The following is a 57175-nucleotide window of genomic DNA, read 5'->3' on the forward strand; positions in this document are numbered from 1 at the left end:
GCCCGTGTACTGGACGTACTCGGGATTTCGCCCGGTGCGCCGAGAGCGCGTGCCGGGCGCCGCGGGGCAGGCGGGACTTTGCGGACACCCCCTAGAGGCGGTCCGGCGGTACGGCCGCGTAGGACTCCCGCAGTGCCCCGATCACCGGGTCGTCGGTGCGGAAGGCGATGTCGTCGACCGCCGCCAGCGCCCGTACGCCGAATCCCGTGCTCGTCGCGAACGCGGCCCGCATCGAGCGCAGCCGGGCGTCCGTCACCGGGGCCGTGACATGGCCGGACCCGGCGGTCCGCAGCAGCCGCATCGTCGTCCCCGCAAGGACCTCGGCCTCCGGCCAGACCACGGTCCCGGCCCCGTCCACGAAGCCGGCGTTCCACGTGCAGCCCTCGGAGACCAGCCCGTCCGGCCCGGTGAACAGCACGTCGTCGAAGCCGGCGAGCCGGGCCGCCCGCCGCAGCCGCAACTGCCCGAACAGCGCCACGTGCTTCACCGAGGGCGCGTCGCGCCGGAACGGGAGCCGCTGCACGCGCAGCGCGGGCAGCGGCCGGCCGGGGTCGCCGGCGGCGGGCCGGGTCGTCACCAGCACCCCCGGCCGCCCCGTGCGGTCGGGGGCCGTCAGCTCCAGCTCGGGGTCGAAGACCGTGACCCGCACCATGAGCGACCCCGGCCGCCCGCCCGCTTCCCTCCGTACGCATTCCCGGACCCACTCGGCGTCCAGCTCCGCCCCGAACACCTCACGGCAGTCCGCGACCAGCCGGGCGAGGTGCAGGGCCAGCCCCCGCACCCCGCCGTCCTCCACCCGCATGGTGGTGAAATGCCCGTAATTGGTCAGTGCGAGGGCCTGGAGGGCCGCGGGGGAGGCGGGGGAGCCGTTCAGCGTTGCCATATCCGCAGTCTGCACGTCGCGGGCCGGTGCCCCCGTCGGCCGCGACGGAACCGCGGCGGGGTTCCTCGGACCGGACCCCGTCGGGCGCCGCGCCCGCCGTCGTCAGGACGGCGTGAAGAGTCGGGCGGCGGACGTATGGAAGTCGCCAATACGGCTGGCGAGGCCGCATTCCGGCCCGGACGCTGTCCCTCGTCTTTGCTCAATCGGAGGGACCGGCAACATGGCCATGCACACAGGCGAGACCGACACGGCGACGAGGACCGTCCCCGGCGCCGAGGAGCCCCCCGACACCGGGGCGGGAGACCGGCACAAGCTCACCGCGCTGCAGGGGCTCGCCGCGCTTTCGCTCGATGCCATGGCCTCCGTCGCCTACGGGCCGGAGTCGATCGTCCTGGTGCTCGCGGCGGCCGGCGCGTACGGGATGGGGTTCACGCTCCCGGTCACCGTCGCGATCGCCGTGCTGCTGGCGGTGCTGGTGGCCTCGTACCGGCAGGTGATCGCGGCGTTCCCGGACGGCGGCGGCTCGTACGCCGTGGCCAAGCGGCACCTGGGCCGGCGTACGAGCCTGGTGGCCGCGGCCTCGCTGGTCCTGGACTACGTGCTGAACGTCGCCGTGTCGGTCACGGCCGGAGTCGCGGCGCTGACCTCGGCGTTCCCGGAGCTGTACGGGCAGCGGGTCTGGATGTGCCTGGGCATCCTGGTGCTGGTCACGGCCGTGAACCTGCGCGGCGTGGTCGACTCGGCGAAGGCCTTCCTGGCGCCGACCGCGGTGTTCGTCGGCTCGATCCTCGCCATGATCGCCGTCGGGCTGTTCCGGGACGGGCCCGTCAGCACGGCATCCGCCGACGGGCACGCCTCCGCGCTCGGTGGGGGCGCGACCACGGTGGGCGCGCTGCTCCTGCTCAAGGCCTTCGCGGCCGGCTGCTCCGCCCTGACGGGCGTCGAGGCCGTGGCCAACGCCGTACCGTCCTTCCGCGCCCCGGCCGCACGCCGCGCGCAGCGCACCGAGGTGGCGCTCGGGGCCCTGCTCGGCGTGATGCTGATCGGCCTGTCGGTGCTCATCGGCCGCTTCCACCTCCAGCCCGTCGAGGGCGTGACCGTCCTCGCGCAGCTCGCGGACGCCTCCTTCGGGCACGACATCGCCTTCTACGTGGTCCAGTTCGCCACGATGGTGCTGCTCGCGCTCGCCGCCAACACCTCCTTCGGCGGCCTGCCCGTCCTGATGAGCCTGCTGGCCCGCGACAACCACCTGCCCCACCTCTTCTCGCTCAAGGCCGACCGCCAGGTCCACCGCCACGGGGTACTGGCGCTGGCCGCCGTCTCCGCGGCCCTGCTGGTCCTCTCCGGCGGCGACACCAACACCCTCGTCCCGCTCTTCGCGATCGGCGTGTTCGTCGGCTTCACGATCTGCCAGGTCGCAATGGTCCGGCACTGGTACGGGGAACGCCCCGCGGGCTGGCGCAACAAGGCGGCCCTGAACGGCTTCGGCGCGGTCCTCACCGGTGTCGCGGCCGCCGTCGTGACCGCCACCAAGTTCACCGAGGGCGCCTGGATCGTCGTCCTCGCCCTCCCGCTGCTGGTCCTCGGCTTCGAGAAGATCCACCGCACCTACGCGCGGATCGGGGAGCGCCTGGAGCTCGGCCGGATACCGCAGCCCCCGACGAGGTCCCGCTCGCTGGTCGTCGTACCGGTCTCGGGGCTCTCGAAGCTGACCCGGCAGGCGCTGACCGCCGCCCGCTCGCTGGGCGACGAGGTGCTCGCCGTCACCGTCACCCACCCCGCACCGGAGGACCGGCGCGCGGCCGAGGCCCTGCGCCGCGACTGGGAGCTGTGGAACCCGGGCGTCGACCTCGTCGAAGTCGCCTCGCCCACCCGGGCGCTGGGCCGTCCCGTCTCCGGCTACGTACGCGAACTCGCCGCGGCCGACCCGGACTCGCAGGTCACCGTACTGATCCCGGAGACCGAGCCCGCGCACCTGTGGCAGCGGCTCCTGCAGAACCAGCGCGGCTCGGTCGTGGCGCACGCGGTGCGCCGCGACACGGATGCGGTGATCTGCAGACTGCGGTTCCGTATCGGCGACAACATCGGCGACGGCGACGGCGACGGCGACCTCGCGGCCCTCGGCAACGACGGGCGTGGAACCCGGTGACCCGACGCGCCCGCAGACACCAACGCCCCGGCCCCGCGGGCGTGCTGGAGTCCGAACAGCTCGCCGCCTCCGCGCGCGAGGCGGTCCGCAAGCTCCACCCGCGCGAACTCGTCCGCAAACCCGTGCTGTTCGTCGTCGCGTCGGCTCCGTGCTCACCACGCTCTCGGCTCTGCTGCACCCGTCGGTCTTCACCTGGGTCATCAGCATCTGGCTCTGGCTGACCGTGCTCTTCGCCAACCTCGCCGAAGCCGTCGCCGAAGGCCGCGGCCGCGCCCAGGCCGCGTCGCTGCGCAAGGCGCGTACGGACACCGTGGCGCTGCGGCTGCTGCACTGGACGTACGGGACGAACCTGCGCCACGCGCCGACCGAAGCCGTCACCCCGGCCGAACTCCAGCCCTTCGACTTCGTCCTGGTCGAGGCGGGCGAGACGGTCCCGGCCGACGGGGACGTCGTGGACGGCGCCGCCATGGTCGACGAGTCGGCCGTCACCGGCGAATCGGCGCCCGTGCTGCGCGAGTCGGGCGGCGACCGCTCCGGGGTCACGGGCGGTACGAGTACCTGGCCGAGGCGACGCCCGAGGACAAGATGGCCCTCATCAAGCGGGAGCAGGCGGGCGGCAAGCTGGTCGCGATGACCGGCGACGGCACCAACGACGCCCCGGCCCTCGCCCAGGCCGATGTCGGCGTGGCGATGAACACGGGCACCTCGGCCGCCAAGGAGGCCGGGAACATGGTGGACCTGGACTCCAACCCCACCAAGCTCATCGAGATCGTGGAGGTGGGCAAGCAGCTCCTCATCACACGCGGTGCTCTGACCACCTTCTCGATCACCAATGACGTCGCGAAGTACTTCGCGATCATCCCCGCCATGTTCGCGTCGGCCTACCCCGGACTCGGGGCGCTGAACGTCATGGGCCTGCAGAGCCCGACCTCCGCGATCACCTCCGCGACCATCTTCAACGCGCTGATCATCGTGGCGCTGATCCCGCTCGCGCTGCGCGGGGTCCGCTACCGGCCGGCGTCCGCACACGAGTTGCTGCGCCGCAACCTCGCCGTGTACGGGCTGGGCGGCCTCGTCCTGCCGTTCGTCGGCATCAAGCTCATCGACCTGGGGGTATCCGCGGTGCCCGGCCTCGGATGAGCCCCCGCCCCAGGCCAGGGGGTGTCGTCAAAGTCCCTTCTGGCCGGCGGGGTCTGGCACGCGCGCTCGCGGCGTTGTCGTCGGTCGACGACGCGAGCGTCGCCTCTCTCCTCCGCCTTGCGATCACACGCACCAGACCCCGCCGGCCCCGCCCTCACGGGCGGACGAAGCTACTTTGACGACACCCCCTAGGGGGCCGGCGCCGCGGGGTGGGGCAGGGGGCCGACGGGCGGGACCGGCGGGCTCGGCGGCAGCAGCTCGACGGTCACGAACGCCACGACGGCGGCGAGGATCGCCATCGGGATCATCTCGGTGCTGCCCAGTACGAGGACCACGAGCACCACGCTGCTGACCGGCAGCCGCATCGCGCTCACCGCGGCGGCGGCCATCCCGGCCGCCAGCGCGGCGCCGATGCCCAGGCCGGGCAGCGGCGCGCACAGGACGCCCGCCGCCGCGCCGAGGAACAGCGAGGGGAAGATGGGGCCGCCGCGCAGGCTGCCCAGGCACAGCGAGAAGGCGGCGCCCTTGCAGAGGAGGACGGCGATCAGCGCGCCCACGCCCCAGGCGTGCGGGTCGCCGGCCAGCTCGGCCATCGTGGCCTGGCCCGAGGAGGCCACCTCCGCGGGGGAGCGGCCGGTGCCCAGGGTGTAGGCGGCGGCGCAGACGCCGGCGGCGAGCGCGCAGAGAGCCGTGACGGTCAGGGGCCGTTCGGCGACCCGGGCGGCGACCATCCGCCCGCCGCGGAAGACCAGGTACACGCCGACGGCCAAGACCATGGCGAGGAGGATCGACCAGACCACGTCACCGACGTCCAGACGGGGGAAGTGCATCCCCGACCCCTTCAGTGACAGGTCGCCGGTCTTCAGCCCGGTCCAGCGGCCGAAACCGGTGAACACGAGCGAGCCGATGCCGCTCGACAGCAGGGCGGGCAGCATGACGGCGAACAGCTGGGGGCCGCCCACGCCCACGATCTCCATGATCAGCACCGCGGCGATCAGCGGATTGCCGAAGATGGTGGCGATCGCCGCGGCGGCTCCGGCCACGCCCAGCAGCATGGTGCTCGTCGGCGTCTCCGGTGTGCCCGTGAGGTGCCGCAGGGCGATCGCGAGCCCGCCGCCCAGCGCGATGAGCGGGGCCTCGGGGCCGAGCGTGGCGCCGAGCGGGAGGCTGAACACGGCTGCCAGGACCACGCCGGGCAGGGCCGCCGCTCCGGTGCCGCCCGGCTGCAGGCCGGCGGCGGGGATGTGCCCGCCCGCCCCGGGGAAGCGGGTGACGATCTGCCCGACGCAGATGCCCGACAGGAGCAGCAGCGGCAAGGGCCACCACCACGGCGGAGTGTCGTGGCCGAGGGCATGCGGGAGGTCCACCCAGACGAGGCTCTCCAGTTTCTGGAGCCCGGCGAGGAACCAGAACGCGGCGAGCGAGACCGGGATGCCCATGAGCCCGCAGAACACCAGCGTCTTGCGGTATCCGGGGGTCCGGAGCAGCTCGCCGATCTTCTGGGCCTCCGCGGGCCGCGACGGTGGCTGCGGACCCGGACCCGGACCCGTATTCGGACTCGGCTGCGTCGGCTGCGTCATGGGGCCGTTCCTTCCCGTCCCCCGTCCCTCACCGGTGAATCCGGTACAGGGTCCTCCGTCAGCCGAGGAGCCGGCGCTTCTGCTCGGCGAACTCCTCCTCGGTCAGCACTCCCTGCTCCTTGAGGGTGCTGAGCTGCTTGAGCTGGTCGATCTTGGTGCTCATGTCGTCGGCGGCAGGGGCCGCGGCCGGGGGCGGAGGCGGGGGAGGGGGCGGCGGCGCGGCCTCGGCCTGCGGCGCCTCTTGCTGGGCCCACCGGCCCGCCTGCCGCCGGGACACCCGGTTGGACACGGCGGTTGCGGTGCCGGCGACGACGGCCGTACGGGCGACTCCGCGAAGAAGTCCGGGCATGATGCTCATCTCCAGGGGTGCGGTGAAGCAGGTCTGCGGCCGTCTCACCCGTCGGAGGGCGGGGCCTCCATGGCGTCCAGCGACGCGAGCAGGGCCTGGACGGGAATGCGGCCGGCCGCCACGAGCTGGGCGCCTCCGCGCCGCAGTTCGCGGGCGAAGGGCGCCGCCCACAGGTTCTCGTACACGATGATCCCCGCCGAGTTGCCGGGTTCCAGAGCGACGCCGGCGTCGTCGATGTCGCTCTGGTCCAGCAGGCCGGACGAGGCTCCTTCGAAGACCGTCAGGTCGACCTCGTCGCCGAAGTCGCTCAATTCCACCGCGGTCACCGAGCCGTCGAGGTCCTTGCGGACGAAGACCAGGTCGAAGATGCGGATGATGCCGCGGTCGACGAGATCCACGAGCATGGGGAGGCCCTTGCCCGTCATCCGATTGCCCTGGAACTCGATCACGACGTAGTCCACGGGGCCCATGTCCTCGATGCCGCCGGTTCCGCGGGATTCCTCGGCCTCGCTCATGGCTGCTCCTGTCGGGCTGGGGGAGGGGGACGTCGCACCGGCCGCTCGGCCGCGGGCTCCGGGCTCCGGCACCGGTGGGCAGGAGCAGACGTCACCAAGGCCATTCCAGCACCGCCCACGCACCTTCGCATGTCTGAAGGCCGTGCGCCGAGGGAGCGGACGCAGGGCCGGCCGTCTGCTCAGCCGGTCAGTTGGTAGATGCTCTTGCCGGTCAGCCACAGGCCGATCACCAGGCAGATGACCACGATCGCCTGCTGCTGGTGGCCCTCCAGCCAGCTGCGCAGGCGCATCAACCGGTCGTGCGCGACCTCGGGTGCGAACACGATGTAGAGCTCGGCGGCCAGCAGGCTGGCGGTCGCGAGGAAACAGAAGCCGAACAGGGCCGCGAAGGTGGACGTGCGCGAGGTGTTCGCTTCGAGCACGGTCGTCGCGCCCGCCGCGACCAGGCCCCACGGCTGGACGAGCACGGCCAGCCCCGCGGCCGTCCAGAGCGAGCCCGAGTCCCGGCGGGAGGCCGCGCCGTCGGAGGATCCGGCTTGCACGTCCGGGCCGAGCGGGGTGGCGGAGCCGGTCGGGGCCGTGCCCGCCTTCATGAGGCGGCGGCGGTGGAGTCCGTAGAACACCAGTCCGATTCCGATGGCCAGTTTGAGCGTCAGCCCCGCGATGCCGGGCGGGGAGCGCGGCGGCGGTGGCTGCCCGTCCGTCAGCGCGAGTACGGCCGCGATCACCACGACCAGGCAGGCGAGCCAGGCCAGGATGAAGACGAGGCCCTTCCACACGCCCCTGGCGGACGACACCACGAGCGCGAACGCCATGATGGGCAGCGGGTCGACCGTGATGGCCAGCGCGATGAGCAGGAGGTCGACGACCATGGCGCCCCAATCGTGTGACGATCCACGACAGTACGCACGGGTCCGGAGCCCGACACCTTTTCGCGTCCGTTCGGTCGACGGGCGCGGGGCGCCCGGCCGGAGGCGTTCGAGATGCCGCTCCCGGCCGCGTCCCGCAACCTGGACGCACATGAAGGAGACCGCGATGACGACGACGTGCCCCCCGGCCCCGGCGCCGGCGACGAGCCGTCCGTCTCCCCCCGCGCCCGCTCCCGCCCCGGTGTGCTGATGGCCTCCGGCGGGAGCAAGCACGCCGTCCTGCGCTCCGAGTGGTGGCGATCGCGCTCGCGGCGGACGGCGGCCAAGGCCAGGCGGCTCCAGCGCCGGGCCGAGGCCCGGTTCCCGGTGATCACCCACGTCGCCGAGCGCATGGTGTCGGTGAACATCTTCGACTCCGCCACCCGGCTCGCCGCGCAGTGCTTCCTGACCGCCGTCCCCCTGGTCTTCGTCGTCGCCTCGGTCGCCCCGCAGCGCGTGCGGCAGCAGATGGCCGCATCGATCCGTGCGGTGTTCGGGCTCAACGGCGAAGCGAGCGATCAGCTGTCCGCCATCTTCCGCAGCACGGACACGGAGCTCCAGAACGCCGTGGGCGTGGTGGGCTCCCTGATGGTGTTGTTGTCCGCGACCGCCGTGAGCCGCGCCATGCAGCGGCTGTGCAAGCGCGCGTGGGAGATTCCGCGTGCCGGGGCGCGCATCGCGGTCTGGCGCTGGCTCGCGTGGATCGCCGTCTGGATCTGCCTGCTGGTCGTGCAGGAACCGGTGCGCAGCGGGTTCGGCGTCGGGCTCTGGCTGGGCGTCCCGCTGACCTTCGTCTTCCAGGCGGGGGTGTGGTGGTGGACCCAGCACATCCTGCTGGGCCGCCTCGTCGGTTGGATGCCGCTGCTGCCGGGCGCCCTGATCACGGCCGGCGCGATGACCGCCCTGTCGGTCACCGCCGGCTTCTACATGCCGCGCGCCCTCGACCGGGCGCTGAGCGAGTACGGTTCGGCCGGCTCCGTCTTCGTCCTGCTGTCCTGGCTGATCGTGCTGTGCGTGGCCGTCGCGGGCGGTGTCACCATGGGTGCCGTACTGGCGCAGGAGCCGTACCTCGCCCGGAGGCTGGGCAGTCCGCCGCCGAGCCGGGAGCGGGCCGAGCGGGGCTGAGCGCGGGTGCCGCGGCACCCGTCGGCGTCGTACGGCAGCGCCGTGCCAGGGGTGCCATGCTGGGCAGCAGGGGCCGTGCGGCCTGGAGGTCCACAGCGATGGCAAAGCGTGCAGCACAAGAGGAGAGCGGCGTGCAGCGGCTGTCCGTCGCGGAGCGGGTCGCCCGCGGCCGCGCCGCCCGGCGCCGGGCGCCCCGCTCCGGGAACGGGGAATTCGAGCCCTCCGCGCACCGGAAGGATCCGGTGGAACTGCTCGAAGGGCAGTCGGCCGGCCGGGTGACGGAGCTGGTGCCGATCCGCTACGGGCGGATGTCGGAATCCCCGTTCCGCTTCTACCGGGGCGCCGCCGCCGTCATGGCCGACGACCTGTCCCACACCGCGGACTCGGGTCTGCGGGTCCAACTGTGCGGCGATGCCCACATGTTGAACTTCGGACTCCTCGGCACCCCCGAGCGGAACCTGCTGTTCGACGTCAACGACTTCGACGAGACGCTGCCGGGACCGTGGGAGTGGGACGTCAAACGGCTGGCCGTGAGCCTGGCCGTCGCCGGGCGGGAGAACGGCTTCAGCGAGCGCGAGCGCGCCGTGATCGTCCAGTCCGCGGGCAAGTCCTACCGCGAGCAGATGCGCCGCTACGCCGCCATGCGCCACCTCGACGTCTGGTACGCGAGGGTCGACGCGGAACAGCTCCGGACGCTGGGTGAGGCCGAACTGCGCTCGCGCGGCCGCAAGCGGCTGGCCGAGGCATTGGACAAGGCGCGCGGGCGCGACAGCCTGCAGGCCGCCGGCAAGCTCACCGAGGTGGTGGCCGGGGAGCGCCGGTTCAGGTCGGTACCGCCCCTGGTCACGCCGCTCACGGAGCTGCTGCCGGACAACCAGCGCGACGAGCTGGAGGAGCAGATCCGCGACATGGTCGAGCAGTACGGCCAGACCCTCCCCTCGGACCGGCGCCACCTGCTGCGCCGGTTCACCGTCGTCGACGTGGCCCGCAAGGTGGTGGGCGTCGGCAGCGTGGGCACCCGGTGCTGGATCATCCTGCTCCTGGGCAGGGACGACGACGACCCGTTGATCCTCCAGGCCAAGGAGGCCGGAGAGTCGGTCCTCGCCCCGTACGTCGGCGCCGGCGAGCACTCCATGCAGGGCGAACGGGTGGTGGCCGGGCAGCGCCTGATGCAGGCGGCCAGCGACATCTTCCTCGGCTGGCACCGGACGACGGGCATCGACGGCCGCGAGCGGGACTTCTACGTACGGCAGTTGCGGGACTGGAAGGGGAGCATCGAATCGGAGTTCCTGGTGCCGCGGGGCATGCAGACGCTCGGCGACGTGTGCGCCTCCACCCTGGCCCGGGCGCACGCCCGGTCCGGCGACCGGATCGCCATCGCCGCCTATCTGGGCAGCGCGGACGTGTTCGACCAGGCGCTGGTGCGGTTCGCGGAGACCTACGCGGACCGCAACGAGCGCGACCACCAGGCCCTGCTGGACGCGGTCACCTCGGGCCGGCTGGCGGCGGAATCGGCGTGAACACCGGCGGGCGCCTTGAGCGCCCCGCCTCTGTGCCAGTCGGCTGACCTGCTCGGCGAGGCGACGCGTGGCTCGCGGTGACCGTGGGAGGCTCCGGTCATGACAGCCAAGGCACCCGAGGCCGGGAACGCGAAAGACGCGAGGCTCGTCCTGCTGACACTGGCGGCCGGGCAGTTCCTGATGGCCCTCGACAGCTCGGTCATGAACGTCTCGATCGCGACGGTGGCCGAGGACATCGGCACCACCGTGACCGGCATGCAGGGTGCGATCACGGCCTACACGCTGGTCATGGCGATGCTCATGATCGGCGGGGGCAAGGTCGGCGCGCTCATCGGCCGCAGACGGGCGTTCATGATCGGTTGTGTCGTCTACGGGTGCGGATCGTTCACCACGGCCATCGCCCCCAACCTGACGGTCCTGTTGCTCGGCTGGTCCTTCCTGGAAGGCGTGGGGGCGGCGCTGATCCTGCCGGCGATCGTGGCGCTGGTCGCCTCGAACTTCCCCGTGGCGCGGCGGCCGGCCGCCTACGGCCTGGTCGCGGCGGCGGCGGCGATCGCCATCGGAGTCGGGCCGCTCATCGGCGGCGTGGCGACCACGTTCTTCTCCTGGCGCTGGGTGTTCGCCGGCGAGGTCGTGGTCGTGCTCGTCATCCTGGTGCTCGCCCGCCGGGCTGCGGACGCGCCCCCCGACCACAAGCCGCGCATCGACTTCCTGGGCGCGGTCCTGTCCGCCCTGGGCATCGGACTGTTCGTCTTCGGCGTGCTGCGCACGAGCGAATGGGGCTGGTTCCGGCCCAAGGCCGGCGGACCGTCCTGGTTCGCCCTCTCACCCGTCGTCTGGCTGATCCTGGGCGGGCTGCTTCTCATCTGGCTCTTCTTCCGCTGGGAGACACACCTCGTCCGACGGGGTGCCGAACCGCTCGTGGACCCGGAGCTGCTGGGCAACCGGCAGCTCACCGGCGGCCTGACGATGTTCTTCTTCCAGTACCTCGTACAGATGGGCGTGTTCTTCGTCGTCCCGCTGTACCTGTCCGTCGCGCTGGGCCTGTCCGCCATCAAGACGGGCGTCCTGATCCTGCCCCTCTCCGTCTCCCTGCTGGCCGCCGCGATCGGGGTCCCCCGCTTCCGCCCGAACGCCTCACCGCGGCGCGTGGTGCGGACCGGGGTCCTCCTGATGCTCGTCGGCGCCCTCGTCCTGCTGGTCACCCTGGACGTGGAATCCGGCGCGGCCGTGGTCACCGTCCCCATGCTGCTGATCGGGCTGGGGATGGGCGCACTGGCCTCCCAGCTCGGGGCGGTCACCGTCTCGGCCGTCCCGGACGAGCAGAGCGCCGACGTCGGCGGAATCCAGAACACCGTCACGAACCTCGGGGCGTCGATCGGCACCGCGGTCGCCGGCTCGATCCTCATCACCATGCTGACCTCGTCGTTCCTCACCACCATCGAGCAGAACCCGGCGGTGCCGGCCGAGGTCACGAGCCAGGCGAACGTCCGACTCGCGGGCGGTGCCCCCTTCCTGTCGGACGCCCAGCTCACCACCGCCCTCGACGAGGCCGGCGTGGAATCGGAGGTGGCCCAGGCGGCACTCGACGCGAACGCCACCGCGCGGATCGACGGCCTGCGGGCGGCCCTCGCGATCCTGGCTCTGGCCGCCCTGACGGCGTTGTTCTTCACCCAGCGCATTCCCGGGACCCAGCCCGGGGCGGCGCGCCCCTGAGCCGTTCCTCCCAGGGGGTGTCTTCAAGACACCCCCTACACGGGACGCGGCGGGCTTCCACCGGGGGGCGGCGCCGCGTCCTCGGCGTCCGGCGCGTCGTCCTCGGCGATGAAGTCCATGACGGCCAGGGCGAAGAGGAGCACGAGGGCGATGCCCAGGATGACCCAGCCGGTCGGATACGGCCACAGGATGAAGGCGAGGACGGCCGCCGCCACCAGGATCCAGGTGATCCAGACGCGGTGGCGGGCGACGAACGGGCCGACCGGGCCCGTGCGCAGCCCCGCCCGGTCGGCGGCGGCCCGGGTGGCCGCGATGCCCGAGTGCCACATCTGGCGCACCACGGTGGCGCGGCGACCCGGGCCCGAGAGCCAGGCGGCGAGCGCCAGCAGCACGCCGAGGACCGCGACCATGCGGACCGTGGTGCGCAGGAGCTTGATCATCGCGTCGTAGACGGCGCCGGCGGCCGGCTGGGACACGGTGTCGGGGAGCGCGTTGAGGTAGACCGTACGGAAGACCGTCAGTGCGATGCCCAGGATGAGCGCCGCGACGGCGAAGCCGAGGGCCGCCGTGACCAGGGTCCGCCTCCGGTGGACGGAGAGCAGGACGCCGACGGCCGCGAGCACGACGGCGATGACCGGCAGCCAGAAGCCCATGATCTCCAGCAGTCGGAAACCTGTCTTGACCCGGCCGATGTCGTCCGATTTGAGCACCGTGAAGTCGGTGTGGACCTCGGGGATCTTGGCGGCCACGCCCATCCCGGAATCCACCAGCTTGGTCTTCACCTGGTCGATCACGGGGGCGAGGTCGACGGTCACCGAGTCGTTCTTGATCTGAACGGCCCCCTCGTCGCTGCCGGTCAGGGCGCGGACGAGCGAGGTGTGTACCGTGCGGTTCGCGTTGGTCCAGATGGTTTCGAAGGCCTTCGACTGGACGACGTCCAGCGCCTTCTCGTGCACGAAGCTGCGGACCGCGCCCTCCAGCCCGTTGCCCAGCTTTCCCAGAGCTTTCTGCAACAGCGGCCGCTGGTCCGGCGCCACGTCTTCAAGGAGGTTGGGCAGGTCGATGTGCTCCATCACCGCGCCGGTGACCCGGTTCGCGGCGGCCGCCTGTACGTCGGGGTTGGAGGCCAGCGGGGCCACGGTGGTCACGTAGCGGTCGGTGTCGCCCACGATGCCGGACGTCCACGCGGCGACGATGCCCAGCGGCGCCAGGACGCAGCCCAGGACGATCAGCAGCGCGGAGAGGAACGCGCGCACCCGGTGGTGGGGCGGCGGGCGCTTCGCGGCCTCCGCCTCCAGCGTGGCAACCCGCGCCCGCAGGGCGGCGAGCTCGTTCTGGCCTTCGTCATCCGGCATGTCAGCTCTCCTCGGGTCGTACCCCAGGCAATCCCGGCCCGCTCGATCCGGCGAGCGGAGGCGACCCGATCGGGTGAGGCCGGCCGTTCCGGCTCCCGGCAGCGGTGCGGCCCGACGGGCACGGCAACGGCCGCGACCGGTGGGGCCGGGGGGAACCGGCCCGGGGCCGTTCGACATGCGGAATGCGCAAACCGTGCCAATACTGCTGATCGCGGGCATAGGGCCCGCCCAAAGGAGGCGTCCATGGACGACTACCCCGCGCTCAGCATCTTCTGGTCCATGCTCTGGTTCTTCCTGTGGATCATGTGGCTGTTCCTGCTGTTCAAGATCATCACGGACATCTTCCGTGACCACGAACTGAACGGCTGGGCCAAGGCGGGCTGGCTGATCTTCGTGATCATCCTGCCCTTCCTCGGCGTGCTGGTCTACGTCATCGCCCGCGGCAAGAGCATGACCCAACGGGACGTCAAGCAGGCCAAGGAGAGCGAAGCCGCCTTCCAGGACTACATCCGCCAGACGGCCGGGTCCTCCGGGTCCGGCGGTTCGCACGCCGACGAACTGGCCAAGCTCGTCGCCCTGAAGGACAAGGGCGCGCTCTCCGAGGCCGAGTTCCAGCAGGCCAAAGCGAAGCTGCTGACCTGAGCCGCCCGTGTGCGGGGCAGCGCGTGCGTCCGAAGGAAGCCTCGTCGTCCGGTCTGCAGGGGGCAGACCGGGATCCCTGCCCGGCCGGCGGCCGGACCGTCACCCGGTCCGGCCGCCGCTGACGCTTGCCCTGCCGAAGGGCGGCCGGGTTCAGAGCGTGGTGACGAGGCCGCCGTCGATGGTGTGGTCGGAGCCCGTGGTGTTGCCCGCCCGGTCGGACGCGAGCAACAGGACGAGGTCGGCGACCTCCTCGGGGCGGGTGAACCGCCCGGTGACGGACTGTGCGGCGGCTCCCGCGACGACGTCCTGCGGCGTGCCCCCGGTGGCTCCCGCCACGGTGGCGGCCACCCCCTGGTCCCCGAGCCACAGGGCCGTCTCGACCGGGCCGGGACTGACGGTGTTGACGCGCACTCCGTGCGGGCCGAACTCCTTGGAGAGCGCCTTGCAGAAGTTGGTGAGCGCCGCCTTCGCCGCGCTGTAGTCGATCACCCCGGGGTCCGGCAGGAAGGCGTTGACGGAGCTGACCGTGACGATCGACGCCGCGCCGCGCTCGACGAGGTGCGGGAGGGCGGCCCGGGTGGTGCGGACGGCGGTCAGGAAGTTGATGTCCAGGGCCCAGGTCCAGTCCTCGTCGGTCAGCGACAGGAACCCGCCCGGCCGCGGCCGGACGGCGCCGACGTTGTTGACGAGGATGTCGAGCCCGCCGAAGGCCGCGACCGCCTCCCGTACCGCGTGCCCGGGCCCGTCCGCGGTCGCGAGGTCGACCGCCACGGGTCGTACCCGCCCGCCGGCGGCCAGCTCGGCCAGCGGGCCGTCCACCGTACGGGCCGCGGCGGCCACCAGGGCGCCCTCGCCGGCCAGTGCCCGCGTGACGGCCAGGCCGATGCCCTTGCTCGCTCCGGTGACCAGCGCCACCTTGTCCGTGAGATGCAGATCCACGAGGACCGAGTCTGTACGCACACCGGCCCCGGACGCCTGCGACAGGGCCGCCAGGTCAGGCAGGTGGCCCCGTGTCAGCCCAGCAGGCTGGGGGAGGAGGCCGCCGGGGTGAGGAGGCGGGGGGCACCCGAACCGTCGGCCGGGACGGTCCAGAGGTCGGTGGTGTCCGGCGCGCCCTCGGCGGGCAGGGCGTACGCCACGGTGCGGTCGTCCAGCCAGAGCGCCTGGTCGTCCACGCTGCGCTTCTCCGCGAGCGGCTGCTCCCGCAGCGTCCGCAGGTCCAGTACGTGTTCGCGCCACAGCGACGCCCCGCGCATGACGCGCTTCTTGTACACGACCCGCGTCTCGTCCGGGGACAGCGACGGGCATTCGACGTTCCGGGCGAGGGTGGTGACGCTGCGCCGCGAGACCGAGCCCTTCACCAGGTACGTCTGGCCGGCGGTGCCGAGGGTGGCGTAGAAGGTGTCGTCGTCCTTGGAGAAGGTGACGCCCCAGAAGTTCACGTCGCCCGAGGAGTAGGGGCGGCCGTCGAGCACGATGGAGAACTTCTCCAGGTCCGGCTCGACCGCCCACGTACGGGTGTCCACGATCGTCGTACGGGTGGAGAAGAACGCGGCGCCGTAGGACTCCCCGGAGACGAACACCGTCCACGCCGCGAAGTGGCCGCTCGGCGCGACGCGGGCCCGCGACGGCGTGCCCGCGAGCGGGAAGTCGTGCAGCGTGCGCAGATCGGAGTCGACGATCACGGCCTTGTTGTCCTGGGCCAGCGCGCCCGGCGAGGAGTTCAGGCACACGCCGGTGCCGGCGGCGGCGTGGAAGCGCCCGCAGGTGAGGCCGGAGGCGGTCCGCTCGGCCTGGGGCGCCTGCCCCGGGACCGAGACGAGTGCCCCGCGGTGCGGGCCCTGCGCGCCGTTGAGGAAGGCCAGCCGGTCCTGCGGTCCGAGGGTGACCCTGCCCTGGGCGACCGTCGGGTCCCCCTCGTGCGTCTGCCCGGCACGGGCGGCGGAGCGCAGGACCAGCGCGGCGGCGAGGCCCCCGAGCAGCAGCACGGCCACCGCGAGTACGAGCAGCCGGCGGGAGCGGGTCATCGGGTTCCTCGGGGAAGTCGGTCGGTGTCGGTGTCGGTGCCGGTGCCGGCGTCGGGGTTGGTGTCGGAGTCCGGGGCGGGTGCCTGCGCCGCCGGGCGCAGTACGAAGCCGGCGACGGCCGCGCAACAGCACAGGCCGGCCGCGGCGGCGGCGAGCGCCGGGCCGGCGCCCCACACCGTCCAGGCGGCCCCGAAGGCCAGCGAGCAGCCGAAGCGGGCCAGCGCCTGGCTGGTCCCGACGACGGCGAGGCCGGTGGCCCGCAGTCTCGCCGGGACCGTCGCCCCGACGGCCGCGGGCAGCACCCCGTCGGTCGCGGCGTAGAAGAGCCCGTGGAGTACGAGGACCAGGTACGGCAGTGCAGGCCAGTGCGGGGCCCACAGCAGCAGCCCGTACCCCGCCAGCAGGAGGGCGTGCCCGGCGAGGAAGACGGTACGGCGCCCGATCCGGTCGGCCAGGGCGCCGGCCGGCACGGCCAGCAGCAGGAACACGGCGGCGGTGCCCAACGGGAGCAGCGGGAACCACTGCTCGCGGATGCCGGTGCGGTCCTGGAGCAGCAGGTAGAGGAAGGCGTCGCTGACGGTGGTGAGCCCCAGCAGGGCGGCGCACAGCGCGAGGGCGCGCAGCCGGGGCAGGCGCAGCAGGGCCGCCGCCTCGCGCAGGCTCACCCCGGCGGGCCCCGCGCCGTGCGGTCCCGCCGCATCCGGCTTCACCGCATCCGGCTTGGCCGCATCCCGTTTCGCCGCATCCCGTTTCGCCGTCCCGAGAGGAGCCGGGCCCGGGCCCGCCCCCGACGGGACGAACAGCATCAGCACGATCACACCGAGCACGGCGACGCACGTGCTGACGCCGAAGACGGCGTCGTACCCGCCCACTGCCATGTTCAGGATGAAGAAGGCGGCGAGGGGACCGAGCAGTGCCCCGGTGGTGTCCATGGCGCGGTGCACGCCGAACGCGCGCCCCTGTAACTCGGCCGGTGTCGAAAGGGAGATGAGCGCGTCGCGCGGGGCGGTGCGCAGGCCCTTGCCGGTGCGTTCCAGCGCGAGGACCAGGCCCACCGGGCCCAGGCTGTGCGCGAGCAGCAGCAGCGGCTTGCACAGGGCGGACAGTCCGTAGCCGATGCCGGCGATCAGCTTGTGGTTGCGGACCCGGTCGGCGAGGTGGCCGCCGGTCAGCTGCACCAGCGCGCTGACCCCGTTGTAGACCCCGTCGAGCGCGCCGAAGCCGAGCGGACTCAGCCCCAGCCCCGCGACCAGGTACAGCGGCAGCACCGCCGTGACCATCTCCGAGGAGACGTCCGTGATCAGGCTGACCGCGCCCAGCGCGAGGACGGTCGAGGCGACCGCGGGGGCCCGGACGGCCCCGCCGTCCGGTGCGGTCTTCGCGCCGGCGGGCGCGGAGCGGTCCGCGAGGTACATGCTCTGGAGCTCCCGGTGCCGACGGTCAGGTCACTCGTACGTGTGAGTGAAACCCTAGTGCTTGTACGGGCCAACTGGGCGGCGCACGAACTGATTCGGCGGGACGCCGCCGCTCAGCCCTGCCGGCTGCTCTCGTCGCGCAGCCACGTCGAGAAGTCCCCGGACCGGATGGCCTTGCGGGCGCCCCGCCGGGCGGCGAGGGCCGCCACGACGAACACCACCACCCCGGGAAGCAGACCGGGCTGCGCCCTGAGCAGGGCGCGCAGATCGCCCGTACCGGTGCGCGCGGACGGCGCGTGCGCCCCCTCGGCCCCCTCGGCCGCCTCCGAGGCCTGGAATCGCTCCAGTTCGGCGGACGAGGTGGCCGCCCTGACGCGCCGCCTGATCAAGTCCCCCCAGGTGCGCGGCGGATGCACGACGACCCGGGCCGTCTCGACCACGCTCCGCTCTTCCGGGGCGAAGGCGAGGGAGGCCGCCAGGTCGTCGGCCATCAGCGGCGGCAGGGAGGCGATCCGCGCGTGCCCCGGCTCGGTCACCGCGATGACCCCGCGCCCGAACAGCCCCTCGCGGACGGCCGGAAGCCGCTGCCACACGCGGTAGTAGGCGCGGACCGGCCAAGCGCACCCGGAGAGGGGGATGTCCCGCCCGGGGGCCGCGGCGAGCAGGTCCGGACGGGCCGCGAGGGCGCCGGTCAGCGCCCGTACGTCGGCCGCCCCGACCTCCACGTCGGCGTCCACGTACAGGCGCGGGAAGCCCCTCGCGTGCTCGTCGCCGACCCGAAGTGCCCGGTGTTTGGAGGGAGTCGGTATCTCCACCACCCGTACGCGCGGCCCCCGCGCACCCGCCACGGCGGCGGTGTCGTCCGTACAGCCGTTGCACACCACGACGATGTCGGGCCCGGACGCCGGGGCGTCGGCCAGGAGCGCGTCGAGGAGCCGGCCGATGACCCGGCCCTCGTTGTGGGCCGGGATCACGATGCTGGTCACCCCGGAAGTATGCACGCTCGAACACCCGGCCCGACCGTTTCCTCCAACTCTCCCCGGGGGTACGCCCGGTGGTCTAGATTGAACGCAGCCGACCGGAATCGGCGTGCTTCGGCGACGCTGAAATCCAGCCGGAGCAGGGTAGTTGGGGAACATGCGGGTACGGCGGCTTGGGGGTACAGGCCGCCTGCCCGTGGCCGGACCGGTGCGAGGGGTGCCGGGCGGCCGGGGGGCGGAAGTACGTCGCAACACGTAGGGCATCGGTCGTGGGGGGCCATCACCGTTGGGCAGGTCACGCACGGGTCGCGCATGCGCCCCGGCGCCGGCCGTCGGCGGCACCCCCTTCCTTCGCACGCGTCCCGGCCTTGGGTTGTCGATTGCGCCCACGGGCGTGCGCGGAAGGAAAGGTGAACGCTGTGAAGGAATCCGAGAAGGAACCCGAGAAGGACGCCGTGAAGGGTGCGGGGCGCGAGGCCGCGATCGCAGGTGCGTGGCCGGCCAAGCCGTTAGGCGTCGCCGTCGTCGGAGCGGGCTACTGGGGTCCCAATCTCGTCCGCAACTTCCAGTCCAGTCCGGGGTTCCGACTCCGCTGGTTGTGCGATCTGAACGTCGACCGGGCACGTCAGGTGCTCGGCCCCTACTCCACGGTCCAGGCGACCTCCGACTACGCGGCCGTCCTGGCGGACCCGGCCGTCGACGCCGTCGCCGTGGCCACCCCGGCCGGCACCCACCTCGACGTCGCCCTGGCCGCCCTGCGCGCCGGCAAGCACGTCCTCGTGGAGAAGCCGCTGGCCGCCACGTACGAGGACGGTCTGAAGCTGGTGAACGAGGCCGAGGAACGCGGCCTCACCCTCATGTGCGACCACACCTACTGCTACACCCCGGCGGTGGCCCGCATCCGCGACATGGTCCGCTCCGGCGAACTCGGCGACATCCAGTTCTTCGACTCCGTGAGGATCAACCTGGGGCTCGTCCAGAAGGACATCGACGTCCTGTGGGACCTGGCCCCCCACGACCTCTCGGTCCTCGACTTCATCCTCCCGGACAACGTCCACCCCGTCGCCGTCGCCGCTCACGGGGCCGACCCGATCGGCGCCGGCCAGTCCTGCGTGGCCTATCTGACGCTCACGCTCAACACCGGCGCCATCGCCCACGTCCACGTCAACTGGCTGTCCCCGGTGAAGGTCCGCACGACGATGGTGGGCGGCTCCAAGCGCACCCTGGTCTGGGACGACCTCAACCCCACCCAGCGCGTCGCCGTCTTCGACCGCGGGGTGGACATGACGGCCCCGCAGGAGATCGGTGCGGACGAGCGCCGCGACGTGCTCGTCTCCTACCGGTCCGGCGACATGGTGGCGCCCGCGCTCGGCGAGAAGGAGGCCCTGCGCAGCATGGTCGAGGAGTTCGCCGCCGCGATCAGGACGCGGCGGCCGGCGCTGACCGACGGCTGGTCGGGCCTGCAGGTGCTCGACATCCTCGAAGCCGCCTCCCGCAGCCTGGAGTTCCGCGGCGCCGTCGTCGGACTGCGCACCGGCCGCTGACATCCGGCGGGGCCTTCGCGGAACCGCCACCCGCACCACCTCGCCCGGCGTGCACACCGCGCCGGGCGCACCGGCACGAAACACCATGACCGACTCAGTAGGGGCAGGGCGTTGAGCAGCGTACGAGGCAAGAGGATTCTGGTCACCGGCGGGGCGGGCACGATCGGCTCGCACGTGGTCGACCTGCTGGTCGACAAGGGGGCGCGCGAGGTCGTCGTGCTCGACAACTTCGTGCGGGGGCGCGCCGCCAACCTGGCCCGCGCGCTGAAGAGCGGCGCGGTGGACGTCGTCGAGGGCGACATCCGCGACCGGGAGACCGTGCGCAAGGCGACCGAGGGCGCCGAACTGGTCTTCCACCTCGCCGCCATCCGCATCACCCAGTGCGCGGAGGAGCCGCGCCTGGCCAACGAGGTGCTGGTCGACGGCACGTTCAACGTGCTGGAGGCGGCGGTGGCCGCCGGCGTCGGCAAGGTGGTCGCCTCGTCCTCCGCCTCCGTCTACGGGCTCGCGGAGACCTTCCCGACCACCGAACGCCACCACCCGTACAACAACGACACCTTCTACGGGGCCGCGAAGGCCTTCAACGAGGGGATGCTGCGCAGTTTCCACGCCATGTACGGACTGGACTACGTAGCGCTGCGCTACTTCAACGTCTACGGGCCCCGGATGGACATCCACGGGCTGTACACCGAGGTGCTGATCCGCTGGATGGAGCGGATCACCGCGGGCGAGCCGCCGCTGATCCTCGGCGACGGCACCCAGACCATGGACTTCGCCGACGTACGGGACATCGCGCGGGCCAACCTGCTCGCCGCCGAATCGGACCTGACCGACGAGGTGTTCAACGTCGCGAGCGGCTCCGAGACCAGCCTGCGCGAGCTGGCCGTCGGACTGCTGGAGGCCATGGGGGCCGAGGCGATGGAGCCGGAGCACGGACCGGCCCGCGCCGTGAACGGGGTCACCCGGCGCCTCGCCGACACCTCGCAGGCCTCGGGGCGCCTCGGCTTCACCGCCGAGATCGACATGCGCCGCGGGCTGCGGGACCTGGTGGAGTGGTGGCGGGCCGAACGCGCCGCGGACGCGGCCGCCGGGGCGGCCGCAGGGGAGGCCGGCCGATGAGCGCCGAGACCGCCCCCGTCCCGAACGCCGCCCCCGCCCGCATCCCCGTCATGATCCCGTGGCTCGGCGAGGAGGAGGCGCAGGCCGCCGCCGAAGCGGTGCTCTCCGGCTGGGTCGCCCAGGGCCCCCGCGTCGCCGCCTTCGAGCGGGCCTTCGCCGAACGGGTGGGCGCCGAGCACGGCATCGCCGTCAGCTCGTGCACCACCGCCCTGCACCTGGCGCTGATCGCACTGGACCTCGGCCCCGGCGACGAGGTGATCGTCCCCTCGCTGTCCTTCATCGCCACCGCCAACGCGGTGCGCTACGTGGGCGCGCACCCCGTCTTCGCGGACGTCGAGGAGGCCACCGGGAACCTGACCCCCGAGACCGTGGACGCCGTACGGACCCCGCGCACCAAGGCGGTCCTCGCCGTCCACCAGGGCGGGGTCCCGGCGGACGTGCACGCCCTGCGCGCGGCCTGCGCCGACTGGGGCGTCCCCCTGGTGGAGGACGCGGCCTGCGGGATCGGCGCGACCGTCGGCGGCAAATCGGTCGGCCACGGAGCCCTGCTCGCCGCCTGGTCCTTCCACCCCCGCAAGGTGATCACCACCGGCGAGGGCGGCATGGTGACCACGGACGACGCCGAATGGGCCGAGCGCCTGCGCCGGCTGCGCGAGCACGGCATGAACGTGTCCGCCGCGCAGCGGCACGCCAGCAGCAAGCCGATCGCCGAGGCCTATCTGGAGGTCGGCTACAACTACCGGATGACCGACATCCAGGCCGCGGTCGGCCTGGTGCAGCTCGGCAAGCTGGACGAGATCGTCACCCGCCGCCGCGAACTGGCGGCCCGGTACGAGCAGTTGCTGGCCGGCATCCCGGGCCTGCGCCCGGTCCGCGACCCCGGTCACGGCGAGGGCAACTTCCAGTCGTACTGGGTGCTGCTGACCGAGGAGTTCCCGATCGGCCGGGACGAGCTGCTCGCGGTGCTGGCCGAGGCGGGCATCTCGGCCCGGCGCGGGATCATGGCCTCGCACCTGGAACCGGCGTACGCCGGGCACGGCGCGGCGCCGCTGCCCGTGACCGAGCGGATCACCCGCGACTCGCTGATCCTGCCGCTGTTCCACACGATGACCCGGGACCAGCAGGACCGGGTGGTCGCCGTGCTCCGCGGACGGGCGGGCGGATGACCGGCCGCACCGAAAGCCTCCTCATCGTCGGCGCGGGCGGATTCGCCCGCGAGACCGCCCAGGCCGTACGGGACACGGCCGCCGCCGACCGGGAGCGCGGCCGCGCCCCGCGCTGGCGGCTGGCCGGGCACCTGGACGACGATCCGGTCCTGCACGGCCGGGAGGTCGACGGGGTACCGGTGCTCGGCGGCAGTGGGCTGGTGCACCGGAGCCCGGACGCCCGGATCGTGGTCTGCGTGGGCAGCCCGCGCGACTACGCGGTACGGGCCCGCCTCGTCCGGCGGCTGGGCCTGCCCCGGAGCCGGTACGCGACCGTGGTCCACCCCACGGCCGCGGTCTCCGCGTCCTCGGCGCTCGGCCCGGGTTCGGTGCTGCTCGCGCACTGCGTACTGACCGCGGCCGTACGAGTGGGGGCGCACGTCGCGGTGATGCCGCACGCGGTCCTCACCCACGACGACACGGTCGGGGACTTCGCGACGATCGCCTCCGGGGTCCGCCTCGGCGGCGGGGTCCGGCTGGGGCGCGGGGCGTACGTGGGCGCGGGCGCCCTCGTACGGGAGAACACCACGGTCGGCGCCTGGTCGCTGACCGGTATGGGAAGCACGGTCCTGGCCGATGTGCCGCCCGGCGAGGTGTGGGCCGGGAGCCCCGCCCGCCGGCTGCGCGCGGCGGACGGCCCGGCGCTCGACGAGCTGCGGGCCGACGGCGGGGAGACCGGCCGCGGGCCGGGGACACGGACGGGGTCCGGGACAGGCACGGGGCCCGAGACGGGCACGCGCACGGAAACACGGATGGGGAGCACAGCCCGATGAACCAGATACCGCTCGTGGACCTGAAGGCGGCGCACGCCGAGGTCGCGCAGGAATTACGCGCAGGATTCGACCGGGTGCTGGCCGACACCGCCTTCATCGGCGGCGAGGAGGTCCGCGCCTTCGAGCGCGAGTACGCCGACTTCGCCCGGGTCGGCCACTGCGTCGGCGTGGCCAACGGCACCGACGCGCTCGAACTCGCCCTGCGCGCCAGCGGGGTGGGGGTCGGCGACGAGGTGGTGCTGCCCGCCAACACCTTCATCGCCACCGCCGGAGCCGTCGCCCGGATCGGCGCCCGGCCGGTGCTCGTCGACTGCGTCCCCGACACCCTGCTGATGGACCCGCAGGCCGCGCTGGACGCGGTCGGCAAGGCCACGCGCGCCGTGGTCCCGGTCCACCTGTACGGGCAGTGCGCCCCCGCGGCGGAGCTGGCCGCGCAACTCCCCTCGTACGCCAAGGTGGTCGAGGACGCCGCGCAGAGCCAGGGCGCCGACCGCAAGGGCCGTACCCCCGGCAGCGGAGGCATCGCGGCCACCAGCTTCTACCCGGGCAAGAACCTGGGCGCGTACGGGGACGCGGGCGCGGTGGTGACCGACGACGAGGAGCGGGCCGACCTCGTACGGGCCCTGGCCAACCACGGGGGCATCGCCAAGTACCGGCACGACGTGGCCGGGTTCAACAGCCGCCTGGACGGCCTCCAGGCCGTGGTGCTGCGGGCCAAGCTGGCCCGGCTCGCCGAGGGCAACGCGGCCCGCCGCGCCGCCGCCGCCCGCTACGACGGGCTGCTCGCCGAGCAGGCGGCCTCCGGACGCCTGACCCTGCCGGTCACGGCGGAGGGCAACGTCCACGTATGGCACCTGTACGTCGTCCGGGTCAGCGGCGCCGACCGCGACGCGGTCGTCGGCAAGCTCAACGCGGAGGGCATCGGCGCGGGCGTGCACTACCCGGCCCCGGTCCACCTCACCCCCGCCTTCGCCCACCTCGGCCACGGCCGCGGGAACTTCCCGAACGCCGAACTGGCCGCGGACCGGATGCTCTCGCTCCCGCTCTTCCCGCAGATCACCGCCGCCCAACAGCAGCGGGTCGTGGACGCGCTCACCGACGCGCTGCGCTGACGCCCTGCGCCGCGCCGACGCACAAAAAAGAGGTACAGATGAACAGACGGACAAGGTTGCTCCGGTACGGCCTCTTCACCGTGGTCGCCGCCCTGATGGCCACGGTCTTACCCCCGTCCTCGGTGGCGGGTGCGGCGGACCCCTGCGGTCCCGGCACGAACGCGATCGTGTGCGAGAACTCCAAGCCGGGCACGCCGATGTCCGACTGGTTCGCGCCCAGCGCCTACGGGGACATCAAGGGCTTCAGTGCCCAGATGAGCGTCCAGGCAGGCGAGACGGTGCAGTTCAAGGTGCAGTCGCCGACCCCGTACCGGGTGTCGGTCTACCGGCTGGGCCACTACGGGGGTGACGGGGCCCGCCTGATGTCGACCGCGGCGCAGGCGGCCCAGACCTACCCGGCGAACTTCGCCGCGGGCGGGAACCCGCGCAGCTGCACCACCAAGGCCGCCACCGGCCTGGTGGACTGCGGGAACTGGCCCGTCACCGCGACGTGGACCGTGCCGGCCGACGCCGTGTCCGGCCTCTACATCGCCAACCTCGACCAGGCGGACGGCAACGGGGTGATGCCGTACCCGTTCGTCGTCCGCAACGACTCCAGCCACTCCGACATCGTCGTGCAGACCAGCGACCAGACCTGGCAGGCGTACAACAACTACGGCGGCCAGGACCTGTACGACGGCGGGGGACCCGCGCCGGACGGCCGGGCCTACGAGGTCAGCTACAACCGGCCGATGGACATCGGCGGGGAGAACGGGATCTACGGGTCCGAGTACCAGATGATCTCGTGGCTGGAGCGCAACGGGTACGACGTGAGCTACATGTCCGGCATCGACATGTCGACACGCGGCGCCACCCAGCTCGGCAACCACAAGGTCTTCATGTCCTCGGGCCACGACGAGTACTGGACCCAGGACCAGTTCACCAACGCGCTGAACGCGCGCCGGGCCGGGCTCCACCAGACGTACTTCAGCGGCAACGAGGTCTTCTGGAAGACCCGGCTCGCGCCCAGCATCGACGGCGCGGCCACGGCCAACCGGACGCTGGTCTGCTACAAGGAGACCAAGCTCTCCTTCCCCCAGCCCAACGGCGTCCCGGACCCGAGCGGGATCTGGACCGGCACCTTCATGGACCCGGCCAGTTCCACCAACGGACGGCCCTACCAGCCGCAGAACCAGCTGACCGGCTCGCTGTTCAGCGTGAACGGCTACCGCAGCGACGCGATCACCGTGCCCGGCGCCTTCGCCAAGATGCGGCTGTGGCGGGGCACCACCGTCGCGAACCTGACCCCCTCCCAGACCGCCACCTTCCCGTCCGGCACGCTCGGCTACGAGTGGGACAGCGACGTGGAGGACGCGGCGCGGCCGCCCGGGCAGATCGCGATGTCCTCCACCACGGTCGACATCAACGACGGCAAGCTCCGGCTCGACTACGGCAACACGTACGGGAACGGCACCGCGACGCACAGCCTGGTCGCCTTCCGCGATCCGACCTCGCGCGCGCTGGTCTTCGGCGCGGGCACCGTGCAGTGGTCCTGGGGCCTGACCAACATGCCGACGGGCAACCCCGACGACACGGTGGTCACCGAGGACAAGCGCATGCAGCAGGCCACGGTGAACGTGTTCGCCGACATGGGCGTCCAGCCCAAGTCCCTGCAGAGCAACCTGGTCGCGGCGACCGCCTCCACGGACGCCACGGGACCGGCCATCACCGTGACCAGCCCGGCGGCAGGCGCCACGGTGCCCGCGCTGCGCCCGGTGACCGTCACCGGCACCGCCACCGACAGCGGCGGCGGCGTGGTGGCCCGCGTGGAGGTCTCCACCGACGGCGGCACCACCTGGAAGGCGGCCACCGGCGTCGGATCCTGGAACTACAAGTGGACCCCGACCACCCCCGGACCCGTCCAGATCAAGGTCCGCGCGGTGGACGACAGCGTCAACATCGGCGCCACCACCACCGTGCCGCTGACCGTGGGACCCCAGCAGTGCCCCTGCACCGTCTGGCCGGCCGCGGCCGTACCGGGCACCGTCAACGCCGGTGACGGCAGCGCCGTCGAACTCGGCGTGAAGATCCGCTCCTCGGCGCCCGGCTCCATCACGGGCGTCCGCTTCTACAAGTCCCCGGCCAACACCGGCACCCACACCGGCAGCCTGTGGAGCAGCTCGGGCCAGCGCCTGGCCACCGGCACCTTCACCAACGAGACCGCCTCCGGCTGGCAGCAGCTGAACTTCTCCTCGCCGGTCCCGATCAAGGCCAACACCACCTACATCGCCTCCTACTTCGCCCCCAACGGCGGGTACTCCTTCGACAACACCTTCGCCTCCGCCGACGCGGGCCTCGCCCCGCTGACCGCGCTGCGCAGCGGAACCGACGGGGGCAACGGCGTGTACCGGTACAGCGGCACGGGCGGGTTCCCGTCCACGGCCGCCTCCGGCAGCAACTACTGGGTCGACGCGGTCCTGGACACCTCCACCGCGAGCACCAACCCGCCCACCGTCACCTCGATCACCCCGCAGTCCGCGGCGACCGGCACCGCGATCACCTCCGCGGTCAAGGCCACCTTCAGCGAGGGCATCGACTCCGACACCCTCTCCTTCACCCTGAAGGACCCGGGCGGCGCCACCGTCCCGGGCAGCAAGGTCCTCACCGCCTCCAACAGCGCCACCTTCACCCCGTCCACCGAGCTGGTGCTGAACACCACGTACACGGCCTCGGTGCAGGCCGCGGACCTGTGGGGCAACACCATGGCCGCGCCGGTCGCCTGGACCTTCACCACCAGCGCGAGCCCGCCCGCGGTCAACTGCCCCTGCACCCTGTGGACGTCCACCACCGAACCGAGCACCGCCAACGTCGGCGACGACACCAACTCCGTCGAACTCGGCACCCGCTTCCAGTCCGCGGTCAGCGGCTACGTCACCGGCATCACCTTCTACAAGGGACCCGGGAACACCGGCACGCACACCGGCAGCCTGTGGTCGGCCACCGGCACCCTCCTCGCCACCGGCACCTTCGGCAGCGAAACCCTGTCCGGCTGGCAGCAGCTCCACTTCGCCACCCCGGTACCCATCACGGCGGGCACCAGTTACGTGGCCTCCTACCACGCGCCGAACGGCAAGTACTCCGTGGACGGCGGCTACTTCACGGCCGCGCACCGCTCCTACCCGCTGGTCGCCCCGGCCGACGGCAGCGGCGGGGCCAACGGCCTCTACAAGTACGGCGCTTCCACGGCGTTCCCCACCAACACCTTCGGCTCGGTGAACTACTGGGTCGGCCCGGTCTTCACCACCACGGCGCCGAGCGGTCTCGCGGCGGAGGGCTCCACGGAGGTGAGCGGCCAGTGAGCACCGTCAGCGTGGTCATCCCCTGCTACAAGTACGGCCACTTCCTGGCCGACTGCGTCAAGAGCGTCCTGGACGAACAGCCGGGCGTCGACGTCCGGGTGCTGATCATCGACGACGCCTCGCCCGACGACTCCGCGGACGTCGCCCGGGCCCTGGCGGCCGCCGACCCGCGCATCGAGGTCCGGGTCCACGAACAGAACCAGGGCCACATCGCCACCTACAACGAGGGCCTGCTGGAATGGGCCGACGGGGACTACGTCGCCCTGCTGTCGGCCGACGACCGGCTGGTCCCCGGAGCCCTGGTGCGCGCCGCGGCCCTGCTCGACGCCCACCCCGAGGCCGGCTTCGCCTACGGCCGGCCGCTCCGGTTCCGCCACGGCGGGCCGCTGCCCGCCGCCCGCACCCGGAGCACCGGCTCGGTGGTCTACCCCGGACGGTGGTGGCTGGAGCGGCGGTTCCGGGAGGGTACCGGCTGCATCACCTCGCCCGAGGTGGTCGTCCGTACCAGCCTCCAGCGCAAGGTCGGCGGCTACGATCCGCAGCTCCCGCACGCCGGCGACATCGAGATGTGGATGCGGCTCGCGGCGCACGCCGACGTGGGCTACGTCCGCGGGGCCGACCAGGCCTTCTACCGGGTCCATGGCAACAACATGTCCACCACGGACTTCGGCGGGCAGCTCGACGACCTGCGCCAGCGCCTCGTCGCCTTCGACTCGGTCCTGGACAAGTGCGCCGGCCTGCTCCCCGAGGCCGGCCGGCTGTCGGAACTGGCGCGGACCCGGCTCGCCCGGTACGCGCTGAGGCGCGCCTACCGGGCGTACGACCGCAGGCGCACCGCGGTGGTGCCGGTCGAGGAGCTGGAGGCGTTCGCCGCCGAGTGCCTGCCGCGGTACACGGGGCTGCCCGAGTACAGGGCGCTGCGCAGGCGGCGGCGGATCGGGGCCCGCGCGATGCCCTACCTCCAGCCGCTGGTGCTCTCCGCGGTCGCCGACCGCGGCCGCGAGTGGCTCTGGTGGCAGTCCTGGAAACGTCGAGGGATCTGATGAACCGGCAACACTCAGCGGGCCGCCGCGGCCGCGCCCACCAGGACGCGGCTCCCGGTTTCACCGCTGTTCCCCGGACCGGTGTCGGCGCTCTCGCGCCGGCGCCGGTTCCGGCGCGTCACGAGCTGATCGGTCCACAGCGCGGCGGCCACCCCGCAGACCCCGGCCAGCAGCGCCGTCCCGGCCAGTGCACGGCTCTTGGTCCCCGTCTGCGCCACCGCGGTCGGCGGCACCAGCAGGGTCACGCTCATCCGCGCCTTCTCCGGGATCTGCTGCTCGGCCTGCATGGCCGTGATCCGCTTCGTGTACGCCTCGACGACCTTCAGCACGGCCAGGTTGGCGGCGGCGGGATCCGCGTGCTCCGCCTGCACCTGGAGCGAGGGGATCAGATAGCGCGGGGTGACGCTCGTGCCGCTGTTGCGCGGCATCAGCCGGTAGGCGCCGTCCACGCCGGCGGCGCGCAACTCGGCCGCCCCGGCGGGCGATTCCAGCTGCTGCACCGCCGCGTACGAGACGGCGGCCAGAGGGGGCTGGAGATTGGCGAGCTGATTGGGCTGGCTGCCGGTCACCGGCGGCTTCAGCACGACGATCGCCGAGCTCACGAAGGTGTGGGTGGGGCGGAGCACCTGCAGGGCCCCGGCGGCCGCGAGCGCCGCCACCAGGATCAGGACGTACCAGCGGCGGCGAAGCGTGCGGAACAACTCACCAGGCGACACAGGATTCCTTCCGTCGCGTTCGATCTTCCCAGGACGCCGGTCCGCCCGCCATCGGTTCCGGCAGGCGCGAGGGGGCATTCGTGAGCATCGGTGAGATCGCCGCCGTGCTGCGGCGCCGCTGGTACGTGATGGTGCCCCTGACGGTCATCGGACTCCTCGCGGGCCTGCACCTGTACCGCTCGGTGCCCGTCGCGTACCAGTCGCAGAGCTCGGTGGCGCTGCTCGACTCCACGGCGGTCGCCGAACTGGCCCCCGCCTTCGGCAACCCCATCTCGAACGCGGGAGGTTCGCTCGTCGTCACCGCCGACGTGCTGATCCGGACCCTGTCCGGGGCCGACGCCGCGCGCGACCTGCACGGCCTCGGCGTGACCGACCCGTACACGGTCGGCTTCGCCGCGAACACCTCGGGCCCGATGCTCACGCTGACCGTCACGGGTACCGACCGGGCGAAGGTGCTCAAGGAGACCAGCACGCTCACCGCCTTCGCCGGCGAGCAGCTCAACGCGCTCCAGGCGGCGGCCAAGGTGCAGCCCGCCTACTTCGTCCAGACGGCCCCCGTGGTGCTTCCGCAGACCCCGGTGCCCCAGCTCAAGAGCCGCTACCAGCAGGTGCTGGGGGTGGTCATCGCCGGGGTCACCGCGGGGTTCACGCTCTCCTTCGTGACGGAGACCCTGCTGGTCGCCCGCCGCCGCAGGCGCGAGGCCGCCGCAGCGGCCGGCGCACCCAAGGCGCGCGTGCGCCGCAGGAGGCTGCCGGGCCGGCAACCGGACGCCACCGCGCTGCTCAGCGGCTACCTGGGGCTGGCCTTCTTCATCCCCTCGAACCTGACCCTCCCGGGCATGGGCGGCGTGGGCACCCCGGCCAACGTGTTCGCCCTCCTCTGCCTGTTCTGGTACCTGGCGACCTGGCTGACCGGCCGGATCCGGCCCGCCGCGGGCACCCGGCTGCCCCGGGTCGTGATGTGGCTGCTGGCCGTCTCCGTGCTGGCCTCGTACCTTGCGAACGCCACCCGGGGCAGCACCCACAAGGAGGTGCTCGGCGCCGACCGCGGCCTGATCGGACTGCTCGTCTGGGTGTCGATCGTCGTGCTGGTCTCGGCCGGCATCCAGGACCGGGCCCGCCTCGACGTGCTGCTGAGGCGGGCCGTGGTGATGGGGTCGGTGGTCGCCGCCATCGGCTACTACGACTTCTTCACCGCGACAAACATCGCCGAACACATCAGCATCCCCGGACTCCACTCCAGCGTCGCGCAGATCACCACGCTCGACCGCGGCGCGTTCACCCGGCCGCGCTCCACCACCGCCCAGCCACTGGAGTTCGGCGGCATGCTCGCCCTGATGCTGCCCTTCGCGGTCCAGCAGGCCTTCGACCCGGTCCGCGGCCACCTCAGCCGCTGGCGCCGCTGGGGGCCGGTGGCCCTGATGGGCGGAGCCTTGCCGCTGACCGTGTCGCGGACCTCCATCATCGGGGTGCTCATCGTGGTCCTGGTGATGGTGCCGCGGTGGAAGCCGCAGCGCCGCTGGACCGCGATCGGCCTGCTGATGGGCTCGGTCGCCTGCTTCAAGGTCGCCGTACCCGGGCTGATCGGCACCATCACCACGCTCTTCGGGTCCTTCCTGTCGAACTCCGACAGCAGCACCCAGGCCCGTACCGTCAAGTACACGGCGATCGTGCCCTACTTGGAGGAGCGCCCGCTGTTCGGGCGGGGCCTGGGGACCTTCACGCCCGACCTCTACTTCTTCACCGACAACCAGTACATGCTCACCCTGGCGGAGATGGGCCTGCTCGGCCTGGTCGCCCTCCTGGCGCTGTTCCTCACCGGAATCCACCAGGGCGGCGCCATCCGCCGCCTCGCCGCCGACGAGTCCGACCGGGAGCTGGGCCAGGCGTTCTTCGCCTCCGCCCTCGTCGCCCTCGTCAGCGGCGCCACCTTCGACGCCCTCAGCTTCCCCATGTTCGCCGGGATGTTCTTCCTGACGATCGCCGCCGGAGGCAGTTACCTCGGCTTCATCCGGCGCGGCGCGCCGCAGGAGCCCCGAACCGTGGAGTCCCCATGTCCTCCCGCCGAGACGCGGACCGAGCTCGCGCAGCCGGTCCCGTAGCCGTCCTCGTCGTCACCTGGAACAGCGCCCGGGTGCTGCCCGAGTTCCTCGCCTCCCTGCCCGAGGGCATGGCCGGGCTCGACTGGCGCCTGGTCGTCGCCGACAACGACTCCGCCGACGACACGGTCGACGTCGTCCGCTCGCTGGCCCCCGGGGCCACGGTCGTCCAGACCGGCCGCAACGCCGGGTACGCGGCCGGGGTGAACGCGGCCCTGGAGGCCGCCGCCGCGTGGGAAGGGGGGATGCGCGCCGCCCTCGTGTGCAATCCGGACGTCCGGATGCGGCGGGGCTGCGCCCGGCTCCTGGTCGACGCGCTGGACGCACCCCTGTCCGGCGGCCGCCGGGTCGGGATCAGCGTCCCGCTGCTGTACGAGGAGGACGGCACCCTCCAGCACTCGCTGCGCCGCGAATCGCGCGTCACCCGGGCCCTGGGCGAGGCGGTGATCGGCAACCGCCGGGCCGGGCGTTTCCCGCGCTGGAGCGAACTGGTCACCGACCCGGCCGCGTACGAGCGGGCGACGGTCGCCGACTGGGCGACCGGCGCCCTCATGGCCCTCTCCCGCGACTGCCTGGAAGCCTGCGGGGCCTGGGACGAATCCTTCTTCCTGTACTCGGAGGAGACCGAGTACTGCCTGCGGGCCGGGGACCGCGGCTTCGCCACCCGGCTCGAACCCGCCGCCCGCGCGGTGCACCTCGGCGGGGACTCGCAGGTCTCGCCCCGGCTGTGGACCCTGCTGACCCTCAACCGCGTACGGCTCTACGGCCGCCGGCACGGAGCGGCGGCGACCGCCGCCTTCCGCGGGGCCGTACTGCTGCGGGAGACCTCACGGGCCGCGCTCGGCCGGCCGGCGAGCCTGGCGGCGGCGCGGGCCCTGGCCAGCCCGTCCGCACTGCGCGCCACGCCGGGACCCTGAACGGGACCTGAACGGGCCGGGGCCGGGCTTCGCCGGGCCCCGGCCGGAAGCAGGGTCACCCGGTGGGCGTCTGCCCCTCCCAGGCGGTGTAGAAGCTCTCCGGGTTGACCAGGTAGCGGACGGTGGGCCGGGGCACGTGGCGGACCTCGTGGCGGCGCGCGTAGCGCCGTACGAGCTCCCAGTCCTCGCGCGGCAGCACCTCGGGCGTCCGTCGCAGCCGGCTGAAGTACAGGGACCGGGTGCGCCGCGCCACGAAGGCGTTGGTGTCGAGGAAGGCCTCGTGGGCGGCCCGGCGGCGGTCGAACGGCACGGACAGCACGTCCCGTTCGGAGCCGTCGGGCAGCACCCGGCGCAGCGCGGTGTAGACGGCCTCGGGCCCGCCGGGCGGCTCCAGCACCGCGAGGGCCTGCTCCAGGTGGTCGGGCTCCCACAGGTTGTCGTCGTCCAGGAAGGCCACGTACCGCGAGCGGGTCAGCCGTATCCCCACGTTGCGCACGACTCCGGCCGTGGCCGTGTTCCGGGCCAGTGACACCGCGAACAGCCGGGGATCCCGCGGCAGTTCGCCCAGCCCCGCGCCGTCGTCCACCACGATGACCACCTGGTCGGCGACGGTCTGCGCGAGGGCCGAGCGGACCGCCGCGCGCAGCGCCTCGGGACGCCGGTGGGTGGCGATCACCGTGGCCACCAGGGCACTCGGCGGGCTGCCCAGGACGGTGGCGAGCCGGGCGGTCTCGGCGTCCTCGAAGCGCCGCAACCGCAGGGCGGAGGGGGCGAGCAGGACCTTGTTCCTGGTCTCGAAGAGCACCAGCCAGCCGAAGGCCCGCTTGAGCAGCTCCCAGGGGGCCCGCGCGATGCGGCGCATGACGTCCTCTCGGTTCGATCGTCAGGGGGACGGCTCGGGGACCACGGGCCGGCCGTCGGAGGTGCGGTTGCCGTGCCACACGTTCCCCGCGCCGCCCGCGTTCCAGGCGGCCACCAGCCCGTAGGCGCCGGCGTTCGGGTGGTACTCGGCGGAGAACACGTTGTCCGTGACCTGGATCCCGGTCGCTCCCGGCCCGCCTCCGTAGAGCGCGTACGCCCCGCCGGCCAGCCAGTTGCCGTCCACGACCACGGAGGAGACGGTGCCGGTGTCCGCGAAGAGCCCGATGGCGGCGCTGGCCCCCTGGTGCACGGGGACGGGGTTCAGGAGGGTGTTGTGGCGGATGGTGAGACGCCCCTTGTTGCCGCCGCCGCTGATGACGGCGTCGGTGTGCTGCCATTCGCCGCCCTGGTTGCGGAAGGGGACGATGTCGTGCACGTAGTTGTCGTGGATCTCGCCCTGGCCCATGGAGAGGGCGTTGCCGAACACGGAGATGTCGCACCAGCCGACCTCGATCGAGCTGCCGCCCATGTTGGAGACCGCGTAGTCGACGCCGCCGTTGTCGGGGCCCTTGCCCGGTACGGCGGTGATGGCGGTGTGCAGCACGCGCAGGCCGCTGAAGCCGGGGCGGAGGTTGATCCCCCACCAGTTGGCGGAGGTGATCCGGCTGTCGATGACGGTGACGTCGTTGGCGTAGACGTCCAGGGAACCGTGGATGTCCCAGCCCTTGATGACCATGCCGTCGGTCTTCACCGTCATGTTGCCCGTGTCGTGCCGCTCCAGGGCGATCCGCGGCCCGGTGGTGCGCGCGTCGGGGAATCCGCAGGCCCCGGGGGAGGAGCAGGGGCCGCCGGCGGGCGACGTACTCGCACCCGGCGACGGCGTGGCGGAGGCCGGTGCCGTACTGACGGAGGGGCTCGGGCCGCCCGACGCGGACGGGTCCGCGGAGGGCGGGGCCGACGGCGTGGACCGGGGCGGGGGAGTGGCGCCCGGGCACTGGAGGGCGCTGTCCGGGCACGGCCCGGCCGCGCTCTCGCCGACCCCGGTCCGGTCGGCGTCGTAGAGGGCCAGTACGACGGCCAGTACGAGCCCGGCCAGCAGCCAGGCTCCCAGACGCCGCCGGTCGCGTACCACGGCGGCTACCGCGCTTCCTGCGGGGCACCGCGCAGGAAGCCGCGGCTCGGCAGGACGCAGGCGACGTAGCAGACGGTGCCCGCGGCCCCGGTCGCGAGGAGCGCGAGGACCCCGTCGCCCAGGAGCCGCTCCAGGCCCAGGACCACGGCGGCCATCACGGCGCCGCCCGCGAACGGCCAGGCGCAGGCCCGCGCCACGGTCCGCAGGGCCACCCCGCCGCGGTGCAGCGCGAAGAGGAACACCGGCACCACCACCGCCCCCGCGACCAGGACGTGGCCCTGGGCCACCCCCACGATCCCGCCCGCGCCGGCGCCGATCACCAGCGCCGGGAGGAGGAGGACGAGCCAGAGGCCCTGCACTCCGATGAGGGAGCGGCGCCGGCCGATGGCCACCAGGCAGTCGTACGCCAGCTCGCAGCCGATCCGCACGAGTCCGAGGGCCATCAGCCAGGGCAGCGCCGCGGCCGCGGGCAGCCAGCGCTCCCCGTAGACGAGCCCGACGATGGGCGAGGCCAGGGCGGCCAGCAGCACGCACAGCGGGACGGTGCCCGTCATCACCACGCCCAGGGCGCGGCCGAACCCGCCCGCCAGCGCCCCCGGCGAGTCGGCCAGCCGGGAGAACCCGGCGAAGGAGACCCGGCGGGCCGCCTCGGAGATGATCCGCACCGGCCAGCCCGAGATGTTGAAGGCGAGCACGTAGAAGCCGAGCGCCAGCTGGTCCAGGGCGGAACCCACCACCATCGTGTCCACGTTGACCACGCCGAGGGCGAGCATGCTGGCCCCGGCGAGCGGGAGCCCGAAGCGCAGCAGCGCCTTCGCCTGCTCGCGTTCCCAGCCGAACCTCAGGGTGCCGGGCGCGGCGAGGCAGCATCCGAGGAGCGCGGCCGCGTTCCCGGCCACGGAGCCCCAGGCGAAGCTCATCGCCCCCCACCCCTGGACGGCCAGCAGCAGGGTCACCCCGGTGCTGAGCACGAAGTTGACGGCGTCGATGGCCATCCGCCTGCCCTGCGCGAACTCCCGGGTGAGGAATCCGGCGGGCACCTGCGACAGGCCGTCGAGGACCACGCACACGCACATCACCCGCAGGATCCCGGAGGCCTCGGGGGAGCCGAGCACCCGGGCCACGGCCGGAGCCGCCGCGAACAGGACGGCGTACAGCAGGCAGCTGGAGGCGGCGCTCAGGGTGAGCACGGTCGGGGCGAAGCGGCGCGGATCGCCCTCCCAGCGCACGATGGCGAGGGAGACGCCGAGCTCGTTCGCGGAGAGCAGCACCAGCAGCACCGTCTGGGCGATCCCGTACACGCCCCAGGCCTCGGGACCGAGGAAGAAGCGGGCCAGGATGATGCCGGTGACGAAGTTGCCGAGGCGCATGACCACGGTGTTGACCAGGCTCCACCGGGCGGCGGAGCCGACCTTGCGCCCCAGCGAGGGTCCCTCGGGCGGGGTCCCGGCCGGTGCCTGGACACCGGCGTCGGTCCCGGTCCCGGTCACGGCGAGGCTCCGGCGGAGGCGCGGGCGGTACGGGTTCCGCCCGCCTCGGCGTCGGCGGCGTCGGGCGCTGCGTCGGACCCGGCGCCCTCGGCCGGCGCGGGCCGGTGCCGGCCCGGCTTGTCCGGCCTGCGGCGCCGCGCCTCGACGAAGAAGGTGGCCACCAGGCTCAGTACGAAGCCCAGCGCCCCCGCCATGATCAGGTACTGGAGCCGGGTCTTGGTCTGCGCCTCCGGCTTCTGGGGCGGGACGATCGTGGCCATGCGGATCATGGCCTCGGGCGTCACCGACTGCTGGGCCTGGAACTCCTGCAGCCGCTTCTCGGCATAGGCGGTGAACACCTGGTCCGACTTCAGGACGGCGGCCGGATCGGTTCCGGTGACGCTCAGCCACATGAAGGGCCCCTGGGCGTTGTCGGCGATCTTCGCCTCGTACTCCCCGGTGACGCCCTGGGCCTTGAGGTCGGCCCGGGAGTCGTCGGAGTTCAGGTTGCGGGCCAGGCCGTCGGCCATGCCGGTGAGCGAGGCCTGGGTGCTCAGGAAGGGGTTGCCGTCGAAGGCCACCGTGGCCTTCTTCGAGTTCAGGAGCGTCACGGTGCTCTGCGACCGGTACTCCACCGGGACGAGCACGTACACGCCCGCGATGAGCGCGGCCGTGAGCAGCAGTCCGGGCAGCAGCACGTACCAGCGCCTGCGCATGACCCGCCAGATCTCCGCGAGATCCATGGTCTTCCCCCTCGCGGCGGCGTCGTGGAGTCCACGCGCCGCCGCTCTCCTCATGTGCGGATTACGGTTCTTGCTCTTCTTTTCCGGTTCCTGCGGTGGTGCGGTGGTGCCGCGTCGCCGGCGCTACGGGGCGAGGTCGGTGGGCCGCAGCCGCGACCCCGCCGCCTGCCCCTCCAGCAGGACCTGCGCGATGCGCTCGCTCGCGCGGCCGTCCCACAGTGCGGGGCAGCGCGCGGCGGGCGGATCGTCGAGCACCCGGTTCACCACGGCCGTGATGCGCTCCGGGTCGGTCCCCGCCAGGACGTTGGTGCCCTCCTCGACGGTGATCGGCCGCTCGGTGTTCTCCCGCAGCGTCACGCAGGGCACGCCGAGGGCCGTGGTCTCCTCCTGGACGCCGCCCGAGTCGGTCAGCACCACCCGGGCGGAATCCTGGAGCGCGATGAAGTCCAGGTATCCGGCGGCCGGAACCATCCGGATCCCGCCGGGCACCCCGATCTGCTCCAGTCGCTGCGCCGCCCGCGGGTGCACGGGCAGCAGCAGCGGGCAGCGCTCCGCGATATCGCCCAGTGCCTTGAGCAGGCCGCGCAGGGCCGCGGGATCGTCCACGTTGGCCGGCCGGTGCAGGGTGACCAGGCCGTACCCGCCGCGGGTGAGCCCATACCGGTCCAGTACGTCCGAGGCCCTGGCCCGGTCCAGGTTGGCGAGCAGGGTGTCGATCATGACGTTGCCGACGACGTGGATCTGGTCCTCCCGGTACCCCTCCGCCCGCAGGTTCGCGGCCGCGTCGGGGGAAGGGGCCAGCAGGTAGTCGCTGACGCGGTCGGTGGCGACCCGGTTGACCTCCTCCGGCATGCTCCAGTCGCGGCTGCGCAGGCCCGCCTCCACGTGGGCCAGCAGCGGGCCGGCCTTCGCGGTGACCAGGGCGCAGGCCAGCGTGGAGTTGATGTCCCCGACCACCACCACGGCGTCCGGGGCCAGTTCGTCCAACAGCGGCTCGAAGGCCGCCATCACCCGGCCGGTCTGCTGGGCGTGCGTACCGGATCCGGCGCCCAGGTACCGGTCGGGCGGACGGATGCCCAGATCGCGGAAGAAGACGTCGTTCATGGACTCGTCGTAGTGCTGGCCGGTGTGGACGAGGACCACCTCGGCGCCGCGGCGCTCCAGTGCGTCCATCACCGGTTTGATCTTCATGTAGTTGGGCCGTGCTCCGGCCACGCAGATGATCCTGGGCATGCTGTCAGAGCACCTCCACGGTGGGTCCGGAGAGCCGGTTGCGGCAGTCGAGCACGAACGAGGCGTGCTCGGTGACCATCGCGTAGTCGAAGGCGTCGTGATCGGTCAGCAGGACGACCACGTCGGCCGCGGCCAGCTCCTTGCGGGTCGGCTCGACCCGCACGAGGCGGGAGTCGACCTTGAGGCCCTCCACCACGTGGGGGTCGGCCGCACGCACCCTCGCGCCCATGTCCAGGAGCAGCTGGGAGACGCGCACCGCGGGCGATTCCCGGGCGTCGCCGGTGTTCTTCTTGTACGCCAGCCCCAGCAGCAGGATCTTCGAGCCGTTGACGGAACGGCGCTTGGTGTTGAGCGCGTCCATGACGCGGCGCGCCACGTACTCGGGCATGTGGCTGTTGATGTCGTTGGCGAGCTCGACGAAGCGGAAGCTCTGGCCGAGTTCGCGCTGGACCCGCCAGGACAGGTACGACGGGTCGATCGGCAGGCAGTGACCCCCGACCCCGGGGCCGGGGGTGAACTTCATGAAGCCGAAGGGCTTGCTGGACGCCGCCTCGATGGCCTGCCACACGTCGATGTCGAGGTGGCGGGCGAACATCGCTATCTCGTTGACCAGGGCGATGTTCACGTGCCGGAAGGTGTTCTCCAGCAGCTTGGCCAGCTCGGCCTCCTTGGGCGAGCTCACCGGCACCGTCTTGTCGACGAGGTCCGCGTAGAAGGTCTCGACGGCCTTGAGCGAACGGGCGTCCACGCCGGAGACGACCTTGGGCGTCTGCTGGAAGCCCCAGACGGTGTTGCCGGGGTCGATGCGTTCGGGGCTGTAGCCGAGGTGGAAGTCGGCGCCGGCGGTGAGGCCCGAGCCGTCCTCCAGGATCGGCCCGAACAGTTCCTCGGTGGTGCCCGGGTAGGTGGTGGACTCGAGGACCACGGTCGCGCCGGGCCGCAGGAAGCGAGCCAGCGTGTGCGCCGACTCCTCGATGTAGCGCAGGTCGGGGGCACCGTCCTGTAACGGGGTCGGGACGGTGACGACCGCGACGTCGAAGCCGCCGCAGTCGCGCGCCAGTTCGCTGGGCTGGTACGAGCCGCGCTCCAGCGCCCGGGTCAGCCGCTCGGAGGAGACGTCCTCCACGTACGACTCGCCGGCGGCGAGGCTCTTGACCCGCCGGGCGTCCACGTCGTACCCGATCACTTGGTGTCCGACCTCGGCGGCCCTGATGGCCAGCGGGAGGCCTACGTATCCCTGTCCCACGACGACGACGCGCATCAGTGACTCCTGTTCGCGGAACCGGCAGACGATGTGGCGGGCGGAAGTGCGGACGGCGTACGGCGGATGAGCTCGCGGACCGTCATGAGGAGGAATGCGGTGTTGGTGGTCAGGTAGCGCTTGCCGAGCCGGCGCGGCTCCTGGAGGGCGCGGTAGAACCATTCGAGGCCCATGCGCTGCCAGACCGCGGGGGCCCGCTTGGTGATGCCGGCCAGGATGTCGAAGGAGCCGCCGACGCCGTGCACGACGTGGGCGCCGGTGCGCTTGCCGTAGCCGGCGGTGAAGATCTCCTTCTTGGGCGAGGTCATGCCGAGGAAGAGCAGGTGGGCCCCGCTCCGCGCGACGTCGTCGGCGACCGCCGGCTGTTCGGCGTCGTCGAAGTAGCCGTTGCGGCTCCCGGCGACCCGCAGCGCCGGGAAGCGCTCCGCGATCCGGCCGAGCATCAGGTCCAGGACGTCCTGGCGGGCGCCGAGCAGGTAGACGGGCACGCCGGCCGTCTCGGCGGCGGCCAGCAGCCGCATGAACAGGTCGATGCCCGCGACCCGTTCGGGCAGCCGGACGCCGAGGACCCGGCCGGCCCACACCACGGCCTGGCCGTCGGCCAGGACGAGGTCGCAGCCGGAGACCGCCGCCGCGAGACGGGGGTCGCGCCGCATGTTGACCAGTTTCGCGGCGTTGACCATGCCGATCTCGATCTGCTCGCCGCGCTGCACGGCATCGAGGCAGCGCTGCACCGTCTCGTCCATGGTCAGGGCGTCGAGGGTGACCCCGAAGAGGGTCTGGCGGGAGGGCCGGTTCGGCCGGTCCTGCCGGTTCTGTGGTCGGGTCATCTCTCCAGCCCCCCGAGCCACGCGTGGAGCAGCCAGCCGAACTCGTACGGCCTGCACTCGCGGTCGATCACGTCGGGGCGGAAGACCCGGTCGAGCGGGGCCAGCCGGGCCTGCGGGGCCACCTTGGTGGTGAGCCCGCGGGCGGCACGGACGGCCTTCGCGGGATCGCCGCGGTAGACCTTGCGCCAGGTGACCCCGTACTTCTCGACGATCATCGGCTCGCGCGGGGTGCCGTCCGGCCCGCTGATCTCGGGCACGTCGGCCATCCAGCGCAGCCCGCGGCGGATGGCGCCGCCGAAGTCCGTGCCGCCCGCCTCGGCGAGGTCGAACAGCGCGGTCGGCGCCATGGCGTGCTGGTGCACGCTGTAGACGGGGTAGCCCTCCACCACGCCGCCCGTGCGGGCGTCGTAGTGCCACCACCACTGTCCGCCGTCGCCCTGGAGCTCGCAGATCCGGGCGGCGCAGGCGTCGGCGGCCGCGAGGGCCTGCGGGTCCGGGCCGCTCGCGTGCAGCCGGGCCAGGGCCTGGAGCGGGTAGGTCTGGTCGGCGAAGCAGGCCACGTGCGAGCGGTAGCCGGGTACCAGTCCCGGACCGGTGGCGTGCGGGAACAGCGGGCTGCCGGCCGCCTTGGCCGCCAGCAGCCGGTCGCGGGCGGCGGTCAGCCGGTCCTCCACGTCCAGCGCGGTACGGGCCGCGGCGAGGGCGGAGAGCACCCAGGCCGCCTCGACCGTGTACTGCGGCCGTCCGGGGACGTCCAGTACGGCCACCCGCGCGAGGGCGTCCGCCAGTTTCGGGTGCCCGGTCTCGGCGGCCGCCCAGGCGATGAGCGCCGCGTCGCCGAGGTTCGTGACCTCGGGCAGCCGCTCGACCAGCAGACCCGCGTACTCCTCGACGCTGTGGCCGCCGAACAGGGCGCGCTGCCGGTCCTCGGGCAGGAACCGCGCCCCGAGCGCGGTGATGGCCGCGTACCGGGTGCTGGTCCCGCGGGCCTCCATCCGCCGGACGCCGTCGGAGGTGACGGTGCCCACCCGGGTGAAGACGAAGGTGTCGGCGCCCGGGAGGTACATCTCGGGCAGTCCCGCCTCGGCCAGCGCGAGCAGGCGCTCGGCGAGCGCGTGCAGCGCCGGGTCCTCGTGGGCCAGTGCTCCTAATCGTGCTGCTCGTGTTGCGGTCACCGGGTCCCCACCCCGGCTTCCCGTGTGCTGCGCGCACTTCGTATGTCCGAGCTGTACGGCTCCAACACACCTACCCCCTCTGATCGCTCCTCGGACAGACCCGGCGGTCGTCGTTCGGCGGAGGGGTTCGCGCATGACGGCGCACGTGCCGGCGGTGTGGTTCCCCCCGATGGCACGAACCGTCCGGGGCCGCCCACTGGATCCCCCCAGCGATGCCCCGGACCGGAGCACGCGCGGACGGCAGCGCCGGGCGGGCGCGTTGCGCGCCGTCCGTCGTCACTTGGTCCGCGATGCCCTCGTCGTGTACAACCCCCCACTGAACAAAGCCTGTTGCCTGCTCAGATCCCGTGTACAGGGACAAGGTATGCCCAAGGATGTTCGTTGATTGCGGTTTTGCGGAAATGCCACTGACCTAAATTGCCGACGTACCGTCAGTTCCGCTTGTCCGGCGTTTCGGCCAGGGTTCCGTCCCGCTCCTCGTGCAGCGCGCCGGTGCGCGGGCACTCCCACACGCCGGGCTCGCCCTCGCGTTCCACCAGCCGGACCCCGGCCCGGCCCACCCAGCCGATGCGGCGCGCCGGTACCCCTGCGACCAGTGCGAAGTCCGGTACGTCCCGGGACACGACCGCGCCGGCCGCGACCAGCGCCCACCGCCCGATCCGGACTCCGGCCACGCACACCGAGCGGGCCCCCAGCGAGGCCCCTTCGGCCACCACCACACCGGCGGCCTCCCAGTCGCCGCCGCGCTTCTGCTTGCCGTCCGGGTCGACGGCCCGTGGGTAGAAATCGTTGGTGAGCACGGCGGCCGGGCCGATGAACACTCCGTCGCCGAGTACGGCGGGTTCGTAGACGAGCGCGTAGTTCTGGAGCTTCACGCTGTCGCCGATCCGCACGCCGGGTCCGACGTACGCCCCGCGCCCGACGATGCAGTCGCGCCCGAGCCGCGCGTCCTCCCGTACCTGTGCCAGATCCCAGATCGTGGTCCCGTCCCCCAGTTCGGCGCTCTCGTCGACCTGGGAGGAGGGTTGGATGCGGACGCTCACGAAGCGGTCCCCTTACGTTTCGAGGTACTGGCGTACGACGTACGGAGGGAGCATATGCACGGCGCGACCGGACCGCCCTGCGGTTCAACCGACTGTTCACGCAGTGGACTTGACAGGCTCAGGGCCCGCCGGGGCGCTGGACGGAGAGGGCGCCGTACGCCGACAGGGCGGCGGCCGGGTCCCCCCGGCCGTCACGCAGGGTGGCGTCGAGGAAGGCGAGGCTGGCGGCGGCGGTGACGCGCGGGCCCTCCGTGCGGTCCAGGGAGCCGACGAGCGAGGGGAGGGGCGGCAGGTACAACGGGGCGTCGGTGAAGGTGAGGTGGGCGGTCCGGGGCACGGTGAGGCGGTACGCCGTGGCACCGCTGAGGCCGAGCACACGGGTGAGGCGGGGGAGGTAGTCCGGGTCGGTCTCCGGGCCGATGGCCTGCGTGAGCGCGAGCACCGGCTGTCGGAAGGGCTGCGGGGCCGGATCGTGCGGGAAGCCGTCCAGGTCGATGACGGCGGCGAACTCCCGGTCCTGGTGGGCGGCTTGGAGGGCGGCGCCGCCGCCGAGGGAGTGGCCGGCCGCCGCGACGCGGGCGGTGTCGAGGCGCCCGGTGAGCGGGCCGGCGATCTCGCCGCTGTGGATGCGGCCCAACTGCGCCCGTACGAAGCTCAGATCGGCGGCGCGGACCGCGGTCCAGCCGGCCGCCCGCCTCTCGTCCTCGGCGTCGTCGCCCGTCGCCCTCACCTGTGTCCGGATCGTGCGTCCGTCGGCGAGCACGACCGCGGCCGAGTCGTAGGGGTGGTCGAGGCCGACGACCACGTAGCCGTGGCTGGCCAACTCCTCCGCCCAGAAGGTGTTCTGGGCGCGCACGCCGCCCAGGCCGGGGGAGAACAGCACGACCGGGAACCGCTCTCCTCCGTCGGCGACGGGCAGGCCGTACGCCGCATGCGTACGGGCGCGCGGGAGACCGTCCAGCAGGAATCCGGGAAGACCGGAGTAGTCCGCGAGGGCGTCGCCGACCACGCGCGCCTCGCGCTGCGTACGGCCGAGGTAGGGGGCGCGGGGAGTGCCCGCGGCGGGCTTCCGCGCCGGGTACCAGAACTGGGCGACGACCGTACGCCGGTCGTCGGGAGCGGGGGTGGCGCTCTCGGGGCGGGCCGGGTCGGTCAGATCCAGGACGCTGGTGCCCACCGCGAAGGGGCCCGTCGGCTCGGGGAACACCGGGGTGGGCAGGGCCCAGGACGCCGCCGGACCCGCGGCGACCAGCGCGAGGCACACCGCCGTACCGGGCAGCGCCAGCCACCACGGGGCCCTGCGCGCCGTCCGCCGCAGGAGCGGCGGTACGGCGAACGGCAGCGCGACGGCCGCGCCGACCAGCACCGGCACCATCTGCCAGCGCAGCCCGACGATGCCGAGCACGGACCCGGACAGCACGGCCACGGCCGCCGCGGCGAGGGTGGCGGGCCGTCTGGGGCGGGGCGGCAGCCACCGTGCCAGGACCAGCACGAAGGTGCCCAGCACCAGAAGGATTTCGCAGAGGGACATCGGCACGTGCGCGTTCATCGCATTCACCTCGCCATGGTCCGAGGCCCGCCCGGGCCGCGGCGTCCCCCTCGGGTCTGGTGGCCCCTGCGACCTGAGTCGCACGGGACGCGTACCGGGTTCGGCGACGCGGTACCGGGCAGCGCGCCGCCGGAGGCCGCCGTACGGGCCTCGCCGGTGTTGGTCGACATCGGGTGATCCCGGCCCCCGCACGGCCGGGGAAACGTGCCGGTGCGCTGCGATCGTCTACAGTGCCGGGGATCGTCTACGGACCTGTAGTCGGCCGTCGGCCGGGTGCCGTCCTCGGCTCCGGTCCTCTCACCGCACGGGAGTTGTCCCCATGGCCCCCTTCCCCCTCCCGCTCTCGGCGCGCAGCCGCACCCCGCTCGCCGTCGACACGATCCCGAGGAGGGGCGGCAGCACCCGGAACGAAGGCCCGCGTTGATCCGCTGGGCGCTGGCGGCGGGGCTGTGCGCCGCCCTGTTCGCCCTGCTGACCGCCCTGGTGGCGGCGCGGCACGGCGCCCCGTACGGCTTCGACGAGGAGTGGCACCGGTGGTCGGTCCAGCACCGCCCGCCCGCCGCCGTCGCCCTCGCGCGCGGGATCACGGTGACCGGCAGCGGACCCGTCCCGTACGCGCTCGCCGTCGCCGCCGGGCTCATCGCGGGCCGCGGGAGGCGCGGCCGGGTGCAGGCGGCCGCGGGGGCGCTGGGGTTCCTGCTGCTGGCCCAGGGGGTGCGCTACGCCGTCATGTACGGCGTGGCGCGGCCGCGTCCGCCGGTGGCCGACTGGGCCGCGCCGGCGACCGGCTTCGCCTTCCCCTCGGGGCACGCCAGTACCTCGGCCCTGGTCGCCGGGCTGCTGGCCTGGGCGGCATGGCGTACGGCGAACCCGGCGGCCGCCCGGCTCTGCTGGGCCCTGGCGGCCTGCTGGGCCGTCGCCGTCGGCCTGACCCGCGTCTACCTCGGCATGCACTGGCCCACGGACGTCCTCGGCGGCTGGCTGTACGCCCTGACCTGGCTGACGGCGGCGGCAGCCGTGGCCTTCGCCGCGCAAACCGACGTGCGGATCCGGCATCCGGTTTGACAGGCTGGGGTCATGGACGACCAGCACGCACCCGTACCCGACCCCTCCGCGGCGACCACCGCATCGCTGACCACGCCCCTCACCGCGGAGCTCCTGCGCGGCGCGCTCGACCTGGAGCGCACCGAGCACGGGCTGCTCCCGCACCGGCTCCCGGCGCGGGCCCGCGCGCAGTACGCCGACGGGCAGCTGGCGATGGCGCAGGCCCAGCCCTCGGGCGTACGGCTGGTGTTCCGCACCCGGGCCACCGTCGTCGAACTCGACGCGCTCCGCACCAAGATGGCCTACGTGGGCGCCCCGCCCCGTCCCGACGGCGTGTACGACCTGCTCGTCGACGGCCGCCTCGCCGCGCGGGCGGGGGTGACCGGCGGCAACGTCCGTACGGTCGACATGACCACCGGATCCGTGGAGACCCGGCCCGGCCCGGTCGGCACCGTCCGGTTCGGCGATCTGCCCGACCGCCCGAAGGACGTCGAGATCTGGCTGCCGTACAACGAGCTCACCGAGCTCGTCGCGCTGCGCACCGACGCCCCCGTCGAGCCCGTACCGCACGGCAGCCGCCCGGTGTGGCTGCATCACGGCAGCTCCGTCAGCCACGGCTCGGACGCTGACAGTCCGTCCACGACCTGGCCGGCGCTGGCCGCCTCCCTCGGCGGTGTGGACCTCGTCAACCTCGGCTTCGGCGGCAGCGCCCTGCTCGACCCCTTCGTCGCCCGGGCCATGCGGGACACCCCGGCGGACCTGATCAGCCTCAAGATCGGCATCAACCTCGTCAACCACGACCTGATGCGGCTGCGCGCCTTCACCCCGGCCGTGCACGGCTTCCTCGACACGATCCGCGAAGGGCATCCGACCGCGCCCCTGCTGGTGGTCTCCTCCGTCCTGTGCCCGATCCACGAGGGCACCCCGGGCCCCACGGTCCCCGACTTCAGCACCCTCGCCGAGGGCCGGCTCCGGTTCCGCGCCGCGGGCGATCCGGCGGAGCGCGCCGCCGGGAAGCTGACGCTGAACGTCATCCGCGAGGAACTGGTGCGCATCGTGAAGCAGCGGTCCGCCGAGGACCCGAACCTCCACTACCTGGACGGCCGCGAGCTCTACGGAGAGGCGGACTCCGCCGAACTGCCGCTCCCCGACCAGCTCCACCCGGACGCCGCCACCCACCACCGCATGGGCGGCCGCTTCGCGGAACGCGTCTTCGGCCCGGCCGGGCCCTTCAGCCGGTAGGCCGTTCCCCGGGGTGCCCGCCGGCCACCCCCGCCAGGTCGAGGAGGCGGTGCATCACCGCGGGCGGCAGGGCGGGGTTGGCCGCCGCGGAGCGTGCGCTGCCCGGGAGGGCGAGCCGCCGCAGCAGCTCGCCGGCGGGCAGCCGGGGATCCTGGACGGCCCAGGCGGAGACCGCCGGGTCGTCGGCCAGGCGCAGCACCAGCGCGGGGCCGCCGTCGGGGTCGGACAGGGCGGCGTGGCGCAGCCGGGGATTGGGGTGGTCGGCGTACCGGGCGAGGCCGGGGCGGGCGAAGTTCGGGTGATGGCCCAGGAAGCTCCACTTGAGCCCGTGCCAGTGGGCGTACATCTCGACCACGAGCTCGTGCGGGGCGTCCTGGCAGTACTCGCACAGGGTGAGCTTGACGAAGAAGTCCTCGTCCGTGGCCAGCAGCTCCACCACATCGGCGGGCAGGCTCCGCTGCATGGCGATGCTCCGCCGCAGCAGCACGTGGCCCGAGGCGGCGGCCCGGCGGGCCACCTCCGGTTCGTGGCCGCGCTCCACCACCCAGCGCGGAGGCGTGTGGTAGCCGTGGGGTACGACGTAGGCGATCGCGGAGCGCTGCTCCTCGGTGAGGTCCTCCCGCAGGGAGAGGGCGAGGCGGACCCCGTCGTCGGGATCCTCCGCGAGCCGCAGGGCCAGGACCGCCGGTACGTCCGGATCCCCGGCGGCGGCCCGGCGCATGAAGGGGTCGGGGTCCTCGACGCGGAGCTCGGGCGCGGTGCGGGGAGCCGTTTCGGGCTCGGGTTCAGGGGCGAGCAGGCGGTCGACGGCCTCGCGGACCACGGGATCCGGATCGGCGAGCAGGGCCTCGCGTACGCCGGCGTCGAGCAGGGGCCACAGCTCCGGGGTGAGCGCTCCGGCCCGTACCCGGGCGCTCTCGTCCCGGGCGAGCCGGGCCCGTACGGCCAGGGGGAGTTCCCGGTGGTCGGTCGCGGCCCGCCGGACGCGTTCGTGGACGTCCCCGGCCAGGGTCTCCAAGACCCCGTCCGGTATGCGGCGGCCGAAGTCGCCGACCAGCATGGCGTAGACGAACCGGACCCGGGGCTCCGCGTCGTGCGCCAGTCCCGACAGGACGTCGACGTCCAGTTCCGGGTTCTCCACGGCCTGGAGCCGGTGGTCGATCTGCGGCGAGGCCACCACCATGCGGGCGCCCTCGGTGTCCAGGGTGCGCCACGTGAGCCACGCCGAGGAGACGGGGCCGGGCGACTCCACGACCGTGAGCAAGCGGGCCAGCGCGGAGTTGGGCAGGGCCGGATTGGCCCTCAGACCGCCGAGCCACTCAGGCGCGCACGCGTCGGAGCAGTCGTCCAGGTCCCAGGTCCCGCCCACATCGCTCATCAGGCCATTCTCGCGCAGGCAGCCGTCCGGACCGGACGGCTGCCTGCGGTCCGGCGTCAGGGGGAGGGGCTGACCTGGACCGTGGTCAGGGCGCCGCCCGAGGCCTCCTTCACCACCGCGATCCGCGTCCCGGTGTCGGGCACCTTCACGCCCACCTGCGGCAGGTCGGCGTTCCAGTAGGTGCCGCGGTGGTCGTCGAAGACGGGGACTGCGGGACGGGACGGGATCAGCACCGGTACGCCCGCCTTGTGCAGGACGATCTCGTCGCTCGGCCGCGTGGAGAACGTCGCGTCGAAGGTCTGCGCCCGCGCGTTCAGCAGCGTGCCGTCGGCGTTGCGCAGCGGCTCCGGCCGTGCGTCGACGGGGAGCAGCAGGCCCGCGCCCGGGTGCGCCTTGGTGGTGTTGTCGCTGTACGCCGTATCCCAGAGCCAGATGAGCACGCCCTGCTGGTACGGGTAGAACTCCACCGTGTCGTTCCCGGCGCCGAAGTTGTACGGCCCGGTCTTGAGGTAGGCGCCGTAGCCCGTGTAGCGCCGGTTCTCGACCAGGTACGCGCGCGGGTGCTCGGCGCTTCCCGTACGTCCTTCGGTGCGCGACCACTTGAGCGCGCTCCAGCCGTTCGCGCCCGCCTCGGCGCCGTCGCGCAGCAGCTCCCGCTCACCCGCCGTGATCCGGATGTCGTCGAAGGAGACGCCCTTGCCGTGCGTGTTGCCGTCCGAGGTCACCCGCAGCCGCAGCTGGACCGAGCGGCCCGCGAACCGGTCCAACGGCACGCCGAGTTCGGCCCAGCCGCCCGAGGTGCCGGAGATGCCCTTCCCCGGGATCGCCGCGCCGCCGATCGTGCCCGGCAGGGGGGACCATGCGGTGCCGCCGTCCGTCGAGGCCTCCACCGTCAGGAAGTCGAAGTCCTGCTCGATGTCGTACCAGACCCGGGCGTCGAGCCGGGCGCTCTGCCCGGCCGCGCCCGACAGGTCGACGGTCCGGGTCAGGGTGTTGTCCATGAGGTCGCCGGTGCCGCTCCACCACTGGCTGGCGCCCTCGTACGGATCGGCCAGATCGGTGCGGGTCACCGACGGCGGCAGGTGCACCAGCAAGGCCTGTGGATCCTCGGTGTTGTACGCCGAGACTCCGAGCACGGCGCGCGTCTTGCGGCCCGCGTCCGCCTCCGTGTACTCCAGCCAGCCCAGTTGCAGCTTGCTCCAGGGATCGAGGTCGCCGGGGTAGTCCCCGGTGGTGTTCTTCCCCTTGCCGAGGTAGGAGGCCGTGGACATCAGCGACCAGAAGTTGACGCTGTTGTCCCCGTCGGAGCTGTAGAGGTCGGGCAGTCCGAGATCGTGCCCGAACTCGTGGGCGAACAGGCCGACTCCGCTGTTCTCGCCGCCCGTCAGGTAGTCCCCGGCCCAGATGCCGGAGTCCCCGACGGGGACGCCGCCCGCCTTGTTGCCCGCGGGTCCGGCGCTGCCGGCCTGGTCCCAGTAGGCGAACCAGCGGTGCGCCCACACGGCGTCCTTGCCCTGGTCGCCGCCGCCCCAGGTCTGGTCCTTGCCCGCGTGCACGACGACGAGGTGGTCGAGGTAGCCGTCCGGCTCGTCGAAGTTGCCGTCGTGGTCGGCGTCGTAGCGGTCCCACACGTCGTACTCGGCCAGCTGGGCCTTGATCTCCTCCGGCGTACGGCCCTTGGCGCGCTCGGTGTGGTACCAGGCGTTGGTGGCATCGCGCACGAGGTCCCAGTTGGTGCGGCACTGGCCGGGCTCGGAGCAGTTGTCCGTGCCGTACCGGGCCTCGTTCCACGGCAGCCGCACCCAGTCGCTGACCTGGCCGTCCATGTCGTAGCGGCCCGAGGACTGCAGGCGGTAGTAGTTGCGGAGCGTGACGGCGCCGGGGTCGGTGCCGAAGAACTGCTTCTGGTAGTAGGCCTGGTCGAAGTCCTTGCGCCACAGGGTGTGGTTGTCGGTCTTCGCCGGTTTGGCGATGGCGTCGTGGCGGGGGCCGGGCGTGCCGCCGAAGCGCGGCTTGCCCTCGAACTCCGTGGTCTTGTCCACCTGGTCGCCGAATTCGGCCAGGATCACGAAGATCTTGTCCTTGCGCTCCTGCGCGAGTTCGACGTACCGCTTGCCCACCGCGGCCTTGCGGGGGAGCGTGCCGTCCGCCTCGGCCGCGGTGGTGCCGGCGGCGACGCCTTCGAGGGCCTGGCGGCGCAGGCTCTGGCGCTGGACCTCCAGCGGTGCGGAGGGCGGTGCGGGGGAGAGTTCGGGAGCCTGCTGCGCCGCCGCCGGGGGCGGGGCGGCGGGTGCGGCGAGCGCGGGGGTGGCGAGGAGGGCGAGGGATATCGCCGCTACCACCGCTGGGAGTCTGCGCAACGTGGCGGACCTTTCGGGGAGTTGGGTCGGAGCGCAGGTAATATTTCACATGTCACAGGTGACGGATAGACTGTTGTGCGCATAAAAAAGCCGCCGCGGCAGGCACCGGAAGGCGCCCACCGCGGCGGTGCGTGGCCGGGCCGGAGTCCGGCCCGGGTGTCGGGTCAGCCGTCGATGCGGTGCTGGGTCCAGAAGGAGGTCAGGTCGGTGCTCGTCGCGGCCTGCGCGGCGGCCTTGAACTCGGCCGTCGTGGAGACCCCGTACCAGTGCGAAGCGGCGTAGTCCTTCAGCAGCTTGGCCATGGCCGTGTCACCGAGGACGCGCCGCAGGTCGTGCAGGGCGCACTTGCCGTAGCCGTAGACGACGGTGGAGTAGCGCGAGGAGTGGGCATCCCAGTAGCCCATCGAGTTCGTGATCTTCTCGGCGGACGAGGCCCACGAGACGCTGCTCCAGCAGTTGGCGCCCGTCTTGTTCAGGGCCAGGTCGGTGGCGTAGTCGGTGAACGCCTCGTCGAGCCACGGGCTGGTGTACTCGTCGTCGCCGACGATGCCGTACCACCACTGGTGGCCGATCTCGTGCGTGAGCGCCGTGGTGCTGACCAGGTCGAGGACGAATCCGGGGTATTCCATCCCGCCGAACCAGTAGTTGTTGTCGATGACGGCGTCCAGCTCGCCGTACGGGTAGGCGCCGAAGCGGGCCGAGTGCGCGTCCACCGCGGACTTGGCGGTGGTCAGCATCGACTGCGAATCGGCCGAACTGATGCCGGACACGGAGTAGATGTTGATCGGGGTGCCCGCGGCGGAGATGCCGGAGATCTTGCTGAACGGGCCGGCCGCCCAGGCGAAGTCGCGGACCTTGGTGGCGGTGGCCGTGGTGACCGTGCGGCCGCTGGAGCCCGGCGTGTCCACCGAGGCGCCGGTGGCCGGGACGAGCAGGGTGCTCGGGTGGTCGAGGGACACGCGGAAGTCGGAGGCCAGCGAGTAGAAGGACTCGCCGTTGTTGGTGTACGGGTCGAGGTGCCAGCCCGCTCCGTCCCTCACCGCGAGGACGGGCAGGGCGTTGCCGAGCATGCTGAACGCGCCGTCGTAGCCGAACCGGTCGGCGCCGCTGGGCACGGTGATGCCCAGGTCGAATCCGATGGTGGCGGTCTGGCCCTGGTTCAGGGGAGCCGGCAGGTCGATCTTGAGGGCGGTGCAGGCGACCGAGAGGGCGCCCGCCGTGCCCCCGGTGACGTTGCCGACCGTGATCGGCATGGCGGAACAGGAGCCGTGGTAGTTGTCCCACAGCCTCAGGTACACCTCGCTGAGCGGGGTGGGGGAGGCGTTGGTGAAGCTCGCGCTCTCGTGACCCGTCCAGACGGTGCCGCTCGTGTTGCTGCTGAGGTCGACGGTGTACGAGGGCGCGGTCGGCGTACGTGTGGGGTCCCCGGGCGGGGTGGTGCCGCCGGAGGTGTCGAGCGCGACGTCGTCGACGACGAAGCTCGTCTGGAGGCTGGAGTCCTCGGTGCCGGTGAAGGCGACGCTGACGGTCTGGCCCGCGAAGGCCGACACGTCGAACGACTTCTGCGCGTAGCCGGTGTTCTTGTCGAGGTTCGAGTACGTCGCGAGCGTCGTGCTGCCGATCTTCGCCGTCAGCTTGTCGTACTTGGTCGACGTGGTCGTCTCGGCGGTGTCGATGTGCAGCCAGAACGTGAGGGTGGCGGTGCTGCACCCGGAGGGGATCGTGACGCTCTGGGAGAGCGTGTCGGTGTGCGTACGGCCGACACCGTTCAGCCAGGCGAAGGCGGTGCCGCCGTGCGCGGTCTGACCGGCGCGGCTGGTGATGAGGCCGGTCTGCGACTGGGTCCACGGCGAAGTGCCGCTCTCGAAGCCGCCGTTGGCGACCACCTGACCCGGGGTGCAGGCGGCGCTCGCGCGCGGCGCCTGCTGCGGCGCGGCCGTGGCCGGGGTGAGGGACAGTGCGGTGGCGGCCAGCGCGGCGAAGGCGGATATGCACGCTGCGAGGGCCTTGTGGGGGGTCGTTCTCACGCGGAACTCCTTTGAGGCGGCCGGATTCCGGCCTGCTCGGTGGCCGCCCGGTCGGCTCGGGTGCGCCGGAGGGCGGCCGCGGGCTGTGCGTGTCGTGTGCACGAACGCTGGGTGAGATCTGCTGTGCCGTGCGTGTCTGTGCCGTGTCCCCCAGGGGTCGGGGCGACACCGCCGACGAGCCTGGCAGATTTGACCTGGGCATGCCATCAGGGGCGGGTAAAGGCTTCGTACGGCGCCGGCGGCGGGCGGCGGGTGAGCCGCGTCTCACCCGGGCGCTGCGACTTGTCTATGCAACGAGGTGCATAGAAAGATCGGGGTATGGCGCTCGAACACGCGATCCTCGTCTCGCTGCTGGAGAAGCCGGGGTCAGGCTACGAGCTGGCCCGGCGCTTCGACCGGTCCATCGGCTATTTCTGGACCGCCACCCATCAGCAGATCTACCGCGTCCTCAAGCGCATGGAGACCGACGGCCTGCTGGCCGTCCGCGAGGTGGCGCAGCAGGGCCGGCCGGACAAGAAGGAGTACTCCGTCGCCGACCCGGGACGCGCCGCCCTCTCACTCTGGCTGCACGAGCCGATCGAACCCGAGAGCCTCCGCCACGACCTCGCCGTCAAGATCCGCGGTGCGGCCTTCGACGACCCGGCCGCACTGGTCCGCGAGGTCGAACGGCACCGCGGGGCGCACGCCGAGCGCCTCGCCCGCTACCTCGCCGGGGAACTGCGCGACTTCACCGGGCCCGAGGCCCCCGCACCCCTCGACGCCGGCCAGGAGTTGCAGCACGTCGTGCTCCGCGGCGGCATCGCGTACGAGCGGATGACGATCGCCTGGCTCGACGACGTGCTCGCCACCGTCCACCGGCTGACCGCGACCTAGGCCCAGACCTGGGCCGCGGCCCATCCCCCCGCGCTTCCCGCCTCACCCCTCAACCCTCTCCGGAAGGCGAACCTCCATGGCCGACTCCCTCCTGTTCAACCCGCGCACCTACGACCCGCAGCACTTCGACCCCGAGACCCGCCGGCTGCTGCGCGCCACCGTCGACTGGTTCGAGGCGCGCGGCAAGCGCAGGCTGATCGAGGACTACCGCACCCGCGCCTGGCTCGGCGACTTCCTCGCCTTCTCCGCGAAGGAGGGCCTGTTCGCCACCTTCCTCACCCCCGCCTCCGCCGCCGAGGGCCACGCCGACAAGCGCTGGGACACCGCGCGGATCGCCGCCCTCAACGAGATCTTCGGGTTCTACGGCCTCGACTACTGGTACGCCTGGCAGGTGACCATCCTCGGCCTCGGCCCCGTGTGGCAGAGCGACAACGCCGCCGCCCGCGCCCGGGCCGCCGAACTCCTCTCCCAGGGCGAGGTGTTCGCGTTCGGCCTGTCCGAGAAGACCCACGGCGCCGACATCTACTCCACCGACATGCTGCTGGAGCCCGACGGCGACGGCGGCTTCCGCGCCACCGGCTCCAAGTACTACATCGGCAACGGCAACGCGGCCGGCCTCGTCTCCGTCTTCGGCCGCCGCACCGACGTCGAGGGCCCGGACGGCTACGTCTTCTTCGCCGCCGACAGCCGCCACCCGGCCTACCACCTGGTGAAGAACGTCGTCGACTCCTCCAAGTACGTCAGCGAGTTCCGCCTCGAGGACTATCCGGTCGCCGCCACCGACGTCCTGCACACCGGCCGCGCCGCCTTCGACGCCGCCCTGAACACCGTCAACGTCGGCAAGTTCAACCTCTGCACCGCCTCGATCGGCATCTGCGAGCACGCGATGTACGAGGCCGTCACCCACGCGCAGAACCGGATCCTCTACGGCCGTCCCGTCACCGCCTTCCCGCACGTGCGCCGCGAGCTGGCGGACGCGTACGTACGCCTCGTCGGCATGAAGCTGTTCAGCGACCGCGCCGTCGACTACTTCCGCACCGCGGGCCCCGACGACCGCCGCTACCTGCTCTTCAACCCGATGACGAAGATGAAGGTGACCACGGAGGGCGAGAAGGTCATCGACCTGATGTGGGACGTCATCGCCGCCAAGGGCTTCGAGAAGGACAACTACTTCGCCCAGGCCGCCGTCGAGATCCGCGGACTGCCCAAGCTGGAGGGCACCGTCCACGTCAACCTCGCGCTGATCCTCAAGTTCATGCGCAACCACCTGCTCGACCCGGTGGACTACCCCGCCGTGCCGGCCCGCCTGGACGCGGCCGACGACGACTTCCTCTTCCGGCAGGGCCCGGCCCGGGGCCTCGGCTCCGTCCGCTTCCACGACTGGCGCCCCGCCTTCGAGGCGTACGCCGCCGTGTCGAACGTCGCCCGATTCCGCGAACAGGCCGACGCGCTCTGCGAGTTCGTCACCACCGCGGCCCCCGACGAGCAGCAGAGCCGCGACCTCGACCTCCTGCTCGCCGTCGGCCAGCTCTTCGCGCTCGTCGTCCACGGCCAGCTGATCCTGGAGCAGGCGCGGCTGACCGGCCTCGACGAGGACGTGCTGGACGAGCTGTTCGCCGTCCTCGTACGGGACTTCTCGGCGCACGCCGTCGAACTGCACGGCAAGGACTCCGCCACCGAGCAGCAGCAGAGCTGGGCGCTCGGCGCGATCCGGCGCCCGGTCGTCGACGAGGCCCGCTCGGCCCGGGTCTGGGACCGGGTCGAGGCGCTGTCCGGGGCGTACGAGATGGCGCCGTAACGAGGGCGCCGCGGGAGCCGCCCCGGCCCGCCGCCGCGCAGCCCGCGCGGCGGCGGGCCGGAGCGGCCCTTCCTCGCCGAACTCGCCCGCCGGGAGGGCGGCCCGGGGGGTGTCGTCAAAGTCCCTTCTGGCCGGCGGGGTCTGGCACGCACGCACCAGACCCCGCCGGCCCCGCCCTCACGGGCGGACGAAGCTACCTTGACGACACCCCCCAGCCCGTAGCGTGGTCGCATGACGAAGATGCCGACCGGCGCGAGCGGACCGAAGGTGCCGCCCTCCTACCCCCCGAGGACGCCTCCGCCGCAGAAGAAGCCCGTGGAGGCCCCCCGCCCCCGGCCCGCCACGAAGCGGGCGGCCTCGTAGGCTGAGCGGCATGGCGATCACACCCCCGGAGAAGGACGGCACCCGGCTGCTGTACGGATGCATGGCGCTCGGCGGCAGCTGGGACACCGATGCGTACGGCCCCGCCGACATCGACGCGGCCGAGGCGGCCATCGAGGCGGCGCTGGACAGCGGCATCGACACCTTCGACCACGCCGACATCTACCGCCGCGGCAAGGCGGAGGCCGTCTTCGGCGAGGTCCTGGCCCGTACCCCCGGCCTGCGCGAGCGGATCGTGCTGCAGACGAAGTGCGGGATCCGGCCGGCGGACGGCGAGCGCCCCGGCATATACGATCTGCGCGGCTCCACCATCGTGCGCAGGGTCGAGGAGAGCCTCGGACGCCTGCGCACCGACGCCGTCGACGTCCTGCTCCTGCACCGGCCCGATCCGCTGGCCGATCCGCAGGACGTCGCGGCGGCGCTCACCTCGCTGCGCGAGCAGGGACTGGTCCGCCGCTTCGGCGTCTCGAACATGAACGCCGCGCAGATCGCCCGCCTCCAGCGGCACCTCGCGTTCCCGCTGGTCGCCAACCAGTTGGAGATGAGCCTGGACCGGCGGGACTGGCTGGAGGAGGGCGTCCTCGTCAACACCCCCGCGGCCGCGGCGGGCGGCTTCCCCTCCGGGACGGTCGAGCACTGCCTGGAGCACGGGGTCGGCCTCCAGGCCTGGGGCGCGCTGGCACAGGGCCGTTTCACCGGACGGCAGGAGAGCCCCGACGAGCACGCGACGGCCCGCCTCGTACGCGAGCTGGCCGACGCGAAGGGCACGACGCCGGAGACGGTCCTGCTGTGGTGGCTCCAGCGGCATCCGGCGCGGATCGCCCCCGTCGTGGGCAGCGGCCGCCCCGAGCGCATCCGCGCCTGCCGCGACGCCGCGCTGCGCGAGCCCGACCTCACGCACGAGGAGTGGTACGACCTGTGGCTCACCGCCCGCGGGGCCCCGCTCCCGTAGGCCGTGTCTTTCGGATCGGGCCGGGCCCGCGGCTCAGCCGATGCTCCACGACCAGGTCTGGTCCGCGCTGACGAGCCAGGCGAGGACGACGAGGTCCGCGACGCCCAGGGCGAGACCGAGCCGGGCGCGGCCGGACCGGCTCGTACCGCGGTGCAGCGCGAGGGCGGCGAGGACGATCGCCGTCGGCCCGAGGAGCAGGTTCATCGCGAGGAGGCCGATCAGGCCGAACACGAAGGAGGCCACGGCCATCCCGTCGGCCTGACGGACGGCGGCGGTGGGGGCGGGTTCGGGGGTACGGGCGGGGTCGGCGGTACGGGCGGCGTCGGGGGAGCGGAGCGCCGTGCCGGGTACGTTCATGGTCATCCCTCCTGTCGGCCGGCCGGCCGGTGCCGGCGGGCTGTCCGTTCCCGGACCGCGAAGACCAGCAGCCAGCAGGCGATGGCGGCGGTGGCGGCGAGGGATACGTGAATGGGCACATGGGCCACGGTTCCCAGGGCGATCCCCATCAGCATGAGGGCCGCTATCAGGAAGAGCATCGTGCTTCCTCCAAAATAGGAGACAGTTGTGCACTGACTGCTCAGTCTAAATGCAAGCGCGCGGATTTCGAGAATCGGGGGTTGACTTTTCGTCATGAGTGAGACCATCGGGGCACGCCAGGCCCAACGCCACAAAACCCGCAGGGCCCTGCTGGACGCGGCCCTGTCGCTGCTGGAGGAACAGAGCCTGGGCAGTCTCGGCCTGCGCGAGGTGACCCGGGCCGCCGGGGTGACCCCGACGGCCTTCTACCGGCACTTCCGGGACACCGAGGAGCTGGGCATCGCCCTGGTGGACGAGGCGCTGCAGAGCCTGCACGCCGCCGTGCGCTCGACCCTCGCCGCCTCCGGTGAGGCGGCGCAGCGGATCGACACGACCGTGGACTTGATGGCCGAACTCGTACGGGAGTACCCCGCGCACATCCGCTTCATCGTGCGGGAGCGGCACGGCGGCGTACGCAGGGTGCGCGAGGCGGTGTCGGGCCAGCTCGACGCGTTCGCCCGCGAGGTGGCCGAACGGCTCGGCGCCGATCCCCTGAGCGCGGGCTGGAGCGCGGACGACCTCCTCATGCTGGCGCGGCTGTACGTCGACCACATGGTGATGACGGTCTCCGCCTACCTGGCCGCGGGCCCCGACGACGCGCAGTGGGCGGCGGTCACGCGCACCGCCCGCCGCCAGCTCCGGCTGATCCACGCGGGCCGCGTGAACTGGCCCGCGGCCCGGGCCGAGCCGGAGCCGGACGCTCTCTGACGCCCAAGTATCCTCTGCCGGACGGGCTTTCGGCTGACCGCCGACACGCGCCGGACCGCGAAGGGGGACATATGTGGGGGCGGGGGACGGTCCTTGGGGACCGGTACACACTGGCCGAGCGGATCGGCGGTGGCGGCATGGGGGAGGTCTGGCGCGCCGACGACGACGTGCTCAGACGGCAGGTGGCGGTGAAGGTCCTGCTGCCCGCACTGCTCGACGACGCCTCGTTCGCCGCGCGCTTCCGCCGGGAGGCCACGGTCCTCGCCTCCCTCAGCCACCCGGGCATCGTCGACGTGCACGACTACGGGGAGAGCCGGATCGACTCCGGTGAGCAGGTCGCGTACATCGTCATGGACCTCGTCGAGGGACG

General features: G+C 72.8%; 48 protein-coding genes and 1 pseudogene (1 of these 49 cut by a window edge). 23 read left to right on the forward strand and 26 right to left on the reverse strand.

Translation table 11 applies throughout. The features are described from left to right. Positions 1–91: 91 nt before the first annotated feature. Entirely contained in the window at positions 92–883 is a 792-nt protein-coding gene (locus ACFYZS_RS35050; protein WP_389021862.1) for an aminotransferase class IV, read from the reverse strand. Positions 884–1103: 220 nt separating this feature from the next. Between ACFYZS_RS35050 and ACFYZS_RS35055 the strand changes: the two genes are divergently transcribed. Both ACFYZS_RS35055 and ACFYZS_RS35060 read left to right on the forward strand, forming a co-directional pair. Further along, positions 1104–3032, forward strand: coding sequence for an APC family permease (locus ACFYZS_RS35055; protein WP_389021864.1), 1929 nt, complete (start codon positions 1104–1106; stop codon positions 3030–3032). A 41-nt stretch (positions 3033–3073) separates the two neighbouring features. After that, positions 3074–4172, forward strand: a pseudogene (locus ACFYZS_RS35060) (HAD-IC family P-type ATPase). Between the two features lie 188 nt (positions 4173–4360). Here the strand turns inward: ACFYZS_RS35060 and ACFYZS_RS35065 are convergent. The 4 genes from ACFYZS_RS35065 to ACFYZS_RS35080 form a co-directional block, all read right to left on the reverse strand. Next, positions 4361–5752 carry a chloride channel protein gene (locus ACFYZS_RS35065; RefSeq protein ID WP_389021867.1) on the reverse strand — a complete coding sequence of 464 codons (1392 nt, stop codon included), beginning with the start codon at positions 5750–5752 and terminating at the stop codon, positions 4361–4363. Positions 5753–5810: 58 nt separating this feature from the next. Then, the gene (locus ACFYZS_RS35070) at positions 5811–6101 is read right to left on the reverse strand and encodes an SHOCT domain-containing protein (RefSeq protein WP_389021870.1); all 291 of its coding nucleotides are present in this window, start codon (positions 6099–6101) and stop codon (positions 5811–5813) included. A 44-nt stretch (positions 6102–6145) separates the two neighbouring features. Then, positions 6146–6616, reverse strand: a complete 471-nt coding sequence (locus ACFYZS_RS35075) for a DUF6325 family protein (protein ID WP_389021873.1) — start codon at positions 6614–6616, stop codon at positions 6146–6148. Between the two features lie 179 nt (positions 6617–6795). Continuing rightward, positions 6796–7488 carry a GAP family protein gene (locus ACFYZS_RS35080; RefSeq protein ID WP_389021876.1) on the reverse strand — a complete coding sequence of 231 codons (693 nt, stop codon included), beginning with the start codon at positions 7486–7488 and terminating at the stop codon, positions 6796–6798. 111 nt (positions 7489–7599) lie between these two features. Between ACFYZS_RS35080 and ACFYZS_RS35085 the strand changes: the two genes are divergently transcribed. The 3 genes from ACFYZS_RS35085 (at position 7600) to ACFYZS_RS35095 (ending at position 11885) form a co-directional block, all read left to right on the forward strand. Next, positions 7600–8649, forward strand: a complete 1050-nt coding sequence (locus ACFYZS_RS35085; RefSeq protein WP_389021878.1) for a YhjD/YihY/BrkB family envelope integrity protein — start codon at positions 7600–7602, stop codon at positions 8647–8649. 98 nt (positions 8650–8747) lie between these two features. Beyond that, positions 8748–10169, forward strand: coding sequence for a DUF2252 domain-containing protein (locus tag ACFYZS_RS35090; RefSeq protein ID WP_389021881.1), 1422 nt, complete (start codon positions 8748–8750; stop codon positions 10167–10169). 99 nt (positions 10170–10268) lie between these two features. After that, positions 10269–11885, forward strand: coding sequence for an MFS transporter (locus ACFYZS_RS35095; protein WP_389021884.1), 1617 nt, complete (start codon positions 10269–10271; stop codon positions 11883–11885). Positions 11886–11920: 35 nt separating this feature from the next. Here the strand turns inward: ACFYZS_RS35095 and ACFYZS_RS35100 are convergent, their stop codons facing one another. After that, entirely contained in the window at positions 11921–13240 is a 1320-nt protein-coding gene (locus ACFYZS_RS35100) for a hypothetical protein (protein WP_389021886.1), read from the reverse strand. A gap of 243 nt (positions 13241–13483) precedes the next feature. Between ACFYZS_RS35100 and ACFYZS_RS35105 the strand changes: the two genes are divergently transcribed. Continuing rightward, complete coding sequence (locus tag ACFYZS_RS35105; RefSeq protein WP_389021889.1) at positions 13484–13882, forward strand: SHOCT domain-containing protein; 399 nt, start codon at positions 13484–13486, stop codon at positions 13880–13882. Between the two features lie 150 nt (positions 13883–14032). Here ACFYZS_RS35105 and ACFYZS_RS35110 read toward each other — a convergent pair whose 3' ends face one another. The 4 genes from ACFYZS_RS35110 to ACFYZS_RS35125 form a co-directional block, all read right to left on the reverse strand. Beyond that, positions 14033–14821: an SDR family NAD(P)-dependent oxidoreductase gene (locus ACFYZS_RS35110; RefSeq protein ID WP_389021892.1), complete on the reverse strand. Its 789-nt coding sequence runs from the start codon at positions 14819–14821 to the stop codon at positions 14033–14035. A gap of 74 nt (positions 14822–14895) precedes the next feature. Further along, on the reverse strand, positions 14896–15909 hold the full coding sequence (locus ACFYZS_RS35115) for a TolB-like translocation protein (RefSeq protein WP_389021895.1): 1014 nt from the start codon (positions 15907–15909) through the stop codon (positions 14896–14898). Continuing rightward, on the reverse strand, positions 15906–17324 hold the full coding sequence (locus ACFYZS_RS35120) for an MFS transporter (RefSeq protein WP_389021897.1): 1419 nt from the start codon (positions 17322–17324) through the stop codon (positions 15906–15908). Before ACFYZS_RS35120 ends, ACFYZS_RS35115 begins: the two co-directional genes overlap by 4 nt. A gap of 113 nt (positions 17325–17437) precedes the next feature. Continuing rightward, the gene (locus ACFYZS_RS35125) at positions 17438–18310 is read right to left on the reverse strand and encodes a glycosyltransferase (protein ID WP_389021900.1); all 873 of its coding nucleotides are present in this window, start codon (positions 18308–18310) and stop codon (positions 17438–17440) included. 404 nt (positions 18311–18714) lie between these two features. Here ACFYZS_RS35125 and ACFYZS_RS35130 point away from each other — a divergent pair, with 404 nt between their 5' ends. The 7 genes from ACFYZS_RS35130 to ACFYZS_RS35160 all read left to right on the forward strand — a co-directional run bounded on the left by ACFYZS_RS35130 (position 18715) and on the right by ACFYZS_RS35160 (position 28438). Beyond that, positions 18715–19848 (forward strand): Gfo/Idh/MocA family protein, encoded by a 1134-nt coding sequence (locus ACFYZS_RS35130; RefSeq protein ID WP_389021902.1) that lies wholly within the window; start codon positions 18715–18717, stop codon positions 19846–19848. 111 nt (positions 19849–19959) lie between these two features. Beyond that, positions 19960–20967 (forward strand): SDR family NAD(P)-dependent oxidoreductase, encoded by a 1008-nt coding sequence (locus ACFYZS_RS35135; protein ID WP_389021904.1) that lies wholly within the window; start codon positions 19960–19962, stop codon positions 20965–20967. Further along, complete coding sequence (locus tag ACFYZS_RS35140; protein ID WP_389021907.1) at positions 20964–22133, forward strand: DegT/DnrJ/EryC1/StrS family aminotransferase; 1170 nt, start codon at positions 20964–20966, stop codon at positions 22131–22133. Before ACFYZS_RS35135 ends, ACFYZS_RS35140 begins: the two co-directional genes overlap by 4 nt. Continuing rightward, positions 22130–22945, forward strand: coding sequence for a NeuD/PglB/VioB family sugar acetyltransferase (locus tag ACFYZS_RS35145; RefSeq protein ID WP_389021909.1), 816 nt, complete (start codon positions 22130–22132; stop codon positions 22943–22945). The genes ACFYZS_RS35140 and ACFYZS_RS35145 overlap by 4 nt, the downstream gene beginning before the upstream one ends. Next, positions 22942–24057 carry a DegT/DnrJ/EryC1/StrS family aminotransferase gene (locus ACFYZS_RS35150; RefSeq protein WP_389021912.1) on the forward strand — a complete coding sequence of 372 codons (1116 nt, stop codon included), beginning with the start codon at positions 22942–22944 and terminating at the stop codon, positions 24055–24057. The genes ACFYZS_RS35145 and ACFYZS_RS35150 overlap by 4 nt, the downstream gene beginning before the upstream one ends. A gap of 38 nt (positions 24058–24095) precedes the next feature. Further along, positions 24096–27395 carry a DUF4082 domain-containing protein gene (locus ACFYZS_RS35155; protein ID WP_389021914.1) on the forward strand — a complete coding sequence of 1100 codons (3300 nt, stop codon included), beginning with the start codon at positions 24096–24098 and terminating at the stop codon, positions 27393–27395. Further along, complete coding sequence (locus ACFYZS_RS35160; protein WP_389021917.1) at positions 27392–28438, forward strand: glycosyltransferase; 1047 nt, start codon at positions 27392–27394, stop codon at positions 28436–28438. The genes ACFYZS_RS35155 and ACFYZS_RS35160 overlap by 4 nt, the downstream gene beginning before the upstream one ends. Positions 28439–28452: 14 nt before the next feature. Here ACFYZS_RS35160 and ACFYZS_RS35165 read toward each other — a convergent pair whose 3' ends face one another. After that, positions 28453–29139, reverse strand: coding sequence for a hypothetical protein (locus ACFYZS_RS35165; RefSeq protein WP_389021919.1), 687 nt, complete (start codon positions 29137–29139; stop codon positions 28453–28455). 95 nt (positions 29140–29234) lie between these two features. Between ACFYZS_RS35165 and ACFYZS_RS35170 the strand changes: the two genes are divergently transcribed. Beyond that, positions 29235–31256, forward strand: coding sequence for an O-antigen ligase family protein (locus tag ACFYZS_RS35170; RefSeq protein WP_389021922.1), 2022 nt, complete (start codon positions 29235–29237; stop codon positions 31254–31256). Continuing rightward, positions 31208–32170 carry a glycosyltransferase gene (locus tag ACFYZS_RS35175; protein ID WP_389021925.1) on the forward strand — a complete coding sequence of 321 codons (963 nt, stop codon included), beginning with the start codon at positions 31208–31210 and terminating at the stop codon, positions 32168–32170. The genes ACFYZS_RS35170 and ACFYZS_RS35175 overlap by 49 nt, the downstream gene beginning before the upstream one ends. 55 nt (positions 32171–32225) lie before the next feature. Here the strand turns inward: ACFYZS_RS35175 and ACFYZS_RS35180 are convergent, their stop codons facing one another. The 10 genes from ACFYZS_RS35180 to ACFYZS_RS35225 form a co-directional block, all read right to left on the reverse strand. Beyond that, positions 32226–33032, reverse strand: a complete 807-nt coding sequence (locus tag ACFYZS_RS35180; protein ID WP_389021927.1) for a glycosyltransferase family 2 protein — start codon at positions 33030–33032, stop codon at positions 32226–32228. Between the two features lie 21 nt (positions 33033–33053). After that, positions 33054–34163, reverse strand: coding sequence for a hypothetical protein (locus tag ACFYZS_RS35185; RefSeq protein WP_389021930.1), 1110 nt, complete (start codon positions 34161–34163; stop codon positions 33054–33056). Positions 34164–34168: 5 nt separating this feature from the next. Beyond that, on the reverse strand, positions 34169–35653 hold the full coding sequence (locus tag ACFYZS_RS35190; protein WP_389021933.1) for an oligosaccharide flippase family protein: 1485 nt from the start codon (positions 35651–35653) through the stop codon (positions 34169–34171). Further along, complete coding sequence (locus tag ACFYZS_RS35195; protein ID WP_389021935.1) at positions 35650–36375, reverse strand: chain length determinant protein; 726 nt, start codon at positions 36373–36375, stop codon at positions 35650–35652. The genes ACFYZS_RS35190 and ACFYZS_RS35195 overlap by 4 nt, the downstream gene beginning before the upstream one ends. Before the next feature lie 123 nt (positions 36376–36498). Then, positions 36499–37608: a non-hydrolyzing UDP-N-acetylglucosamine 2-epimerase gene (gene wecB / locus ACFYZS_RS35200; RefSeq protein WP_389021938.1), complete on the reverse strand. Its 1110-nt coding sequence runs from the start codon at positions 37606–37608 to the stop codon at positions 36499–36501. A 4-nt stretch (positions 37609–37612) separates the two neighbouring features. Next, complete coding sequence (locus ACFYZS_RS35205; protein ID WP_389021941.1) at positions 37613–38869, reverse strand: nucleotide sugar dehydrogenase; 1257 nt, start codon at positions 38867–38869, stop codon at positions 37613–37615. Further along, the gene (locus tag ACFYZS_RS35210) at positions 38869–39699 is read right to left on the reverse strand and encodes a WecB/TagA/CpsF family glycosyltransferase (RefSeq protein WP_389021944.1); all 831 of its coding nucleotides are present in this window, start codon (positions 39697–39699) and stop codon (positions 38869–38871) included. The genes ACFYZS_RS35205 and ACFYZS_RS35210 overlap by 1 nt, the downstream gene beginning before the upstream one ends. Then, complete coding sequence (locus ACFYZS_RS35215) at positions 39696–40874, reverse strand: hypothetical protein (RefSeq protein WP_389021947.1); 1179 nt, start codon at positions 40872–40874, stop codon at positions 39696–39698. The genes ACFYZS_RS35210 and ACFYZS_RS35215 overlap by 4 nt, the downstream gene beginning before the upstream one ends. 431 nt (positions 40875–41305) lie before the next feature. Further along, positions 41306–41917 (reverse strand): acyltransferase, encoded by a 612-nt coding sequence (locus ACFYZS_RS35220; protein ID WP_389021950.1) that lies wholly within the window; start codon positions 41915–41917, stop codon positions 41306–41308. Between the two features lie 118 nt (positions 41918–42035). Then, complete coding sequence (locus ACFYZS_RS35225) at positions 42036–43466, reverse strand: alpha/beta hydrolase family protein (RefSeq protein WP_389021953.1); 1431 nt, start codon at positions 43464–43466, stop codon at positions 42036–42038. A 420-nt stretch (positions 43467–43886) separates the two neighbouring features. On the opposite strand from ACFYZS_RS35225, the gene ACFYZS_RS35230 reads away from it, so the two are divergent. Continuing rightward, complete coding sequence (locus ACFYZS_RS35230) at positions 43887–44531, forward strand: phosphatase PAP2 family protein (RefSeq protein WP_389021956.1); 645 nt, start codon at positions 43887–43889, stop codon at positions 44529–44531. A gap of 12 nt (positions 44532–44543) precedes the next feature. Continuing rightward, entirely contained in the window at positions 44544–45752 is a 1209-nt protein-coding gene (locus ACFYZS_RS35235; protein WP_389021958.1) for a GDSL-type esterase/lipase family protein, read from the forward strand. Here the strand turns inward: ACFYZS_RS35235 and ACFYZS_RS35240 are convergent. From ACFYZS_RS35240 to ACFYZS_RS35250, 3 genes are all read right to left on the reverse strand, one after another. Further along, positions 45742–47130, reverse strand: a complete 1389-nt coding sequence (locus ACFYZS_RS35240; protein WP_389021961.1) for a HEAT repeat domain-containing protein — start codon at positions 47128–47130, stop codon at positions 45742–45744. The genes ACFYZS_RS35235 and ACFYZS_RS35240 overlap by 11 nt on opposite strands. A 56-nt stretch (positions 47131–47186) precedes the next feature. Further along, positions 47187–49472, reverse strand: a complete 2286-nt coding sequence (locus ACFYZS_RS35245) for an immune inhibitor A domain-containing protein (RefSeq protein WP_389021964.1) — start codon at positions 49470–49472, stop codon at positions 47187–47189. Positions 49473–49654: 182 nt separating this feature from the next. Next, the gene (locus ACFYZS_RS35250; RefSeq protein ID WP_389021967.1) at positions 49655–51517 is read right to left on the reverse strand and encodes a M1 family aminopeptidase; all 1863 of its coding nucleotides are present in this window, start codon (positions 51515–51517) and stop codon (positions 49655–49657) included. A 318-nt stretch (positions 51518–51835) separates the two neighbouring features. Between ACFYZS_RS35250 and ACFYZS_RS35255 the strand changes: the two genes are divergently transcribed. The 4 genes from ACFYZS_RS35255 to ACFYZS_RS35270 all read left to right on the forward strand — a co-directional run bounded on the left by ACFYZS_RS35255 (position 51836) and on the right by ACFYZS_RS35270 (position 55521). Continuing rightward, positions 51836–52390 (forward strand): PadR family transcriptional regulator, encoded by a 555-nt coding sequence (locus ACFYZS_RS35255; RefSeq protein ID WP_389021970.1) that lies wholly within the window; start codon positions 51836–51838, stop codon positions 52388–52390. 76 nt (positions 52391–52466) lie between these two features. Then, positions 52467–54188, forward strand: coding sequence for an acyl-CoA dehydrogenase family protein (locus ACFYZS_RS35260; protein ID WP_389021973.1), 1722 nt, complete (start codon positions 52467–52469; stop codon positions 54186–54188). A gap of 231 nt (positions 54189–54419) precedes the next feature. Further along, positions 54420–54551, forward strand: a complete 132-nt coding sequence (locus ACFYZS_RS35265; protein ID WP_389021975.1) for a hypothetical protein — start codon at positions 54420–54422, stop codon at positions 54549–54551. A 10-nt stretch (positions 54552–54561) separates the two neighbouring features. Further along, positions 54562–55521: an aldo/keto reductase family oxidoreductase gene (locus ACFYZS_RS35270; protein WP_389021978.1), complete on the forward strand. Its 960-nt coding sequence runs from the start codon at positions 54562–54564 to the stop codon at positions 55519–55521. A 33-nt stretch (positions 55522–55554) separates the two neighbouring features. Here the strand turns inward: ACFYZS_RS35270 and ACFYZS_RS35275 are convergent, their stop codons facing one another. Continuing rightward, a complete protein-coding gene (locus tag ACFYZS_RS35275; protein WP_389021981.1) occupies positions 55555–55884 on the reverse strand; it encodes a hypothetical protein in 330 nt (109 codons plus the stop codon). Beyond that, the gene (locus tag ACFYZS_RS35280) at positions 55881–56057 is read right to left on the reverse strand and encodes a hypothetical protein (RefSeq protein WP_389021984.1); all 177 of its coding nucleotides are present in this window, start codon (positions 56055–56057) and stop codon (positions 55881–55883) included. The genes ACFYZS_RS35275 and ACFYZS_RS35280 overlap by 4 nt, the downstream gene beginning before the upstream one ends. Positions 56058–56151: 94 nt before the next feature. On the opposite strand from ACFYZS_RS35280, the gene ACFYZS_RS35285 reads away from it, so the two are divergent. After that, entirely contained in the window at positions 56152–56805 is a 654-nt protein-coding gene (locus ACFYZS_RS35285; protein ID WP_389021987.1) for a TetR family transcriptional regulator, read from the forward strand. Positions 56806–56876: 71 nt separating this feature from the next. Continuing rightward, positions 56877–57175, forward strand: the beginning of a protein-coding gene (locus ACFYZS_RS35290) for a protein kinase (protein WP_389021989.1). It continues 1519 nt past the right edge of the window; only the first 299 of its 1818 coding nucleotides appear in the window; the start codon lies at positions 56877–56879; the stop codon falls past the right edge of the window.

The organism is Streptomyces sp. NPDC001903, assembly GCF_042891345.1.
GTDB lineage: Bacteria > Actinomycetota > Actinomycetes > Streptomycetales > Streptomycetaceae > Streptomyces.

Bases quoted from the DNA above. Each gene is read 5' to 3' on its own strand.
- ACFYZS_RS35050 (WP_389021862.1), bottom strand. From the start codon at position 883: ATGGCAACGCTGAACGGCTCCCCCGCCTCCCCCGCGGCCCTCCAGGCC.
- ACFYZS_RS35055 (WP_389021864.1), top strand. From the start codon at position 1,104: ATGGCCATGCACACAGGCGAGACCGACACGGCGACGAGGACCGTCCCC.
- ACFYZS_RS35065 (WP_389021867.1), bottom strand. From the start codon at position 5,752: ATGACGCAGCCGACGCAGCCGAGTCCGAATACGGGTCCGGGTCCGGGT.
- ACFYZS_RS35070 (WP_389021870.1), bottom strand. From the start codon at position 6,101: ATGCCCGGACTTCTTCGCGGAGTCGCCCGTACGGCCGTCGTCGCCGGC.
- ACFYZS_RS35075 (WP_389021873.1), bottom strand. From the start codon at position 6,616: ATGAGCGAGGCCGAGGAATCCCGCGGAACCGGCGGCATCGAGGACATG.
- ACFYZS_RS35080 (WP_389021876.1), bottom strand. From the start codon at position 7,488: ATGGTCGTCGACCTCCTGCTCATCGCGCTGGCCATCACGGTCGACCCG.
- ACFYZS_RS35085 (WP_389021878.1), top strand. From the start codon at position 7,600: ATGCCGCTCCCGGCCGCGTCCCGCAACCTGGACGCACATGAAGGAGAC.
- ACFYZS_RS35090 (WP_389021881.1), top strand. From the start codon at position 8,748: ATGGCAAAGCGTGCAGCACAAGAGGAGAGCGGCGTGCAGCGGCTGTCC.
- ACFYZS_RS35095 (WP_389021884.1), top strand. From the start codon at position 10,269: ATGACAGCCAAGGCACCCGAGGCCGGGAACGCGAAAGACGCGAGGCTC.
- ACFYZS_RS35100 (WP_389021886.1), bottom strand. From the start codon at position 13,240: ATGCCGGATGACGAAGGCCAGAACGAGCTCGCCGCCCTGCGGGCGCGG.
- ACFYZS_RS35105 (WP_389021889.1), top strand. From the start codon at position 13,484: ATGGACGACTACCCCGCGCTCAGCATCTTCTGGTCCATGCTCTGGTTC.
- ACFYZS_RS35115 (WP_389021895.1), bottom strand. From the start codon at position 15,909: ATGACCCGCTCCCGCCGGCTGCTCGTACTCGCGGTGGCCGTGCTGCTG.
- ACFYZS_RS35120 (WP_389021897.1), bottom strand. From the start codon at position 17,324: ATGTACCTCGCGGACCGCTCCGCGCCCGCCGGCGCGAAGACCGCACCG.
- ACFYZS_RS35140 (WP_389021907.1), top strand. From the start codon at position 20,964: ATGAGCGCCGAGACCGCCCCCGTCCCGAACGCCGCCCCCGCCCGCATC.
- ACFYZS_RS35145 (WP_389021909.1), top strand. From the start codon at position 22,130: ATGACCGGCCGCACCGAAAGCCTCCTCATCGTCGGCGCGGGCGGATTC.
- ACFYZS_RS35150 (WP_389021912.1), top strand. From the start codon at position 22,942: ATGAACCAGATACCGCTCGTGGACCTGAAGGCGGCGCACGCCGAGGTC.
- ACFYZS_RS35155 (WP_389021914.1), top strand. From the start codon at position 24,096: ATGAACAGACGGACAAGGTTGCTCCGGTACGGCCTCTTCACCGTGGTC.
- ACFYZS_RS35175 (WP_389021925.1), top strand. From the start codon at position 31,208: ATGTCCTCCCGCCGAGACGCGGACCGAGCTCGCGCAGCCGGTCCCGTA.
- ACFYZS_RS35180 (WP_389021927.1), bottom strand. From the start codon at position 33,032: ATGCGCCGCATCGCGCGGGCCCCCTGGGAGCTGCTCAAGCGGGCCTTC.
- ACFYZS_RS35195 (WP_389021935.1), bottom strand. From the start codon at position 36,375: ATGGATCTCGCGGAGATCTGGCGGGTCATGCGCAGGCGCTGGTACGTG.
- wecB (WP_389021938.1), bottom strand. From the start codon at position 37,608: ATGCCCAGGATCATCTGCGTGGCCGGAGCACGGCCCAACTACATGAAG.
- ACFYZS_RS35205 (WP_389021941.1), bottom strand. From the start codon at position 38,869: ATGCGCGTCGTCGTCGTGGGACAGGGATACGTAGGCCTCCCGCTGGCC.
- ACFYZS_RS35210 (WP_389021944.1), bottom strand. From the start codon at position 39,699: ATGACCCGACCACAGAACCGGCAGGACCGGCCGAACCGGCCCTCCCGC.
- ACFYZS_RS35225 (WP_389021953.1), bottom strand. From the start codon at position 43,466: ATGAACGCGCACGTGCCGATGTCCCTCTGCGAAATCCTTCTGGTGCTG.
- ACFYZS_RS35235 (WP_389021958.1), top strand. From the start codon at position 44,544: ATGGACGACCAGCACGCACCCGTACCCGACCCCTCCGCGGCGACCACC.
- ACFYZS_RS35240 (WP_389021961.1), bottom strand. From the start codon at position 47,130: ATGAGCGATGTGGGCGGGACCTGGGACCTGGACGACTGCTCCGACGCG.
- ACFYZS_RS35255 (WP_389021970.1), top strand. From the start codon at position 51,836: ATGGCGCTCGAACACGCGATCCTCGTCTCGCTGCTGGAGAAGCCGGGG.
- ACFYZS_RS35260 (WP_389021973.1), top strand. From the start codon at position 52,467: ATGGCCGACTCCCTCCTGTTCAACCCGCGCACCTACGACCCGCAGCAC.
- ACFYZS_RS35265 (WP_389021975.1), top strand. From the start codon at position 54,420: ATGACGAAGATGCCGACCGGCGCGAGCGGACCGAAGGTGCCGCCCTCC.
- ACFYZS_RS35270 (WP_389021978.1), top strand. From the start codon at position 54,562: ATGGCGATCACACCCCCGGAGAAGGACGGCACCCGGCTGCTGTACGGA.
- ACFYZS_RS35275 (WP_389021981.1), bottom strand. From the start codon at position 55,884: ATGACCATGAACGTACCCGGCACGGCGCTCCGCTCCCCCGACGCCGCC.
- ACFYZS_RS35280 (WP_389021984.1), bottom strand. From the start codon at position 56,057: ATGCTCTTCCTGATAGCGGCCCTCATGCTGATGGGGATCGCCCTGGGA.
- ACFYZS_RS35285 (WP_389021987.1), top strand. From the start codon at position 56,152: ATGAGTGAGACCATCGGGGCACGCCAGGCCCAACGCCACAAAACCCGC.